Source organism: Mucilaginibacter gossypiicola (assembly GCF_900110105.1).
GTDB classification, from domain to species: Bacteria; Bacteroidota; Bacteroidia; order Sphingobacteriales; family Sphingobacteriaceae; genus Mucilaginibacter; species Mucilaginibacter gossypiicola.
The window spans coordinates 1153075-1210745 of the sequence record NZ_FOCL01000001.1 but is presented as its reverse complement, the minus strand read 5'-3'; the positions used below and the strand labels follow the sequence as shown (position 1 = coordinate 1210745).

Genomic DNA, 57671 nt, shown 5'->3' with positions numbered 1-57671 from the left:
ATTTACCAATAACAGCCAGAATTGTAATATTCCTTGCGGGTTTGAGATCAATTTTACCAAAATAGGGAATAACAATGGCGGCTCGATAACCAACAACATCTACACCTTACCGCCCGGGGTTGATTTTATCACTACGGTAGATTCGTCGGTAACGGTTTCGAATAACCTGCCACCGCTGGTTGCCAATGCACCGGCAGTGGCCGATTCAGGCTTTGAGGCTCCGGTAGTATCAACCTTACAATATCAGCCAACGGGTACCCCCTGGGTTTACTTTGGTGGGGCTGGCATCCAGCACAATGGTAGCGCCTTTGGCGCGCCTACGGCTCCCGAAGGTTCGCAAACCGCCTTTTTGCAGGGCGCATCGGCGGTAGTACAGTCGCTTTATTTTAAGCAGGGTACTTACCGGATAACTTTCAAATCGGCTTATCGCAGCTCTTCGGGCAGCGGGCAGGGAATTGTAGTGAGCGTGGACGGTAACCCCGTAGGTAGCATTATTTACCCGGCCAGTGGAACGGCTTTCGGTACATCGCAAACGGATTCTATTCCTTTGCCGGCAGGGATGCATATTATCAGGTTCACCGGTTCAGTTACTGCGGATAAAACTGCCTTTATCGATCAGGTTCATGTCAATCTTTTAAGCACTTCTGTACTGGCCGATAGCATTCCGCTGATTGCTAATCGTGGTTTCGAAAATCCGCCGGTAGGCGATTACCAATACCGGGCCGTCGGCGCCAGCTGGACTATCCGGCAAAATGCCGGAGTGGCCGTTAATGGCAGTACCTTTGGGCCGCCGACTGCGCCAAGTGGCACACAGGTAGCCTTTTTGCAAGGCATTAGCGATATTTCGCAGAATGTTTATCTAAATCCCGGCATCTATAAGGTCGTCTTTAAATCGGCTTATCGTAATGCCACAGGTAGTGGGCAGGGGATCAACGTGAGCTTGAACGGTACGCAGATCGGCAGTACCATCTATCCGGTAAGTGGTACGGCATTCGGCACGTCGCAAACCAGTACGGTTTCGGTAACATCTGGCTGGAAAGTGCTGCAATTTACATCGACGTATAATGGTGATAAAACGGCTTTCATAGATAGCGTTGGCTTCGTGAAGGTGTCAGGACCCAGTTCGTCCAGCTTAATTCCAGCCGCGTTGAAGGATGTTTTGCCCGATCCGGTTCATCTTTATCCCAACCCGTCAAATGGTGTGGTTAACGTCGATATCAAAGGCAGCGCAGGACAAAACATCACTGCCGTATTTTATAATGCGCAGGGCTTAGAGGTTTACCGCGCCAAGGCTGTTGGAGCCATGCGGCAAACTGTCGACCTGCATCCCGGTAATGGTCCGGCCAAATTATACATTGCCAGGTTTTACGTGGGTAATCGTGTTTATGCACGAAAACTGATAGTGAGCAATTAGATTCAGATAAATAGCCCACAAATAAAAAAGCCAACCAGGTAAAGGTTGGCTTTTTTATTTGTGTATAGTATTGTAAACTGGTTATAAGGAGTTTCTGAGGATTACATTAAATGGTACTTCAATGTCTTTCTCGGTATTATCCAGCACCAGTTGGGCAGCAAAGTTGCCCAGTAGTTTAAAGTCGGTGGAGATGGTGGTGATACCGTCCAGCAGGAACTTTTTGATGGGTGTTTCGTTGTAAGAGATTATTCCAATATCGCGGCCTAATTGCATATTAGTTTCCTGCAGCAGTTCCAGGGCCAAAACCAGGTCGTCTTCACTTAGGGTAATGTATGCCTCGCCTTTATTGAGGCCGCTGGCTTCGATGTTATCAATCACCGAATACCTGAGTTCATACTGCCGGCAAAACAACGTAAAACCCTTCACTATCTCTTTCGGATAATAACTCGCTCTGGGGAAGAGCAGGTTAAGCTGACTGTATTTGCTCACCTGCTCGCGCATCTTGCAGAGCACGCGGTAAATGTCCTTCTCGAAGTTTTCATATACAGCACCCTGGTATTTGGAAACTTCTGCCGGCTTTTTATCCAGTAGGATCACTTTGCTGCGGGTGATGGAGTTAATGATCTTAAAGGCTTCCTGTTCCTGCTCAATAAAGTGAGGGATGATCACAAAGTGACTGTACTCTTCGAGATTGTTGTTGATGAGTGTTTCGAACTGCTTAAAGTCGTTATTGTAGATATTGAGCGTTACGGATGCGCGGTCGCCCAGGGCGTTGACAAACGAGTCGTAGATGATCTTTTTCTGGGCACTTAGTTTATTGAACAGCAGGCATACTTTTTTCTGCTTGCGGAAACAGGTATCGGCTATGTAATAACCCTTGCCCGGGTAGGAGCTAAGTGCTTTAATCGCTTTGAGATATTTGTAGCCTTTCTCTATAGTGCCCCTTGAAACGCAAAGCTCGGCGCTGAGGTCGTTGATGGAAGGCATGACGGTGCCTTTGCTGATACGGCCGGTGTCGACCGCGGAGATGATCGATTTAGAGATCTGCAGATATTTTGGCACTGCCGAAAACTCGTCCACGCAGATATGCCTGGATAGATTGTTTACATAATTCATAGTTCAAAAATTGGGGTTTGACGACGCCAGGTTTCGCGTATTAATTGGTTGAACAATTTTAGTTAAGGGGCCCGAAACGGTTATGTACACCAGTAACAGAGTTATGCCTGTGGGTAACTGAAAGGAAATTTTATGTGCTGTTTTCGTTAAAAACCACGTTATTCCATCTAAAACACTATTTTTAAGCCAGGCCAATCAATTATGAAAAGAGCGATCATTTTTTTGTTGCTGATAGCATGTACGTACCAGATACGGGCGCAGCACAACTATGTGATAACGCATTTAGATAATACAACAGGGCTTGCCAATAACAGCGTAAACGGTGTATATGAAGACTCTGATAAGCTGCTTTGGCTGAACACCTATGACGGTCTGGACGTTTACAACGGTATCTCCTTTTATGCTTTCAATAGCAATCAGTCGCGATCGTTATCCAGTTTGGTGAACAGCGTGGTTACCCGGGTGCGTGAGGATGCCTATCATCACATATGGATAGGCACCGAAGAAGGGATAACGAAATACGACAAGCTGAAAGGATCTATGACCCATTATTTTTACAATGGGGATAAAGACAAGCTCAAAAAGAAAAGCGCTGATTATATACTCGCCGTGGGCAGCGGTAAAACCATTATTTGCGGTTTGAGGCTCGATACAGTATTGTACAATTATGATTTTGCGCACGACACAATGGTGCCGATTAAGTTCGACCAAGCTTCGGTAGGTAAGATCGCTAAGATTGAACTGGACGACCACGACCGGCTGTGGACTTTGAGTTTTGGCGGGATTTTAAGACTTTTTGAAAAAAGAGGTGAGATATATCACCAGTTACGAATTTTTAATAACAGCGTTAACATCTTTGAGCTCGTTAACCACCGTGTATTTTTCGCAGTGACCGATACCAAGCTATTTGAGATCACCAAAGATTTTGAGGTTTTGGAACGGCAGAAAATACAGCATTTCGTTTCTGAGATGCAGTATTTTCAGGGCCACTATTTTATCACCTGGCAATACAACGGTATACAAGAGTACGACGGTAATTTTAAGCCGGTTGATGATCTGCTGCGATCCTGCCCCGATTTAAAAAATGTAAAGGTTAATTCATTAACGGAAACTGCCGGCAACACGCTCTGGGTAAGCACCGATGATAAAGGTGTGTTCAAGATCAAACGCCAACCCAATACGTTTGGCCTCGATGAGATTAAACAGGGTTCGCTTTTATCCGAAAGTAATGTGCAGGCCATCCAGCAGGTTGAAAACGAATTGTGGCTGGGAACTAAGTATAATGGCATCATCAAAGAAATTGATCCGGCAACGCCGCAGAGTCGATTTGAAGTGATTAAGCCGGTCAATTCCAGCTTTGACAAAACCAATAATTCCTATTATACCATCAAGAAGGGCTTTGACGGTAATTTCTATATTGGTTCGGATGCGTACGGGATTACAATTTATGACCCTGTTTCAAAAAGCTTTACTAAATGGTTACAAATAACCGGTACTCAACTGGATGCTGATTTTTTCAGGACACATGCCATACTACCGCAAAAAGACAGCTCCATATACGTGGGCTATAACGGCGGATTGGCACGTTTGAAGGTAGAGAAACTTGCCGGTGGCAAATTTAAGCTGGTCAATTTGCAGCATATTAATATCGGTGGGCATTTTCTCAGGTCGGGAAATAACCTGATTAATGCGCTATTGGATGTGGGCGATCAGATCCTGATTGGTTATCGGTTTGCCGGCTTATGTTTGCTCGATAAACAGAGCGGGAAGACTGTTAACCTGGTGCCGCGATCAGATAAAGCCAATCTCAATAATATTCACTCTTTGTTTTGGGATACCAGGCACCGCGTTTGGGTTGGGACGAGCAACGGTTTATACTGGATCAATAAGGACGGATTGGTTAAATCTAAGCCTGATTTTCACCAGATCACTACCGAAACCGGCTTGCCAAACAATAATGTGCAGGCTATCCTTGAAGATGATGCGGGCAACATATGGGTAAGCACCAATCACGGGTTGGCAAAGATCAATGGCAGCGACTTGCAGGTTATTCAATATAATGTGGAAGATGGTTTGCAGAACGCCGAATTCAGTGATAATTCGGCATTTAAAGATAGTCGGGGGGCGTTATATTTTAGTGGGATTGCCGGTTTAAACCATTTTAATCCTGCGGAAATTGCCATTGATAAAAACCTGTCGAACCTGCTGGTCACCGATCTGAATATCGCCGGTAAAACATCGGATGGGATACAATTGATGGTAATTAAACCTCGTGGCGATGAACAGTCAAAGGATTTTCAATTGCTGCGAAATGAGAATTATTTCAACCTTAAGGTGCAGCCGGCGGATGGATATACCAATATCAAATTCCAATACCGCTGCCTCCTGAAGGGGTATGATACCGATTGGCGCGAATTGAGATCGAACCCGGATGTCAATTACAATGATCTGCCGCCGGGCGACTATAATTTTTATATCAAATGGTCAAACGGGCAGGGCGAATGGTCAGATGCGCGGAAGGTATTTCATGTTGAGATCCGTCAGTATATTTGGCTTACAACTGTTGCCAAGGTCATTTATGGGTTGATTGTACTTGGGCTCATCTACATTTATTACCGCATCACAAAAGGGCGTCAGGATATCAAAAACAAGCTGATGGTTGAGAACCTGATCCGGGTGAAGGAAAAGAAATTGTACCAGGAGAAGATGGATTTCTTCACTAATATCACCCATGAGCTGCAAACCCCGCTCACCCTGATCCTGGGATCGATAGAGCGTTTCTTTTATAAAAATGACGCCAAAACTTCGAACTATAAGGGCGGCAATTTCCTGCAGATCGCCAACCAGGAGGCGTTCCGTTTGCAATATCGTGTTCATCAGCTGTTGCAATTCCGTAAAGCAGAGTCGGGGCATTTGACCGTGCATTCATCTGCTTTCAATATCTCCGGATTATTGGAGAAGATCGTGCAACTGTTTGAGCCCATCAGCGAGAAGAAAACATTGCACCTGGACGTAACGATAACTCCTGATATCCTGATCAATAGCGATAAGGATAAGATCGAAATGATCGTTTTCAATTTGCTCTCGAACGCTTTTAAATATACCAGGCCAAATGGCAGTATTGAATTCTGTGTTGCTGCGGATGCATCAACCCAAACCTTAAAGATAATGGTGGCCAATTCTGATTATGATGGCCCGGCCGATCAGCTGCACCTGCTTTTTGAACAGTTTTATACGCTAAACCAGTCTGATGATACTAAAATCAGCTCGGGTATTGGGTTGGCATTTTGTAAGCAGCTGGTGGAGTTACTCGGCGGCGGCATCAGTGTAAAAGTCGAAAATCAGTGGATCTATTTTGAAGCGGTGCTTCCATTAAATCTGGAAGCAGGTGCATCGACCGCCTATACCGAACCTAAGTCACTTGTGCAGCCATCTTCCCTGGTTGAGGCTGCGATTGGGGCGCAGCAGGTGATGGAAAATCGTGTAACGATCAATAACGACCTGGCTTTGATTGAAGATCTGTCCAATAGCGAGAAAAAGACCGTCCTTATTATCGAGGATGAGCCCTCCATCAGGCATCTGCTCCGCGAAATCTTGCAGGAAACTTATATTGTTTATGAAGCCGAAAACGGCCAGGCGGCGTTGGATATCCTAAAAAAGATCATCCCGAACCTGATATTGAGTGATGTTTTGATGGATAAGATGGACGGCCTGAAGCTTTGCTCGATCATCAAAAATACATTGGAAACCTGCCATATCCCGTTTGTGCTGCTGTCGGCTTTGTCATCGGCCGATCAGCGGGTGGATGGCTACGAAGCCGGGGCGGACGCTTACATCGCCAAGCCTTTTACTGCAACCGAACTGTTAAACAAGATCAAACAGTTGATTGAATATCACGAGCGCATTCAGATGTTCTTTAAAAAAGACGATCAGCGCTTGCTTGAAAATGATGCGGTGCTCAAAGCCGATGACAAAACTTTCCTGAACCGGGTTGTCGATCTGATCAACGAAAATATCTCCAATCCGGATTTCGACGCAAGTTACCTCGAAACAGCCCTGGCTATGACCAAAATGACCTTTTATCGCAAGATCAAAGCCTTTACCAATATGACGCCCTTTGAGCTGATCAAGCACCTGAGGTTGAAATATGCGGCCTTGCTGCTACGCTCCACTTCGTTGACGGTATCAGAGGTTTATTACCAGACCGGCTTTAATAATCAGTCCCATTTTTACCGCGAGTTTAAAAAGGTTTACATGTGTTCGCCAAAGGAATACCGCGAACAAAATCAGTTGGTTTTAACCGGTAAATAGGATGGGGTTTGAAGATGGTATGGGATGGCGAAGGTTGCCGACCTTGTCTACACCAATTATCATTGCAGCACTAATCCGCAAATAATCCTATGCAGAACCGTATTTTCGATATTAAATGGCTTACCGTAATGTTGTTGTTAAATGTTAACAATGTTTCGGCGCAGCAAAAGCCGGGCGATAAGAATACAGCCAGTGAAGCATGGGTAAAATATATCGATCTGAATACCTACAGCAAACCATTTTGGAAAACTGATACCATTGTTGATGAAACCGTACAGGTCATTAGGCAAGGTGATACTGCCTCTGCACCGCTGCTTTTTAAGGCAAAAAAAATATTATCAGTAAAGGCGACAAATTATAGTAAGACGTTTCAGCAAGGGAAAGACTGGGATTATAAGAATGGCAGGCTGATCTTCGGCATAAATTCAACTGTTCCATTTTTTACTAAGGATAGCTTGGTTTTTAATAAACCCAAACCTGGCAACTCGTTTAGCGGGAAGGCGCAGGGCACTTATATTTTATTTGCTGAGGGATCCTATTTCGCTTCAAAGCAAATATCTGTTACCTACATTAAAGATAGAGGTGAAAAATGGAAAGGGCCGGTGCCGCAATACTCCGCCAGTAAATTGCCCAATACCGGTATGCTGTTAAACGCCCGCAAAAAAATTAAGATCGTTTTTTACGGTAATAGTATTGAGACCGGTTCCAATGCAAGTGGTTACGAAGGTGCTCCGCCTTATATGCCGAGCTGGCCGGATCAGGTGATATACAACCTACGCCGTCATTACGGCAATAATGTCGGCTACGCCAATACCTCTGTCCCGGGAAAGCTTGCTGAATGGGGTTTGGATTCGGTACAGACGAGGGTAGTTGCCGAAAACCCCGATTTGGTGATCATCGGTTTTGGAATGAACGATGGCACTGCGAAAATATCGCCTGATGTTTACCGGAACCAAATTAAAGGGATTATCGATGCCGTCCGGGTTAAAAAACCTCGTGCTGAGTTTATTTTAATTGCGCCGATACTGGCGAACCCGCTTTCGGTTTTCAGTGGGCTGCAATCGTCCTACAAAGCAGAGCTCGATAAACTTGCTGTAAATGGCATTGTAATAGCCGATATGACCGGTGTGCACAGCACTTTATTGCGGTACAAAAGCTATCAGGACATGACCGGCAACAATATCAATCACCCTAACGACTATCTGGTGAGGTGGTATGCCCAATTTATCTGCGGATTGCTGATTAAGTAATCAATCGCTTGTTAGTCAGGTAGATCGCTTTTGGATTTTTTCTTTTCCTTTTCTATTCACCGCCGGTGTGAAACAGGTATCCTGTAATCAGTCGCGAAATCATTATTTGTTTTCATTAAATGGGCTTTTTATGTTAGTTTTTGGCGTTTAAACACCGATTTATTCAGCATGGAAATTTGTAAAACATGGGATAGCGTGGGACGGATTACCAGCCGTTATGTGATATGTTCGTTACTGATTAGCCGCATGCGGTACGCAGTTAATCTGCAAACCCAATTATTAACCTTTAATATGCCCCAGGCATGAAAAATTTATGAGAAAATTTTACAAATTCAATCCGGGATTTCCGTTATCCACGCTGATAGCGCAGGTTTCGCATCCCTTTGCCCTTTTTAAAAGTCCGCTTAAGTGGGGTAGGATGGCCACACTGTTGGTGCTGATTATATGCGGAACACATGCTTCGGCACAGCAAACCATTAAAGTATCGGGTACCGTTGCTGATGGCGTGAGCGGCAAACCGCTTCCCGGTGTTTCTGTGCGTGTGAAAAACTCAACAGAGGGTATTTCAACTGGTACCGACGGTAAATACGCGATAACAGTTAAAAGGGGGGCGGTGCTGGTTTTTAGCTTTATAGGTTATGCACCTGTTGAAAGGACAGCCAACCAGGCAATCATCAATGTCGCCCTACAGGATAATCCAAATTCGTTGAGCGAAGTTGTTGTATTGGGTTACGGGTCGGCCAGTAAAACAAACGTAGCGTCGTCTACCTCTACTGTTTCCGTAAAGGATTTCAAGGATGCGGTGATCACCGATGTGAACCAGGCTTTGCAGGGGCGAGCAACCGGTGTGCAGGTAACAGAGCTGTCCGGGCAACCTGGAACCGACGCCGTTGTGCGGATCCGCGGTAACAATTCATTAAGCGGCGACAATACGCCCTTGTACGTGGTTGATGGTTTCCCGATGCCACCTTACGCAGAAGCCGGAGGCATGGGCACTCAGCAGCTCGGTGGCCTGTACGGATTAAACCCCAACGATGTTGAAAGTATGACCATCTTAAAAGATGCAGCTGCGACTGCCATCTACGGTTCAAGGGGCGCTAATGGTGTTATCCTGATCAAAACAAAATCGGGGAGTGGTAAGGATCAGAAGATCGAATACGTGAATAAAACCACTTTTGGTGTAGCAAAGAATCCTTATCCAATGATGAACTAAAAGCAATTTGCCGACGTAGTTAACCAGGGTTTCCAATTGCAAAGCCTCCCTGCGCCGTTCACCCAGGAAGCTATCGATCAGCTTAATTCTTCTACCGACTGGTATAAAGCCATCACCCGTACTGCCTTTAGGGAAGATAATACCCTGAACATTTCCGGCGGCAACGAAAAGACCTCCTACTATTTATCAGGCGATTATCTGACTGATAAGGGTACCGTTCTCGCTTCGCAAAACAACCGTGCTTCGTTACGCGCTAACCTAAGCAGCGACGTGAATAACTGGTACACCGTTAAAGCACAATTATCACTCACCCGCCAAAAAACATCGAGGGCCATTACGCTTTCAAATGGTTTCCCAGGCTCCGATGGTGTTATCCTTGACGCGTTGAGGGCTTCGCCGATTGTTGCGGTTGATTACAGTGGCTTCAATGGCGAGGGTATCCCTGGCTTTACCGATGGCAATATTTTCTCAAACCCGGTTACTGAACTTCAGCAGAAGACTGATAACCTGTATAGCGACTTCACGATTGCCAATATTGAGAATGATTTCAAAATTGCGAAAGGCCTTAAGCTGATTGTTAACCTGGGTACCAACCAAAACCTGTCGCACAGGGAAGTGTTCTTTCCGGCAACAACTGCATCGGGTTATAACACCAATGGGTCCGGCATCAATAACATTTCCAATACCTACAACTACAATGCCAATGCCTATCTGGATTACCGCAGGGAATTCAAAGGCGGTCATAACGTAAACATTACTGGTGGTGTTGAATATAACCATAATACTGTGGAGATGCTGAACACATCAACCTCGGGCTACGACATTCCTTCCTTTGGTATTTACAATATCGGCAGTGCCCAAATTCAAAGCACTGGCTCGTTTAAAGAAGCAAAGGTTATTCAATCGGCGTTTTTAAGGGCCAATTATACTTATAAAGACCGCTATGTGCTGAATGCTTCAGTGCGAGATGACGGTGCTTCGTCTTTTGCCGAAAATAAAAAATACGGTGTTTTCCCGGCGATTGGTTTAGCCTGGAACCTGAGCAATGAGACTTTTATGAAAAAGTTTAACTGGATCTCGAACACCAAGCTTAGGGCTTCTTACGGCGAAACAGGCAGCCAGGCTATTCAGCCTTACTCGTCGCTGGCGCAATACGGCAATGCCTTTTATCAAACAGGTACTACCAATACTATTAATACGGCGCTTTATCCGGCCACGTTGGGCAACGCAAACCTGTCATGGGAGCGTACAAAGCAGCTCAATGTCGGTTTGGATTTCAGTCTGATCAAAAGTATACTCAGTGTAAGCTTCGATTATTATAACAAAGAAACCGACGGCCTTCTGCAACCAAGATCACTGCCTAACCAAACAGGTTTCGGATCGGTTGAGGATAATTACGGTTCAATGCGTAACCGCGGTGTAGAGGCAACCGTGAATGCAAATATCGTCTCAAGTGGAGCTTTCCGTTATAGCACTAAAGTAACCATCTCGCATAATAAAAACGTGCTGCTTAATCTGGGCGATCTGACAGCGCCGCAATACGTGTCGTTAGGCGGTAACCTGCAGGGCGGTGTGTCTGGTATCTTGAAGCCGGGGCAGGAAATCGGGTTGTTTTATGGCTATACAGTTGCCGGACTGGTTCAAACCGGCGATATTGTGAATGGCGTGCCTAAATATCCTTACCCAGGTGCGGCAAGTGGTCAGATTGCCGGTCAGTGGAAATTTGCCGACGTGAATGGCGACGGTCAGATCAATAGCGACGATATGCGGGTGCTGGGTAAATCGAACCCCGATTTTACTTACGGCTGGAATAACGATATCAGCTTCAAAAACTTCAGTCTGAATTTGTTCTTCACCGGCTCACAGGGCAACTCCATCGTTAACCTTACCCGTTTTTACCTGAGTGATGGTACGGCTGATTATTCGGGCATCTTCTTTAATCAAACTGCTGACTGGTACGCCCATCGCTGGACACCGACAAATCCAACTAACAACCCTCGCTACCCGGGCATCCAGAAAAGCTTACCGATTGCCGATCTGAACTCGTCTTACCTGGAGAACGGCAGTTATTTCAGGCTAAAATCGGCTACTGTTTCGTGGTACCTGCCAAAAAACAATATCCTGAAAAACGCCCGCTTGTTTGTAACCGGTACCAACCTTTTCACCATCACCAAATATACCGGTGCCGATCCGGAAATTGGTTCATACGGACAGTCGCTGTTACAACAGGGCATAGACTATGGAGCATACGCAGGCTATCGTACCTACACCATAGGTTTTTCTACTAATTTCTAACCCCAAAAAGCAATCGATATGAAATTTAAATATATAATAGTGGTAATTGCAGGCTTAGCCATTTGCAGTTCCTCATGTAAAAAGAACCTGGTGGAGACACCGTATTCTTCGCTGTCCAGCTCGGAAGTATTCAACAGCGAAACAGGCCTTAAGGAAGCTACTCTCGGCATCTATCAAAATTATACAAACGCTTATTTTACCACCTGGTACCGTTTCTGTTTGAACGAGAGCGGGCATCAGTATAGTACGGCAGCTTTTTATGGCGACGCCTTTTGTACAGATCAGAATGGCTTTGTTGGTACGCCTCAGTCAATGGTGGCCGGTGAGGCTGATCAGATCTGGGCACAGGATTACGCGGGCGTTGCACGTGCAAATACCGTTATCGGAAATGCCACCAAAGCTGTGAGCGACACTTCCATTGTCAATAAGTATATCGCTGAGGCCCGGTTTTTAAGAGCGTTTGCTTATTTCGATTTGGTGAGATTGTTTGGTGGCGTGCCAATTATCGATCAGCAAATAACCTCGTTGTCGCAAACCAATCTTATCTATGGCAAAAGGGCATCTGTACAGGATACCTACAATTTTATCGTAGCCGATTTGCTTTATGCTGCAAGCGAACTGCCTGATACCCGTAGCGCTACCGACGCTGGTAGGGTTACCGCCGGAACCGCCAAAGCGTTGTTGGGCAAAGTATATTTAACAATGGCAGGCAAGCCGCTTGGCCAAACTGCATACTATCAAAAAGCTGTGGATGTATTGAAGCAAGTGGTAGGCGGCGCCGGCGAAGCAAAATATAATTTCGGTTTGCTAAACAACATTGCCGATGTTTATTCCATCACCAATAAAAAGAACGCCGAGGTGGTACTGGCTTTTAGCTTTTTTTACAGCTCAAGCAATACCAGCGCAAACCTTAATCCGTTTTTCTCCCTGCCTAATGGCTACACCAGCGGCGATGAGCAAACCTTTTTTGGCTTAACCTATGCGTTTTATCAATTGTATGAGGGCAAAGACAAAAGAAGGGATTTAACGATGATCAGCCGCTATAAAACGGTGCATACAGGTAATAACGCCAACGAGGGCGACAGCATTATTTATAACCCAACCAGGTTGCGCTATATCGATACGAATAATCACGCCATTTTTGCCAGCCAGGCCATCAATTCGGGTATTGCCTTTGGTAAATACGATCGTACCGCGCGTCCGGCGGGTTCACCGCCCTGGGGTTACTCGACAGATCTGATCATGATGCGTTTTTCGGACGTTGTCCTTTGCCTGGCCGAGGCCGAAATTGAAACAGGTAACCTTTCTGATGCGTTACTGCTGATCAACCGTGTTCGCGCCAGGGCAGGGGCCTCCCCGTATACCGATGCCGATAATATGGAAGCAAGGGTGCGACTGGAACGTAAGCTGGAACTGATGGGCGATTATACCACGGTATTCGATATCCGCCGCTGGGGAACTTTGCAGAATGAGATCGCCGGCATGTCGGCAAGCCAGGTGTTTAGTGGCGTAAAAGGTACTTATAATACCAAATACGAACTATATCCTATTCCGCAAGCGGAAATTAACACTAATCCAAATCTTACCCAAAATCCTGGTTATTAATACTGATATTTAACCTGAATTTGAGCAAGCCCGGGTATGAAAGCCCGGGCTTGTTATTGTCTAAACCAATCAGATACCGCCCGATTAATATTTATGGATGCAATAAAGCGATTATTGATAACTGTTGTTTTAGGTGTTTTAGTTCTCACAGGGAATGCCCAGGAAAAATACCCGGAATTGCACTGGATATCCTCTGCGGATAAAAATGCAAATCAACCCAACACCTGGATTGCTTTCCGTAAAGATATTGTGCTGACGGAGGCACCCCGAGAAGCTCCGGTTATCATTAGTGCCGATACTAAGTATTGGTTATGGATAAATGGAAAGCTGGCCATATTTGAGGGTGGGTTGAAGCGTGGGCCAAACCCACGTGATTCTTATTATGATAAGGTTGATATTGCCGCCTATCTTAAACGTGGGAAGAACCAAATAGCCTTATTGCTTTGGCATTTCGGTAAAGATGGCTTTTCTCATAAAGATAGTGGGCGTTCCGGGCTTCTTTTCTATATGAGCGCCGGGAAATATGAGTTGTTCAGTGATCATACGTGGCGCTGCTGCGTCCATCCGGCCTATGGTACGGCCTCAAAACCGGATCCAAATTTCCGGCTTTCCGAGTCGAACATACGGTTTGATGCCCGCAAAGATCTTACCGGCTGGCAGGTAGCCCCGTTATATTCAATGCCCGGATTTATTCCTGCTGCTGAAATCGGCGTTTGGGGAGATGCGCCATGGAATAAACTGATGGAGCGGCCGATACCCCAGTGGAAAGACTTCGGCATCAAAGAGGCAAAGTTTGAGCGGCGTTACGGTAAAACTATGGACACCATTGTTGCACGTTTGCCGTATAATATGCAGATGACCCCTGTTATTAAAATAGCCGACGCGTTAGGCGGTAAACTATTGTCAATCAATACCGATCATTCCGGGGCTGGTGGCACCGATAATATAAGGGCAGAATACATCACCAAAAAAGGGCTTCAGGAATACGAGTCGTTCGGATGGATGAACGGTGAAGCCATAATGGTTAATGTTCCGCATAGTGTCAAGGTTTTATCTGTCAAATACCGTGAAACAGGCTACAATGCAACGCCGGAAGGAAAATTCGAGTGCAGCGACAGTTTTTATAACCTTTATTGGAAAAAAGCACAACGCACGCTTTACATTAACATGCGCGATAATTTTTTTGATTGTCCCGACCGGGAACGTGCTCAGTGGTGGGGGGATGCGGTGTTGTTAATGGGAGAGAGTTTTTATACGTACTCAACTTCCACACATGCTTTAATGACAAAGGCCATCCATCAATTAGCCGGCTGGGAACGGCAAGACAGTGTGCTGTTTTCGCCAATACCCGGTAACTATGATACTGAATTAGCAGACCAAATGCTGGCCAGTATCGGTGACTATGGTTTCTGGAATTATTACCTGAATACAGGGGACCGTAAAACTATTGAAGATGTGTATCCCGCTGTAAAGAAATATCTTGCTTTATGGAAAACCGACTCAGAAGGGTTGACTATGACACGCCAGGGCGGCTGGCTTTGGGGAGATTGGGGCGATAATAAGGACATCCGGCTAATCCAGGCGGGATGGCATTACATGGCCCTTGACGGTGCCGCGAAAATGGCCGATCTGCTCGGTTTTCGCGAGGATGCCAATGTTTATCGCACCATTATGGCGAAACTTAAGTTAGCTTACAATAAATGCTGGGACGGTGACGCTTACCGATCGCCGCTATATAAAGAGGAAACAGATGATCGGGTACAGGCACTGGCCGTTATATCAGGAATTGCCGACTCATCCAAATACAAGAAGATAGCCAGGCTATTTAAAACGCAGTTTCATGCCAGTCCCTACATGGAAAAATATGTAATGGAAGCGTTGTTTACGATGGGTGAAGGTGAATATGCACTGGAACGAACAAAAAGGCGATTTGCATCTATGGTGAATAATCCAAACTATTCAACGCTGTTTGAGGGTTGGGGGATTGGAGAGGAAGGTTTTGGTGGAGGGACGACCAATCACGCGTGGAGCGGCGGAGCGCAGATTGTGATTGCACAGAAGCTTTGTGGTATTTCACCATTGGAAGCAGGCTTTAAAACCTTTTTGATAGAGCCATCTCCGGCATCATTCGAATCGGCGTCGATATCGGTACCTACCATCCGGGGATTGATTAAGTCATCATTTAAAAACAATACTGACGGTTTTGTAATGAACATCAATGTTCCAAACGGTACAACAGCAATTGTTCGATTACCGGCATCTTCCTCTGTCGAAGTTAAAATTGATGATCACCTTCCTACAGCGGCACAATTGGCTATAGAACCGCAATGGCAAAGGGAGGGATATAGCGCAATTAAACTTAGCGCAGGCACCTATACTATCATTCGGAACAAAAAAATGTAGGTCATAAGCTAACAATTTAATAAGCATGAATAACTAAATGGCAGAAGCATTTGTGTTTATATGATCAGGAAATGAAGAAGGGCAATATAGCAGCGCCGGCAGAGACTTGCTGGCGCTGATGAAAACAAAATGCTGGGTTGATTATTATCGCCAGCCGAGTGCAGGTGCAACATGCTCTAAAATAGCCGACAGCACATGTACGTTATAATCCACCCCAAGTGTGTTAGGTATGGTTAAAAGCAATGTATCGGCTTCCTGGATGGCCTCGTCATGGGCCAGTTCCTTGATAAGCTGATCTGGCTCAGCAGCATAACTTTTTCCAAAGATCGCCCTTTTATCAGCTTCTATATAGCCGAAACTATCAGTCGCTTTTGCTTGCTGTCCAAAATAATACCGGTCCTGTTCGGTTACCAGTGCAAAAATGGAACGGCTGACCGAAACTCTTGGTTCGTGGCTGTGTCCTGCTTTTTTCCAGGCCTCTTTATATAGCCTGATCTGTTCGGCCTGCTGGATGTGAAATGGTTTACCGCTTTCGTCATATTTCAGGGTAGAGCTTTGCAGGTGCATACCTTTTTCCGCTGCCCAGATAGCAGTTGCGTTGGAGGCTGCTCCCCACCAGATCCGCTCGCGCAGCGAGGGGGAATGAGGCTCGAGGCGCAATAAGCCAGGGGGATTCGGAAACATAGGGTATGGGTTAGGTTGTGCAAATCCGACTCCTTGTATTTTATCCAAAAACTCCAAAGCCTTTCTGCGTCCCATATCGGCATCGGTTTCTCCCTCAGCAGGTTCATAACCGAAATAACGCCAACCATCGATCACCTGCTCCGGCGAACCCCTGCTGATGCCCAATTGCAGCCGCCCTCCCGAGATCAGATCGGCGGCGCCTGCATCTTCCACCATATATAGCGGGTTTTCATACCGCATGTCGATAACTCCCGTTCCGATCTCTATTTTGCTTGTTTTGGCGCCGATAGCCGAAAGCAAAGGAAATGGTGAGGCCAATTGGCGCGCAAAATGATGTACCCGGAAATAAGCACCATCAATTCCGATTTCTTCGGCAGCAACAGCCAGGTCAATCGACTGCAGCAAGGTGTCGCCTGCTGTACGGGTTTCATAAGAGGGATGATTAGACCAATGGCCAAATGATAAAAATCCTATTTTCTTCATAGGGTGTCCAAGTTTTTCAATGCAAATGTAAGCATCATGACTGGTTTAATATGCTCCTGTATCAGTGTCGCAAGGAATTCGCTGGTGCCTGAAGTGGTAAAACTTTCAAATATTCTGTTATATTTGTATACATGTCAAAGGGCTTGAAGTTGTTTATCGGAATATTAACCGTGTTTATCCTTTCAGGATTAACAAGCAGGTTGTATGCCGCACAAACTTCAACCACTCACTCATTTACGCTGAAAACCGCAGCTCTAAAGGATGCAAGGCAATTAGCGGCAGAGCTTTGCGGTGAGGTATTACATACAGGGTTTAATTTTCAGCAACAACTGAATTATTCGCAGGATTTACATGCGGAAGCTGCGATAATACAGCAGGATAATCTCCAATACCCGGCATTTGCCAATGCGCCCCAAATTTCATCTATATATAAGATTCTATATCACAGGTTTCTCCTGTATCCTTTTCACGCCTTCTGGTAGTCATTGATATGTTCTGTGTATTAACGTTTATACTTCTGTGATAAACTATAATGCCATTCAACCTCAATTTATTGACCAATTTATTATCGCATTAAGCCGGCGTTATGAAAAGAAATTTGAAAAGGAAATTTCATGCACAAGTAGCGGCCATGCTGGAAAGAGAACTTCGGGAGGAAGCTGAAGTTTATTTTCAGGATATGATCATTAAAGTCAAGATGCCGTTAGCGGCAATCGAGTCCAGGCTGGGCGCGATCCTGCTGCGGATACAGCGACTGGTAGAAAAATATTTTCCCGAAAGACAGGAAGATATCGCTTTGCTGATCAGAGATAGCGGCAGCCGCTACGAAAATGTTTTCAAGATCTGGAAGCCCGTGGCTTAAAGATCTTAAAAACCTATTTTTTTACCATAAAAGAAAATCGATGAATAAACAACATTTAACGGCAGGAACGCTGCTGCGTTATGTCGGAAAACCATTTGAAGGACTTGATCCACAATCGCCCCAGGCCGAATTTCTTGGCTATGACAGTAACGGTTGGACCGGAATTTGGATTAACTATAAAGAGGAAGTCCGCTTTGTGTCTTTGTCAGATGTTGAAATTGATCACGCAATAATTTAACACAATGATACAAGATCATTTGCTTGTTGTGCTTGCTTTGCTGTTCACCACATCCATGCTGGCCTTGCTTAGTAATAAACTAAAGGTGTCGTACCCGATACTGTTGGTTCTGGCGGGATTAGTGATCAGCTTTATTCCCGGCGTTCCCGTTGTAAAGATGGATCCCAATATCATATTTGCGGTATTCCTGCCACCATTATTATATTCGGCCGCATGGAACACTTCCTGGGCCGAGTTTTGGCGGTTGCGCCGCCCGATAAGTCTCCTGGCTTTCGGGTTGGTTATCTTTACGGCTACGGCTATTGCTTTTTTTGCACATTGGCTTATTCCTGATTGTTCTCTGGCGCTTGGTTTTTTGCTGGGGGGGATAATTTCACCGCCAGATGCGGTAGCGGCAGCTTCCGTATTTAAGGATCTGAAGGTGCCAGGCCGGATTGTTGCCATACTGGAAGGAGAGAGCCTGGTTAATGATGCATCAAGTCTTATCGTTTTTCGCTTTGCGCTGGTAGCGATCTTTACCGGGCAATTTACTTTCTGGCAGGCAACGGGCAGTTTCTTTTCTGTAGTTATCATGGGCGTATTGATTGGTCTGGCTATAGCGCATGTGGTTTATGCTATCCACCGATTTTTGCCAACTACACCAAGTATTGATACGGCGCTAACGCTCATTGCTCCCTACCTGATGTACCTTTTAGCAGAGCATTTTCATTTTTCGGGCGTGCTGGCGGTTGTTAGCGGAGGGCTTTTTCTATCCTTCCGCTCATCTGATATTTTTTCTTACGACTCCCGCCTGCAAACGCTTACGGTATGGAATGCGGCTATCTTTTTATTGAATGGTGTGGTATTCATCATGATTGGTCTGCAATTACCAGGTATAATCCATGGAATTGAGCATTACTCTTTGTCCGACTGTATTGTTTTCGCGGTAGCGATCAGCGTGCTGTCGATAATTGTCAGGCTGATCTGGGTTTTTCCTTCAGCTTATTTGCCGCGACTGTTTAGCCGCCGGATTGTAGAAAAGGAAGGGCCGCTTAGCTGGAAACCTGTGTTTGTAATTGGATGGAGCGGCATGCGGGGAGTAGTTTCGCTCGCATCGGCGCTTGCCATTCCGCTGACGCTTGCAGATGGAACTGCTTTCCCGCATCGTAACCTGATCCTGTTTATCACTTTCGCGGTTATATTATTTACGCTTGTACTACAGGGTTTAAGCCTGCCGTTACTATTGCGGGTGCTTAAACTGGAAGTTATAGAAAATGATAGCAGCCAGGAACAACAGATCAGGCACCGTTTAGCCACGGCGGTCATCGCTTATCTTGATGATAATTGCAGCCAGGAGATCGATGCTAAGCCACTGTTTCGGCGGGTAAAAGAAAAATACGAGCGTATGGCCGAAATAGCCGAAAAGCAATTGAACGGTGATGAACAAACACCGGCTTTTATTCGCGATTACCGGCAAATGTTGTTAGAGATTATTGAGATCAGGCGCGGCGAGTTGAAAAAGATGCACCGAAATAAGGAGTTTGCCGATCACTTGATCAGGGCAAGGGAGCGCGAACTTGATCTTGAAGAGGCGAGGACACGTAAAAATTAAGGTTTCAGATGTTTTACAGATTATTTAAATTGCTTACGGTAACCGGTTTGCTATTCTTCGCTTTTACAGCGAAGGCTGGCGGTCGTGCGGAGAAAACTCAAGTACCCAGGCACATCGTAAAACAACACCTTTACCTCCATATTGAAAGTCTTGCAGAGGAAATCTCTTTGACTTCTGGTTTAGTTAGCGAGGCGCCCCTAACGCATTTTATTTCACATCCGGCCTGCGTTGCAGACCAACTTGCTAATCTGTTTAGTGTTCCTGATGGTGCGCGTGCCAGTAATATAGTCTTGCGCAATAGCCAAATACCTCGCAGGATCTTACTGATGCTGTTTCCCTTCCATGTTTTTTGGTGATGTTACTAAAGCTTTCTGCCTGAATTAACGAAGCATCCGGCTTCTTTTAAACTTATTTAGAAAATTTTAGTATGACTCATATTTTAGAAAACTCCCTGATAGCAGGAGGAGTGATCGCACTTTTCAGTGTGCCATTTTATATTATTACCAAACGCTCAAAACGAGCGCAACAAGCGTTGTTAAAAGATAGGTTATTGCACAAAGCAGCCGACCTTAGCCTTGAACTTACAAGGTATGAACCGGTTCACAATAAGATAATAGGTTGGGCCAGCCCAAGTAAGATATTATTGCTGGCCGATCTTGCTCAATCCGAAGTAGTGGTATATAACCTTACAAAAGCAGTGAGAACTTATGTATTGAAGACCATGAACGGTACTTCGGTGCGTTCAATTTCCTTACAAATAGCCGACGCACAAAACAGGGTGCTCGATACTCTTCCATTTTATCAGCAATTTCAGGATAATGAAATGAAATTGAAACAATTTGAAAAACAGGCGAAAGACTGGGAAACATTGCTTAATGGCCATTTGAGCCGGTAATAAAAGAGGCTGTCTCGAAATATTGCATTCGAGACGGCCTTTTCTATCAATTTAAGAATGATTTGCATAGGTAGATGGTTTGATCAACCAGCGAGAAGTTACAATTCGGCAATTAGTTCAGATATCCGGTTAGAAATCCCAACCTCGTTGTCATACCAGGCAACAACCTTGATCAGTTTTCCGATGGCTTTGGTCATTGTGCCGTCTACAATAGAAGAGTGCGGATTCCCTAATATATCAGAAGATACAAACGGTTCTTCAGTATATTGCATAATACCTTTAAGCGAACTTTCTGCATAGCGCTTTAATACTGCATTGATCTCTGCGGCGGTAACCTCCTTTTGCAGGTTGATAGAGAGATCAACAATTGAACCGTCAATTACCGGAACCCTGTATGAATAGCCATCCAGTTTCCCTTTAAGGTTCGGCAATACATCCCCAATTGCTTTAGCTGCACCAGTGGTTGTTGGAATAATATTATAGGCTGCGGCACGGGCACGGCGCAGGTCTCTATGAGGCGCATCCTGTAGGTTTTGATCGGCGGTGAAAGCATGTACAGTAACCATGTAGCCCGATTCGATGCCATACTCTTTGTCCAGGATATGCAATACAGGCGCAATGCTACCGGTTGTACAAGAGGCGGTTGAGTAAATCCGATCGCCCCCGATCAAATCGTTATTTACACCATGCACAATGGTTTTAACACCACCGGTTGCTGGAGCAGTAATCAAAACCTTTTTAGCGCCGGCCTTAAGATGGGATTCGGCAGATTTTTTGTCTGTAAATCTTCCGGTTGACTCGATGACTGCATCTATCTCTAATTCACTCCAGGGTAGTTTCTCCGGATCTTTTTCACTCAACAGTTTAATGCGCTTTGTACCAACAATAATATAATCACCATCCGCGCTTACCTCGCCTGGAAAGCGGCTGTGAGCAGTGTCATATTTTAATAAGTGTACGAGTGTACCAATATCTGTGAGGTCGTTGATGGCAACTACCTCTATATTTGTTTTGTCCTGTAAAGCACGCAGGGTCATTCTACCGATCCTGCCAAATCCATTAATGGCGATTTTCATATTATTAAAATTTATGTTGTTAAAAAAGTATAGGCATGAGTTATCTGTTACGCTGATTTCCTGGGAACTGCGTTTTCAATAAGTTGCTTTGAATAGTTATATAATGCCGGCCAATGTAGCTTATGGTGCGATCAGGCTTTCAATGCCAAAATCACGTAGCGATGTTCTGAAAGCCCGGCGATAATCAGATGGGGTTGTATTTAAATGCCTCAAAAAAATTCGGCGCATGGATACCAAACCACCCAAACCGCATGACTCTGCAATTCTTTCAAGAGGCATATCAGAATCTTCTAAACATTTCCGCGCAGCTTCAACCCGCAATTTTTCAACGAATTTAGCGGGTGGCATCCCTGTTTCGCGGTGGAACACGCGGGTAAAGTTACGGGTGCTCATATTCATTTGCTCAGCAATCTGGTTAACATCCATTTTTTCGTTCAGATGCCCGGCGATCCAATTCTGGGTTCTTTGGCCAATGTGCTCTCGTTCGTAAACAGGTAACAGACTGCCAAATTGCGACTGAAAACCCGGCCGGCTTAAATAGAAAACCAGTTTGCGAGCCACACTAACAGCGATATCCTTGTTGTAATCCTGTTCTACCAGGGCCAGTGCCAGGTCAATGCCAGATGAGACGCCGGCCGAAGTGTAAACATGGCCATCTCTGGTAAAAAACGGATTGGCATTAACTTCAATGTTCGGGTAGGTTTTACTTAGCCGCTCGCTCGATTGCCAATGTGTAGTTGCTTTTCGTCCGTTTAAGATCCCGGCTTTTGCTAAAACAAACGCACCGCCACAAATTGAGGCTATACGGCGTGTGTTATGTTCGTTTCGTGTAGCTAACCAAACATAAAATTCGGTTAAACCAGGCTGACTGGCTTCCCTGGAATCATTACCGGCTATGATCAGGGTATCAATGGGGTTTTGAATATCGGCTACACATAGTTCGCAATTTATGCTCATTCTGGCAGCGGTATCCAATTTTTTATCTGAAGTAGGAGCTACTACTTTAACGTCATAACCATCTAAAATATCGCAACTTTCGAGGTACCTGTCGGCATTGATAAATACGTCAGCAGGGCCAGAAAAATTAAGCAGCATGTTAGCCGTCATGGCTACAATGATGATTGACTTTTTATCCGGATGTCCATTGGCTTCTTCCATACCCAAATTTAGAGAAATTGTAAATTGTCTGAAAGGACATAAATTATACAATTTAGGCCATGGTGTAAAAGCATACTTTCCTGCCCCGCAGTTATATAGGCTTTCAGCAATCGAGTTTCGCCAGCTTACGAGGCTTAAAGAAATGATTCAGAGGTCCATACCCCTCGCCGGTTTTTACATTCTGACCTTCTTTGATGGCTATATTAACGTATACCCCGGCCGAAGCAATGGCTTCGGTTATAGAATGCCCTCGGGCTATATAAGCTGCGATAGCCGAAGCCAGCGTACAACCTGTTCCATGTGTATTTAATGATTTGATAAAAGGGTATGCAAAAGTTTCTCTTTTACCTTGCTGATCAGCATATACGTTATAGAGTTCAGAACCATCTAAGTGCCCGCCTTTTACAAGAACGCCCTGGCAACCTAAGTTTAATAATGTTTCTGCCGCCTCTATCATATAGGTAATATTATCAATCTGTATACCAATTAGTCGAGTTGTTTCATTTAGATTGGGCGTAAGCAGAGTAACAACTGGAAAAAGTAGCTCCTTCATTGCAAGCAATGCCTCATTACTTGCCAGTTGTTTCCCGCTGCTTGAGCTTATAACAGGGTCGAGGATGATCGGTACCGGTTCGTAACTTTTTAAAGTATCAGCTACTACCCGCACAGTTTCGGCATTGGGCAGCATACCGATCTTGACTGCCGAAGGCCGGATATCGTCCATCACTGCACTGATCTGATTTTGTACCGTTGCCGGTGGAACAACATGAATATCAGTTACCCCCAAAGTATTTTGTGCGGTGATAGCAGTAATAGCGGATGTGCCATAGCAGCCCAGCGCAGCAAATGTCTTCAGATCGGCCTGAATACCCGCACCGCCGCCGCTATCGGAGCCGGCAATGGTTAATACCGAACAATATTGATAATACTGCATAATCGCGTTTTAAAAATTAAAAGCGTTAATACCCCCTTTTAAACTGAAGGCCGCTCTGCCCGAAGAAGACCGGGTTTGCTGAGCAGCAATCTTACTGCGTTGCCCGGTCTGGCAAATAAATACCAGCTTTTTACCGGATGGAAAGCTATTAATGTGTTCTTCCAGCTCATAAAGCGGGATGTTTATTCCGCCGATATTTTCATCGTCAAATTCATAATCTTCACGCACATCAACCAGGTAAATTTCGTCGGGTGTTTCCTCCATCCATTGCTTAACAGTGTTGGCATCGATCTCGTTTATAACTTTATTGTTTTCAGTTGATTGAGATGCGTTGACCGGGAGTGATGGTGCTGCGGCAGATATTTTGAAAATACTGATGCTGTTATCAAGCGCATTTAAGGTTAACAGTTTACCCGATAATAACTCACCTATGCCGCATATTAATTTAATAGCTTCGTTGGCCATATAGGTGCCTATTATGCCGGGTAGCACACCAATAACGCCAATTTCGGCGCAGTTGGGCACTTCGTTCTCGGGCGGTGCTTCCGGAAATATGTCACGATAGTTGGGGCCGCCCAGATGATTAAATACAGATACCTGTCCCTCAAATTTTAATATTGAGCCAAATATCAGTGGTTTGCCGAGGGTTGCGCAGGTATCATTTACCAGGTAGCGGGTGGCGAAATTATCAGAACCATCTATCACCACATCAAAATTGCTTATCAATTGCTGCGCATTGGCAACGGCAATCCTTTGGGTATAAGTTATCAGCTCCACAAAGGGGTTAAGCTGATTTAGTTTTTGTTTAGCTATCAAAGCCTTCGGCTGGCCAACATCGGCGGCAGAATATAATATTTGCCGGTGCAGGTTGCTGATATCAACCACATCATCATCCACAATACCAATAGTGCCTACACCAGCTGCTACCAGGTACTGCAAAACCGGGCAGCCTAAACCGCCGGCACCTACCATTAGCACACGGGCAGCTTTTAGTTTTTCCTGCCCGGGCTTGCCCAGTTCGGGCAGGATCATTTGCCGGTTATACCGTTTCAGTTCTTCGCGCTCCAACATATGCTTAGGTTAAACAGCTATCCCAATCCTTCCAAACGGCTTCATAGCCCTGTTGGGCAATTATCTTCGCAATTTCGGCGGGACTGCGTTCGTCTGAGATTTCGAATTGCTCCAATGATTCAGGCTCTACAGCATACCCGCCCGGATTGGTTTTCGACCCCGCGCTTATAGATGTAATACCCAGCTTAATGATATTATTGCGAAAGTTGGCAGATTCGCGGGTGGATATCGAGAGCTCAACCTCTTCGTTAAACAAACGGTAGGCGCATATCAGTTGTACCAACTCGCGGTCATTCATTTCAACCTTTGGCTCAAGCCCGCCGCTAAAGGGCCTCAACCGAGGGAACGAAAGGCTGTATTTGGTTTGCCAGTATTTTTTTTCGAGGTAGTTAAGGTGCATCGCAGTAAAAAAACAATCGGTACGCCAGTCTTCCAAACCTATTAACACGCCCAGTCCCATTTTATGAATTCCGGCCTGCCCCAACCTGTCGGGTGTTTCAACCCGGTATTTAAAATTTGATTTTTTGCCCTTGGGGTGATGCTTTTTGTAATCTTCTTTATGATAGGTCTCCTGGTAAACCAGCACAGTATTAAGGCCGTAAGGCGTAAGCTGCTGGTAATCTTCAAGGTCCATTGGTTGTACCTCCATAGAGATATGTGCAAAATGCGGCCTTATCAATTCGAGCACTTTTTTAAAATAGTCAACATGCACGTTAACGTTGTCCTCGCCCGTTACCAATAACACATGCTCGTAGCCCATCTCCTTGATAACAGCCACCTCCTGCATAATTTCCATAGGCGAAAGCGTTTTGCGTTTCACCTTGTTATCATAGCTGAAACCGCAATAGGTGCAAATGTTGCTGCATTCGTTAGATAGATACAGAGGTACATACATTTGTAGCACCTTGCCGAATCGTTTTAAGGTTAAACGCTGACTAATCTGCGCCATTTGCTCAAGGTAGGGCGCTGCTGCAGGTGATACCAGGGCTTTAAAATCCTCCAATGTTCTTTTATCGGCGGCAAGGGCGCGCTCCACATCTGCACTGGTTTTAGCATAGATGCTGGCCTTGGTATCGTCCCAGTTATAGGTTTCAAAAATGTCGTTAAAACTACTCATCTAAAAATGAAGTTAGTGGACTACTTGCCATTGCATGTGATACCGGCTGCGCTAATTTTGCTTCAAAAGCCATGCGGCCGGCTTCAACGGCCAGTTTAAACGCCTCGGCCATTTGCACAGGATTACCTGATACCGCTATCGCGGTATTTACCAGTACCGCGTCGGCGCCTATCTCAAGCGCTTTGGCAGCATCCGACGGAGCGCCTATGCCCGCATCAACAATAACGGGTACACTGCTTTGGCTGATGATGATCTCTAAAAAATCGATGGTTTTAAGTCCTTTATTACTGCCAATGGGCGAACCTAAAGGCATCACAGCCGCGGTACCCGCATCCTCAAGCCTTTTACACAAGACAGGGTCGGCATGGATGTAGGGTAAAACCACAAAACCAAGTTTCGCCAGTTCTTCGGTAGCTTTCAGGGTTTCTATCGGGTCGGGCATCAGGTATTTGGGATCAGGATGTATTTCCAGTTTAATCCAGTTGGTTTCGAGTGCTTCCCGGGCAAGTTGGGCTGCAAACACAGCCTCTTTGGCATTACGTACGCCTGAAGTATTGGGCAGCAGATTGATGTGCGGGTATTTTAAGCGCAGCAGCAAATCGTCGTTGTCGTTGTGCTTTACATCAACACGCTTCAGGGCAACGGTTACCAGTTCGGAGCCCGAGGCCAGTAAAGCCTCCTCCATCATGGCAGGCGAATTAAATTTGCCGGTACCCGTAAATAAGCGCGACTGAAAAGTTTTATCGGCGATGGTTAACATAGGCGTTATTTTTAAGCTTCGTTTAGCGAAGGTTGATTTAAATGATGGTATAATTCCGAAACTATTTGTCTGGCATCGGCAGCATGGGTGATGGCGCCGGATAGCGCAACACCATGTACGCCGGTTGACATGATCAGCGGTATATCGGCCGGCACAATGCCACCGATCGCAATTACCGGGATAGCCATATTGGCAAGACGCATCTGAGCAACGATATCCCAATAACCCCGCAAGCCCAAAATAGGGCTAAGCTTTTGTTTGGTAGTTGTAAAACGATAGGGGCCAAGGCCGATATAATCGGCCCCCTCGATTACGCGCTGTTGTATATGTGCAAACGTATTAGCTGTGCCGCCGATAATCATACCCGGACCGACAATCTGGCGAGCTTGTGGTATGGACATATCCTGCAAACCAAGGTGCAGGCCGTGCGCGCCAGCTTTTAAAGCAATTTCAGGGTGGTCGTTTACTATTAATTTGGCGCCATACTCATTGCAAAGCTTAACCGCTTCGATAGCGTATTGCAGAATGACATCTTCGGGCTGATCTTTAACCCTCAACTGTATCCATTTACAACCCGCATCCAAAGCCGCTTTGATAGCGCTAAGGTGTGTGCCGTTTTGTGGCTGCTGAGAGATATAATGTAATTTATCGATCATGAATTTAATTGTTCGGTTACTTTTTTAATGTTGATAAAATTTGAAACGGCTTGTTCCGGATCTTGCCAGATAGAACCCAATACTGCGGCTCCGTCGAAATTCATTTCTTTTACCTGCTCGAGATTGGACTCATCTATTCCGCCGAGGGCGAACACTTTTGGCAGGGGCATACTTTTGTCCAAACAGAAATCTGCGGGCAAGATGCTTCGATAGCCGGGCTTGGATATGCTACTAAATACCGGGCTTAAAAATGTATAATCAAAATGCTGTAACATGGGCATGGCGCTAACATCATGTATTGAAGTACTTAACCGATAACCTTCGTTGACCATAGCGAGCAACTCAGATTGGTCGGTTTTGATGCGGTCATTTTCAGTGAAGTGCAGATAGTTCATTCCAAATACTTTGACCAGTCGATGATGCTGATGACAAACGATGGCATGATGATACGACCGATCAATTTGTGCAAGCAGATCGATACACCGGCCGATATTCCAACCCGGCTTGCGCAGATGAAAGCGTCGTAAACCGGCCCCAAACAGGCGGTTGATGATTGGTGCCTCATTTGCCACCACATCAGGGGCCGATATCACGATCAGTTCCATTACAGATATATTTCGCTGCCTTTTTCGGCAAACTCTTTTGATTTTTGTTCCATACCCCTGGTCAGCGCGTCGACTTCTTCAATGCCGTTCTCTTTGGCAAAATCACGCACATCCTGTGTTATTTTCATCGAGCAGAAGTTCGGCCCGCACATCGAGCAAAAGTGCGCGATTTTGGCGCCCTCGGCAGGTAAAGTTTCATCATGAAACTCTTTTGCCGTATCCGGATCTAACGATAGGTTAAACTGATCTTCCCACCTGAACTCGAACCTGGCTTTGCTCAAAGCATTATCGCGGTATTGCGCACCGGGATGACCTTTGGCTAAGTCGGCGGCATGGGCAGCAATTTTGTAGGTGATGACGCCGTCCTTAACATCTTTTTTGTTGGGCAGGCCCAGGTGCTCTTTCGGGGTTACATAACACAACATAGCGGTGCCGAACCAGCCGATCATGGCTGCACCAATAGCCGATGTAATGTGATCATAACCAGGGGCTATGTCTGTTGTTAATGGCCCTAAAGTGTAAAAAGGAGCTTCCGAACAATGTTTCAGTTGTTTCTCCATGTTCTCTTTAATGAGATGCATTGGCACGTGGCCAGGGCCTTCAATAATGGTCTGAACATCGTGCTTCCAGGCTATTTTGGTCAGCTCGCCCAAGGTTTCCAGCTCGCCAAACTGTGCTGCATCGTTGGCATCGGCAATACAGCCGGGACGCAAACCATCGCCCAGTGAAAAAGCAACATCGTAAGCTTTCATGATCTCGCATATCTCTTCAAAGTGCGTATACAGGAAATTTTCTTTATGATGCGCCAGGCACCATTTAGCCATGATAGAGCCTCCGCGCGATACAATACCGGTAATACGCTTGGCAGTTAAGGGTACATAGCGCAGCAAAACGCCTGCATGAATGGTGAAATAGTCAACACCCTGCTCGGCCTGCTCTATCAGCGTATCCCGGAACAACTCCCAGGTCAGGTCTTCGGCTTTGCCGTTCACTTTTTCAAGTGCCTGGTAAATAGGCACTGTGCCTATCGGCACAGGTGTATTGCGGATGATCCATTCGCGGGTTTCGTGGATGTTTTTGCCGGTTGAGAGGTCCATAATGGTATCGGCACCCCAACGGCATGCCCAAACAGCTTTTTCCACTTCTTCCTCTATACTTGAGGTAACTGCCGAATTGCCAATGTTGGCATTGATCTTAACCAAAAAATTACGCCCGATGATCATGGGCTCGCTTTCAGGGTGGTTAATGTTTGATGGAACAACTGCGCGACCAGCGGCAACTTCTTGCCTTACAAATTCGGGAGTAATGTAGCCTTTGGGCGTATTGGCGCCAAAGCTGTGGCCCTGGTGTTGCTGGCTCATTACATCATATTGCCCGTTCAATTGTTCTTTCAACAGATCGATACGTTGGTTTTCGCGTATGGCGATATATTCCATTTCTGGCGTGATGATACCCTTTTTAGCGTAGTGCAATTGCGATACATTCATGCCCGCTTTGGCGCGCAGCGGTTTGCTGTGGTAAGCAAAACGTAAGTGGTCCAAACCAGCATCGTGTAAACGTTCGCGGCCATATGCTGATGATATACCGTCCAATTGGTCAACATCGCCACGCAAGGTGATCCATTCTTCGCGCAGACGGGGCAATCCCTTTTTAACGTCGATTTGCTGGTTAGGGTCGGTATAAGGGCCGCTGGTATCATAAACTGTTACCGGGGCATTGGGCTCGGTTTCACCAAAGCGGCCATGTAGTTTGGTGTCGCTCAGACTTATTTCACGCATGGCTACGTTGATATCATGCAACTGCCCCTTAACGTATATTTTTCGCGATGCCGGAAACGGCGTTTGGGTGATTGCTTGTGCTGTAGGTGTTTTTTCTGTTTTCATAAAGGCTATTTGTTGTTTATCCTCCCTGGGTGGCTTTGATGATGATGATTTTATCGCCCGCGTTGAGTGTGCAGTTTTCCCATTGGGTTTTGGGAACAATAGCTTCGTTGATAGCAATAGCAAGCCCCTGGTGCGGGTGCTGCAAAACATCAACGAGCAAAGCCTGCACATTGCAGTTATCAGGCACAATAAAACGTTGTTGATTAACGGTTACTTCCATTACGTTGCATTAAAAATTTCAACAATAGGAATGTACCCGTACAAGGAAAGAAAAACAACACGAATAGCGTTGTCGTCACTTTTCCCTTCGCCAGCATTACCCGGATCAGGTTCAAAGGGTATTATCTCAGTCCGTCAGGACACCCCTAAAGTTGCCATAAAGGTAAAGTAATTAAATATTAAGATGCAAATCATTTATCAACTCATATTAACATAAATGACTGGGACGAGCAATAAAACGCCAAATCATAAAAAGATGCCTGTTAAGTAAGGAGTATGTTTTATAGGGTGTTATATTTTGGTAATCAGATAGATATACGGCGTTTTATTGCGGCGGATACTTACAGGTAATTAAATTGATGTTTTGAAAGATCCTGTTTCAAATCTTCAATTCCGGCAGGCTAAGATTATATGTCTATATTCCTCAGTATTGACGCTTACGCAGTTTTTTGGGTATTACCACTACTGCCAAGTAATGAGATAATCTTTAAAACTGCAGGTATACCTGCACCAAGTGCCGTAATATAAGTTAGTATTTGTGAATACGCTTCCTGCTGCGATACAATCAAGAAAATCAATATACCTACTATAGACAGACTTAAAGGGACTTTTAAACTGCTCCAGTTACCCGTATCCTTTACCTGGGCCTTAATGCGTTCCACTTCGCTGTTGCCAATAGCCGTAAGTATGTAATTGCGGAAACCTTTATTAAATAATTTTAGTGTTCCCTGGTCTCGGGTGATGAGGCCCTTGTATATCAACAAGCTCAGGTTATAATCGTCATAGGGGTTCACCAATCCATCTTCTGCTAAATCATAAAGCAACACTTTCTCTTCTTTAGTAAGCGACTGCCATATGTAAGTATAAAAATAATGCGAGCTAATCTGCATTTTAAAAATCAAGGTATCACTGGCTATACCAATACCTTCGTCATTTAACAATGGCAAAGTGCTCATTGCTTTTTCCTTCATATCATTTAAGTAATGGGTATAACGTGTTTCTTCTATTATACTATTCTTTAGGTTGTTGATATTGCGGGGTAAGTTTGGCTCAAGGCGTATTGATCTTAAACTTATACGGCGCGCATAATGCAACCGCCATAATGTTTCTGTAGCCCTGCAAGGTATCCGCATAACAGGGTTTTCCTTTTTCTTTCGCATTCGGCCGCCTATCCCAAATAAAGGTTGGATGATTATTCGGAAATGCCCTAAAAGTACATGCCATCTTTCGAGCTCGCTTTCAGATACATTGCCGCTATGTTTTGTTGAATCAGTTGCATTGCCGCCGGCAGGGGCGGTATTACCCTGTTTATCTGCGTTGTTTTTTCGTTGTTCTTCGGTAAACGAATCAAGAAAAGTAAGCGGGTGAACCGTTGATATGATCATGATTTTGCTTTTTCCCTGCAGCATCAGTGATTCCAGGAAATTAAGCTTTATACTATTGGTTTGCGAGTCTTTGATATTATATTCAAAGTGGTTTATGATAACAAGCTTGTTGCTTTTTTTTAGCGCATCGGCTTTGCACTTTTTCCAGTCCTCATCGGTATCTCCCGAATCAGTTGGGATCCTGATCATATCAGCAATAAATACATTATCAGTTGGCAATACACCATCGCTGTACAATAATGGCTTTCCGTATTTGTCTTTGAATAATCTGTTTTTTATTTTATTTTTTATATTCTTTAATTTACCTGAACCCGGCGGCCCTACTATCAACAGCAGCGAGTTAAGTTTGTCATCAAGTAACAATTGCTCGTCCATCTCTCTCCACCCATCCTGAAGTGGCAATCCAAGCGCAAATAATTTTCTGATAACATTGTGGAGCATGAAAAAAAAGCCAATAATCAGTAGTATCAACACAAGTACCGGCAAAAAATAGCTCAAATGGGATATGGCGCCAATAGAAGGATGGTATCCTAAGTTTAGTGAGCTAAGCTCGAGAAAACTTGTTGTATCAAGCTTGTATATTGTGTGCGTAGATGTATCATTGGTATTTGTAAGTTTATTAAAAAAAGCATCAGAGTCAACTGATGCATAAATCATGTTGTTACTTTTTATTTCGATATCTTTTGTATGTAATTTAAAGGCGTTTAATAGCTGTGCGGTCAAAAAATCTTCTTTAACATATTTGCCCCCGGCCTTTATGCTATCAAGTTTCTTTTTCCGAGAGATAACGTCATGACAATGGATAAACGAGCTGTCGATGTATACTCCTGGCGGAAATTTTGGGTTTTTAAGCGTGTCTTTTGTTACTTTTTGAATTAAATCCTTAGCAAAATGTAAATGTTTATAACGGGTTTCTAAATTCTGTTCATAGTTGGACGAATAGATGAAAAAGAAAGCTACCGGAATACCACTTGTGATTATTAGACGGGTAGTGGCCATAAAGGCGAAACTATGTGTATAGGTCCAGAAGGATGTTTTGATCTTTTTACATCTCTCAATTTTAAGTAACAGTTTAGGTTGATGCAGCTGTATTTTATTCACTATCCAATTGCTCACGGGCCGGATATATATTACAGCAATAACGATAAAGCCAAATACAATTAATATCGACTCATATAAATACAGCTTAATTAAGTTACCAATTGAAAGGGTTTCAAATGCTGCAATATCTATTAGTAAAACAAATATCGAAAGCCATAAAATGGCATATATTTTAAAATGAAAATTGTAACTTTTATTTCTCTTGTAATCAATAGCAAACAGAATATTAGGGAAAATGCCTATAAAAGCAATCGAAAAAAGGATTATGTATAAGGATTTCATGAACGAGTTTTGATCGATACCCAACAGCATACAAATGATGATGATCAGGTTAACAATGATGATCAGGTTGTACTGGTGATGAAAACATCGTTTGGGCCCAACCCATGATGTTTCAAAAAGTTGCTTTTTAAAAAACGACCGCTTGGCGGATACAAAAAATACAATGGTGAATTGTGTGATAAGGAAAATTAACAGCAAAGTAAGCATAGCAATTGTAAAGGCATATGCCTGCATGTCGCGGTTGTCATTATATTCCTGATTTTCAAATATTACTACAAAATAAGGGAGGCCGTTTACCGGTTTTATTTTAATATTTAGCTCTTTACCATAATAGTTAGCAGTAAAGCCGGTATCTGACTTTGCTTCAAGGCAACTTATTAGTTTGGTACTATCAGCAAACTCATTTTTTAAGTTCTCGTTTAGGTTTCTGTTGGCCAAACTGTGATAAAGCACCTTACCTGTGTTATTAATAACGGCAAACTGATACCCATCGGGCATTACAACGTGATCTAAACTTCGCATGGTAAATGTCATGGCCACTACAGCGGCCGGCGGACAGAGTTTTGATTTAGAGTTTATCGCTAATACCGATCTGAAGGTTTCATTGGTAACCGAATAGATTTGATCAAGATAAAGTTCATGGCCGTTAAAGCTGTAAGTGTTTTTACTTTTAACTTTTTTAAAATAATCGCGCCAGCCTAAATAGCTTCGGGGAGTAAACGCGCTATCTGCGCTCCAGTTTAAAAGTTCTCTGCCGGTCGAGTCGATCCAGAAAGCTTCTTCTAATAAAGCTGTATGCTTAACTATGCCGTTTAATCTATCTCGTTCGGCTTTATAAGTGGAATCCTGCAAAAGTAATGTCCTGAACTTTAAGTTGGGTTTGCCAAGGTTGGCGATATCATCCGAATAACATTCTGACTGTAAATCAAGACTTTTAAGTGTTTGATAAGATGCTTCCAGTTCATCAGTTAGTGCATTAGAGACATTGTTGGCAAGAGATTTAGAAGAAGCCGAGATTTTACCATAGGTATTTGTGAAAAATATAAAATACATGAACACAAAAAACACCAGCGACATCATCAGGATTGACACCAGTACCGATCCTATGCCATCAGTGGCGGTAAGTTTGTCCTTATTGCCTGTATGGTAGAGTTTTATCCAGGGCAATGATATAATGGTGCCGGTGGCGAAGGTCAAAAGCAAAAGCGCAACAATAAGTGGTAGTCGTTTTCTTTCCTGTTCGTAACTTTTGGCCGATACCAAACCAACCACAATCAGCTGATTTTTACCATCAAGGTTAATCGGATGCGAAAAGGCCCTGTAATCTTTTCCGCCGATGTTTATTTTACGTAATCCGGGACTGCTAACCTTGTTTTTAAAAGTTAGCAATGAATCTTTTGATTCATAACTTAAACCGGAAGGGAAGGTTTCGTAGATGATATTATCATGGATTTTATTTTCTTCAGAAGCGCTGCTGCTTTCAAAAACTATATAGTTCTCAAAAAAATCCGGCACCAGCAGTGGTTTAATAAGATGATCAAAATCATACTTGATACCTATCGTTAACTTTAAGATGTTGCTTTTTTTTGAGGTATCCTGGCCATCGCTTAAATCTATTGCTTTGGTTAGAAACACGATTAGCTGCTTTTCAGTTATGCTTGTGTTGATGTTAACCAAACTATCTTTCCATTTAATTTTACTTGCCGGAATTTTTGCGCGAATCTGTGCCCCGGTAAGCCGGCTTTCTATAGGTAGTAATGTGAAATTTGTTTTAGGATAATTGCTCAAATAATCCTGCAGCTGGTCATCAACAGGAAAAGTTTTTAAAAAATTATTCAGCATCCATGTGCTGTTCACAATTTTTGAATGGATGTTATTATCGATTTTTTGGAGGCAGTAAAACCGTCGTTCCTGTACTACCTTTTCGTTTGCAGGCACGTATACATAAAAGTAACTCACTCCCAACGTGATCAGCGTAAGGAAAGTGACAATTGCAACTACCTGGTTTTTACCAATCACAGGAAATTTGAACATAATTTAGGCTTTTAAGAAAATTTTGTCGAACCAGAGCTAAACCAGATAGTGTCAGTATAGATATTAGGTATATATAGTTAAGGATGTCGGAAGTTGTATCAGTGTCTTGGTAATGAGTGTTTTATAAAATTAATCGGCACTATTGGGTAATGCAAGCGTGTTTTTACGTTTTTTTATATCGGTTTTTACGTTTATGATTGTTTATCAGGTGTTATACCAATAAATTCAGGTAGAAAGAGGTCTGATTCCGGCTGTTACACGCCGTTTACTAACTGATGGTTTTATAAACTATATATTAGTTGCAGGTTTGAGCAAATTAAACCTAATAAAATGAAAAAAATCAGCCTCATCTTATTGCTTCTGACAACCATTACCATTACGCTCAGGGCACAAAAACAGCCGGTCGATCTTTCTGTCGACCCATCAGGCAAAGCCCTTTTTTATTCAGCATCTACATTAGGCGCGGGATTTGGAATTTTTATCACGATTGATAAGCAGACAAAATGGATAGAGTACCATAACATGGTCGCTAGTCAACCCTTTAACAATTATGTGTTTTTAAAAGGAACAAAGTATGTTGAGCTGTTCGGAATTATTGCTAAAGACAGCCTCTCTTTTTATCGCTACAACATTATTGAAGACGATAATCACATTTTGGCGGCCGATGCGACGCCAGTTATCTCGGGCCGACCACCGTTGTTGTCAAATGACAGAGTAGAGGTAAGCTTAGGGAAATTTGATATATCGAACAAAAAATTAACTGTTGAAACCTATAATATCAAATCGCGCACCAGGGTTGGAATGACCACCATTTACAATAAGGAAATTTTACCTGCGAAGATTTTAATTGTGGCACGCCAGGTGACAGGCAAAAAAGGCGATGCTGTCATGTTCGAACAGCGGCCGGAAGGATTTAAGTTTAAGATTCACGAAACTTATACAGTTACAGGATTGGATTTTGTGATCAAGTCGACTGACATTTCTTTTGTTTATCATGTCTACTTGAAAAACCTGGCAACAGGGGAAACAACTTTAGTATCCAATAACTGGCGGTATGATTACTTTATAGGCGGATACGCGCAGGGGGCTTTGCCGTTTGTTACCGTTAATTCCTCCTTTTTCAAAATACCCGGCGATTACGAGTTACAAATAGTACCCAAACTTCCCGGTGGATTCCATATTAAATCTTTCCCCGATAAAACCACCACTTTCCGTTTTACGGTACTGCCATCTGGCAGTGTTTTTCAGAAAGAAACGGTGGTTAAGTTGATTATTGCAATAATAACAGCTATCGCGTTCCTTGTATTGACAGGCTATTACATTATCAGAATAAGAAATAAAAGAAAACTTGCCGAGCAGAAACGGCAAAAAGATATTGCTCAGCTACAACTCGAAGCAGTGCGCTCACAACTAAATCCCCATTTTCTGTTCAATGCACTGTCGGGCATTCAAAACCTTATGAACAAGGCTGAAATTGACCAGGCCAATCGATACCTTTCCAAATTTGCGAGGCTAACCAGGAACGTATTAAACAATAGTGCCCAGATCGACCTTGATAAGGAAGAGCAAATGCTCAACGATTACCTGCAAATGGAACAATTGCGTTTCCCCTTTATTTATGAAATAATAGCAGATCCGGTCCTGATTACAATGAACATCCAGATTCCGTCCATGCTGCTTCAGCCATTTGTTGAAAATGCAGTGAAACACGGCCTTACTAATACGGAAGCCTCCAGAATCAACATTAGCTTTGCCAGAAATGAAAGTGACGTAGTGCTTAGTATTACAGATAACGGCAAAGGTTTTGACACCAGCAAAGAAAGTAATGGTTTGGGATTGCAGCTAAGCAGGAAGCGTATAACTTTGCTTAACGAAATCTATAAAGAATCACCGGTAAACCTTGAAATACACTCAGGCTCGGAAGGTACAACGGTACGCATAACTTTAACCCACTGGTTATAAATGATACGAACAATATTAGTGGATGATGAAGTATCCAATATCGAAAACCTGCACTTGTTGCTTTCAAGGCATTGCCCGCAGGTCCAGGTCATCGGCACCGCTCTGAACAACGCTGCTGCCGTGCAATTGATAGAGCAATATCAGCCCAATCTCGTTTTTCTGGATATACAATTGAATGGAGAAACAGGATTGCAGCTGTTAAGCATGGTGAACAGCCGGTCATTCGAGGTGATATTTGTAACTGCTTATGATCAATACGGCATACAGGCGGTAAAACTCGCCGCTCTTGACTATCTGTTAAAGCCTGTTGACATTGATGAATTGGTAGCCGCTGTTGCCAAAGCAGAATTGAAATTTAAGGAACGGAAAAACAATCTGCAACTGGATTTTTTGATAGAATGCCTTAGAAAAGATCAAAAATGCGCCGCCAAAATAGCGTTGCAGCAGCAAAGCGAGACCAGGTATGTGCCGCTAACGGATATCATACGCTGCCAGGCAGATAATACTTACACTTTTTTCTATCTGGAAACAGGGGAGAGGTTGCTGGTATCCAAAGGTTTAAAAGAATATGCTGATATACTCCCCGGCGACAGTTTTTTAAGAACTCATCAAAGTCATCTGGTAAATAAACACTTTGTTAAAAGCTGGCTTAAGGAGGATGGCGGCGTATTGTTATTGACAAATGGCGATAAAATACCTGTGTCACGTCCTAACCGGGAGAAAATAAAATCAACGCTTGATAATCATTCAAGGTGATCAATTGATAAACAACTATACGGCAAAAATCAAGGGGCTTTTCTTGAGCAATTTGCCGTATTTTTTGTTACATAAAAGTAGGGAGGGTAAAGTCTAAACGCTCATGGCTCCAGGCTATTGGTGAGTGTTAAATATATATTGGCCCGACGCTGTCGCTGAAATTACAATGGTACCATCCCAAGCGGTACAGTAAAGCTTGTGGATGAGGTATTCGGTAAACTCAGAAGTGGTGCTGCCGTTGAATGAATCTTTTGTACCTACACAGCCTGCAAAAGGCGTAGGCCGGCTTATTGTAAGGCTGTCTTCCAGCAATTTGACAGACTCGACGTGAGGGTTTGCATAAGCGAAGGCTGTAAATAGCTTTGGTTTCCCTTCTAACGCCCAACCGTCATCCCAGTGCCCGCAGGATATAAAAGCATATTTAGGTTTAACGGCTGATATCCACCCGGAACTGATCCCGCTCCTGGAGCCGTGATCGCCAACCTGCATCACATCGGCCTTTAACGCGTCGGTTCCGCCATATAAATCAAGTACCTGCTTCATTCCGCTTTCTTCCAGATCGCCCGAAAACAAGAAAGAAGCATCTCCGAAAGTGACCTTGATCACCATACTATTATTATGGGGATCTTCATACTCCTCTTTTGACCAGCCCGCCGGATGCGCCACAAAAGCCCCGCTATAGATAACGATTTTAGGGTCGGTGCTTCCGTTCACCGGGTCAATGATAATGTCTGTCAATCCGGTATGATTGGGTACAGCCCTGGCGTTGTCAAATGTAATGGCTTCATAACGGCAGCCAAACTTATGAAAGTTGTTCTGCATCCAGATTTGGTTCACTTCTGTGTTTGTTACCCGCCGCCGGCCGTTATCAACATAGTTCTGGATTTTGAAATTTCGCGTTAAGTCGTCGAGCGCAATATTATGGTCGATATGCTGATGGGTGATTATGATACCGTTCAGCGTATTATTAAGATCGGTACGGCGTTGGAAAAAAGCCCTAAGGTAGTTGATCAGTGTTACTTCATGGTCGGGGGCGGCACCGGCATCTATGAGTACCGCGCCCTGTGGAAATTCCATGAGAACGGCCATACCCTGGCCCACATCGATGATATGTGCGTACATTTTATCCGCCGGTAATTGGCCAAATACGAATTGGCCATAAAAAACCAGCACACAGAGGATGATGGATTTAAAGCGGTACATGGGGGAAGGATTTAATAAAGTTGAATGTATTGAAAATATTTGACAATCAACGATTTATTTATGGATTGGTAGTGCTGTTTGAATGTGCCCGGCTTTGATGGATACTGGCGAGATATGTATATGGGGGCATACTTGATTAACATTTTCAAAGGGTAGTCCTGGTGGGGGTTCGCAGGTCAATTGCTTTGGTAGTCTCCGAATAAGCCGTTTATAAAAACAGCGTTAGCAGATGTGATGCTAATTTTACCCTCAGTATTTTTAAAGAATTATTTACCTGCTTTCTAACAGTTAACGGACTAATCTCCAATATTTCTGCAATTTCATTATGCGACAAGTTCGAATCCCTGCTTAACTCAAATATCAGTTTCATTTTTGGGGGTAAAGAACTTACTTCGGCCTTAACCAGAGCAATAAGTTCTTTATTCCTTAAATTTTCATCCGTTGTAGACTCGCAGGTTTCCTCAAAATTAATTAATGACGTAATGTAATTAGCTTTTACTTTCTCGTGCTTAAAAACATTCAAAACCTTGTTTCGGACAGCGGTACATAAATAAGCCTGTAAGCTGCCTTTAATATCAATTGATGTTCTTTGGTCCCATAGATGGATAAAAAGCTCCTGTAAAAGATCTTTAACGGTGTCCCTGTCCGGCAATCTTTTATACGCATGCTGATATAATGCTCCGTAATAGCGCGAATGAATCGCTGTAAAAGCAGATATGTCATCTTGCTTTAACAGCGTTATTAAATCGTCGTCACTATATTTACCGTACAAAGCCATTAAGGTTTACATTGATTATAAATTTGCAAGCGATATTTATTGATTGCTGACCATTGAGGTCCGGAATAAACGAATCCCTGAAACCGGGCCCCTGTCTATCTATCCTATCGTATAATTGTTGTTACAAATTAATAGGACTGGAGTGATTTTAAGCGCTAAAGTTTTACGCAAGCGTTTGCGTTAATTCAGGAGAATCAGCTTTAATAAAGAGGATCATGTCCTCAATGCGAGCACTATATCGCTTTAATTAGCTGATTAAGAACGCTGTTTTTAACTGATTGGTAAAGATTTTACCGTCGGGGGTAATTAATACAGGCTTCCAATAACAACACTTAGCTGTTATAAAACTCAAAAAACATATTTATGAGCCTTGCTGCCACAAACAAACGTTTGCGTTGAACTTACTTGCGATGAATTGTGATATCTAAATGCATTGACGATCTCAATCCGGCGACTTGAAATCGCTGAATGTAAGATCAGTTTTCAATGAGCTTCTTTACTGTAATAGCAGTTGATATCTTCCATCAATCTATCATCTGGTAAATTATTTTCACTTTTTTTATTTTTCATCTACTCCCTCCCCCCGGTGGTAGTTGTATATGGGGTAATAAGGATGATATATCCTTTAACAATTATGCAACCACAAGACATCGAAGATTTAATAGAACGGTATAACAGCGGTATGACTACCCCGGCAGAGAATGCTTTGGTTGAAAGCTGGTATTTAAAATATAAGCATAGCGATCCTTATTTGTCGCAGGAGCAATTGGAAGAAGATCAGAAAGAGAGCCTTGATAAACTGTTGAATGAAATACAGGGAGGGGCAAAAAGGATACAATTATCGCGTTGGGCAATAGCAGCTTCAATACTTTTTTTTATGGCCGTGGGGGGATACTTTTTCAGCATCAATAATAATTCGAGTCGGCAAATAGCTGCAGTTAAACCTCAGAAATATGATGTAGCTCCAGGTGGAAACAAAGCCATATTAACCTTAGGAGATGGAAGTACTATTGTACTGAATAGCGCAAAGATTGGAAAGCTTGCCCGCCAGGATAATATCATTATTAAGAAAGCTGCCGATGGACAAATTAGTTACAATGATGTAAGCGGCAGTCACACTTCAAAAAGTGAAGTATATAATACGGCCGCTACCCCACAAGGGGGGCAGTATCAATTTATTTTGGCCGATGGTACTAAAGTATGGTTAAACGCATCGTCAACAATCAAATACCCGGTAGTTTTTAATGCTAAGGAGCGTAGGGTAGAACTAACCGGCGAGGCTTATTTTGAAGTTGCACACAATGCCAAAAAGCCATTCAAGGTTATTTCAAACGGGCAAACTGTGGAGGTATTAGGAACCCATTTCAACATCAATGCTTACAATGATGAGCAGGCTGTTAAAACTACCCTGCTCGAAGGCAGCGTAAAAGTATCAGCAGGAAAAGTGAGTAATATCATTAAACCGGGCCAACAGGCAAGGTTTGACCACGGCTCGATCGATGTTATGAATGTAGATCCGGACGAGGTGGTGGCCTGGAAAAATGGCTTTTTCTTTTTTGAAGACAATAATATCCAGGAAGTAATGCGGCAGCTTTCCCGCTGGTATGGTGTTGAAATAAAATATGAAGGACAATTACCCTCACGGAGGTTTTCGGGCGAAATTTCCAGGAACGTCAATCTATCACAAATACTGGATATTCTGAGCTTTAAGCAAATACATTACAAAATAGATGGGAAAACAATTATTGTAATGAATTAACACCTGTAATTAACCAATTATTCACCTAAAAAAAACGAGAACCATATGGAAAAATAAATACACATCCGGCCTTCAAAATTTAGGCCCGTCTCCATAAGGTTAACTCAAAAAAAACGCATCCCGAGGGCAATCGGAATGCGGATAAATATTGAGTTAACCCTCCCCGCAAAACGGGAATATGTTTAGTGTCTCTAACTATCTGTTAACCCAACTCAACAAAAGTATGAAATTAAATGCTTTTTTAATGGCCATGCATTGTCCGTGGCCGCGCAAAATGTTATTAGTTATGAAATTGACTACCTTGATCATGTTAGTTGCCCTTCTTGAATGTAGCGCAAAAGTGTATAGTCAAAAAATTAACCTGGATGAAACAAATTCATCACTAAAAAAAGTACTTAACCAGATAAATAAACAAACAGGATTCGTGTTTTTTTATGATTCAAAAGATGTACAGAATAAAAGTGTGACCATTCATCTGAAAGATGCTTCAATAGACGAGGCTTTAAAGGAATGTCTTAAAAATCAGCCATTAACTTATAAAAAGGTTAATAACAACATTGTTCTTCAGCAAATTGAAAAGGCTGTTGATAATGTGGTTACCAGCTTAAATGTAAGCCCGGTTAAGATAAGCGGGCAGGTATTTGATACCAAAAATATACCCCTGGCCGGTGTGACTATTGCAGTAAAAGGAAGTCAAGCCATCGCTATATCTGACGCCAATGGTAAATTCAACATTGAGGTGCCGGATGGGAACGCAACACTTGTATTTTCATTCGTTGGCTATGTGAAAAAAGAATTGCAGGTTACTCCTGGTACGCCTATGCAGGTAAAGATGGAAGCCGATGTTAGCGGGCTTAGCGAAATAGTTGTGGTTGCCTATGGTACGCAGAAAAAAGAAAACCTGACAGGTGCAATAGGTGTAATTAAATCATCTGCACTTGAAAACCGCCCTACATCTTCCCCAGCCAATTTGTTGCAAGGCTTATCTCCGGGTGTTACCGTCACTACGCAAGGCAGTTATCCCGGTGCAAGCGCTAATATTAAAATCAGGGAATCTTCCACCTGGCAGGGCGGAACAGATCCGCTATACGTGATAGATGGTTTTGTAAGGGATGCAACTACATTTTCCACCATTAACCCGGCTGATATCGATAATATCAGTATCCTTAAAGATGCGGCGTCAACCGCAATTTATGGTATCAGGGGTGGTAACGGTGTTGTTTTGGTTACAACCAAACATGGCGTAGCCAATAAGACATTTATATCCTACAATGCATCATATACCATGAATAACCGTGAAATTACGCCACGGAGAATGAATGCTTTTGATGCTTATACTTTTGCCAATGAAGCATTTGCCCAAAAAGGTTTGCCGGCAACCGATCCAAGCTACTATACCCCTGATGAATTAGATTATTTCAAAACACATTCCTACGATTGGTTAAAAGACACCTGGCGCAATCCATGGAATACTTCACATAACTTAGCGGTAAGCGGTGGGTCGCAAGCAGCCAGGTATTACATCTCGGCAGGGTATTTCCAGCAGGAAGGAGCAACTTCAAATTCCTTCCGTAAATATAATTTAACAGCAAAAGTGGATGGGCAAATTTCCGAGCGGTGGAGCTATAATTTAAATATCCAAAGCGAATGGAATAACGGAAGCCGTCCGTTTTGGGCCTATGATTATGGGGATTTCAATTTGTCAAACATGTACAACAGGTTGTTAATGGTAAATCCCGGTCGGCCATCATTTATTAACGGCCTTCCTGTTGGCAACTTTGATAATACCAATACCGCCAACCTGGCAAACGGAAATGGTGGCTATACCAAGCCGTCGGGTAACAATATTACCCCTGTTTTTCAATTGAAATATGATATCCCCGGCATAACCGGATTGTCGGCAAAGGGTACTTTTGCTTACAATACCACCAATAATTACACCAAAGCGTGGCGTAATGCCCCTTATATTTATTATTTCCAAACCGGTGGTGATCATAACCATATCGTTACCGATAAATTGGATTTAACACGATCAGGTGGGTACCAGATATTAGATCAGGCCCAGATTTCGGGCGTAGGCGCACCTACCGAATTGGAAGAATCCTATTCGCAGTCATCTAATTACCAATTGGATTTGATGTTGAATTATGAACGCTCTTTTGGCCTTCATAATATCAGCGCATTTGCCGGGTATGAACAATCGGCATACCGGGGGCATTATTCAAACATTTGGGATGACAATTATAGCAACCCTAATTATCAGCAAATTAACGGTGGCTCAACCAATAGTACCGATTGGTATATCAGGGGCGACCAAAATCAGCCTACAGGTTTTGCCTCTTATTTTGGCAGGGTCGACTACAATTACGCCTCAAAATATTTGCTTGGCTTTACCATGCGGGCCGATGGTTCTTATATTTTCCCGTCAAATAAACGTTGGGGATATTTCCCGGCTGTTTCAGCAGGCTGGAATATCGCCAATGAAAATTTCTTTGCAAATTATACTAAAGTCCTTGATGTCTTGAAGCTGCGTTTCTCTTACGGTATAACCGGCACAGATAATACAGCTCCATGGCAGTGGCAACAAACCTACAACTTTAACGCAAACTCAGGTATATATATAGGGTCCGGGCTTCCGCCTTCAACAACGTTGGGATCTACTATCAACCCCAATATCACATGGGAAAAAAATCATAATTACAACCTGGGATTAGACTTCGGCATGCCAAAAAGAATCCTTACAGGAACTGTTGATTTATGGTATAAAAAAACCACCGATATTCTTGGTGCACGTGTCGCCTCAGTTCCCAGCACCGTTGGGGCAAGCTTGCCGGCAGTTAATTACGGAATAGCATCGGCACGAGGTATTGAATTGTCTCTTAGTCATGAACGACACATCAATGATTTTTTCTATCGTGTGTCTGGCAACTGGTCATATTCTGCCAACAAATACCTGAAGGTTGACCAGGCTGCATCAGTACGTGGTTATCAGAATTTGATCGGACAGCCAATTAACGGCGTTATATGGGGTTATGTATCCGACGGAATTATCAGAACGCAGCAGGACGTGGATAATATTTTAAAAGCCAACGGCCCTAATTTTACCATTTTTGGCAGCAAGCCACAGCCCGGAATGTTGATGTACAAGGACATTAGGGGGCCGCTGGGGACCGATTCGCCAGATGGAAAAATTGATGGGAACGATCAGCAAATCATTTCGAAAAACGGGATACCGCGTGTTAATTATGGCTTCAACTTCACATTTGGCTGGAAAGGACTTAACCTCACCGCTGTATTTGCCGGTTTGGGACGCTATGATATTATGCCTACCGATGTGTATTACAGACGGCCTTTGCCTGGTAACGATAACTTAACCACCTGGAAAAATGCATGGACTCCGCAAACGGCCTCTACTGCCACTATGCCAAGTCCTATTATGAATGATTGGCAAGGCACAAGCAATAGCGAGGTGTCATCTACATTCTGGTTAAAAAACGGTGCTTTCCTGCGGTTAAAGTCCTTAATTGTTGATTACAGTTTGCCGGCAAGCTTGTTGGCAAAAATAAAAGTTAAAGCTGTGAAAGTTTATTTCAGCGGCGAAAACCTGTATCAATGGAACCATGTAACCGATTGGGACCCTGAACTGGGCGGCGATTTCAGAATGTACCCGGTATTAAGAGGGTTTACCTGTGGGCTTAATGTAACACTTTAAACATTAAATTATTAGATCATGAAACTTAAATTCAATATACTATTCGTTTTATTGGGGATGATTGCTTTAACAATATCCTGTAAAAAAGTATTTGATGTTGATCATCCGGGAGGCCCTATCACGCCAGAGCAGGAATGGGGCAGTCCTGATTTTGTAAAAGGATATGTAACCGATTTTTATAACATTTTGCCTTCCTGGAACAGAAATGAAGAACTGGCCGGTGAGGCTTATTCGGGCGGTAGTGGCGGAAACGGCCTTAACTCTTTTCTTAAAGGCACCTATACAAGCCAAAGCGGTTATCCCGACAGGGTTTGGGATTGGGGAAGGGTAAGGTCAATTAATAACTTTTTTGCCAATATCGACAAAAGTAAATCTGCCTTATCTGATGCCGACTATAAAAGCCTGAAAGGTCAGGCATATTTCTTCCGCGCGTATTTATACTACAGGATGGTAAAAGTATTGGGCGGAGTGCCCATTATTACCGCGGTTCAGGATCCCACAGCCGATATAAATACTTTGCTGGTAAAAAGAAATTCATCACTTGAGTGCTTTGACTTTATTGGCAAACAATTAGATAGCGCAATTAATTTATTGCCGGCTACCTGGGGCTCAAATGATATTGGCCGGGTTACCAAAGGTGCGGCTATGGCAGTAAAAGGGGAGGCCCTGTTATTAAAAGCAAGCCCCTTGTTTTGCAAAACACCCAACGCCACTTATTGGAGCGATGCCTATAATGCTTTGCTGGCTGCTAAAACCGAGTTAGATGCTGATGGCTATGGCTTATATACCGATAATACCGCAAAAACAAACGAAAACATGTGGTATGATAAGGCCGGGGCTGCCAAAGAGATGGTTTTAAGTTTACGCTATCATTATCCTGAAAAAACAAATACTTTTCAACAAGGGCAAAGGCCGTTAACCGAAACCTCAGGTGCGGCAGGATCTTGCGACCCTACCTGGGAAATGGTGCAGGCCTATCCTATGAAAAATGGTCTCTCAATTTCCGACCCGGCTTCGGGATATGACCCGACGGAGTTTTGGAAGGACAGGGACCCGCGTTTTTATCAAACAATAGTTTATAACGGTGCCAGGTACGATTTTGCGGACATAACACCGCGTGTTCAATGGATTTTTAATGCAATAGCAGGCGATGATGCTTACAAAGCCACACCCAATTATAATATCACTGGTTTTTATTGCCGTAAGGGGATTGATACCACATTGGGTTCAAGCGTTTGGAACCGCCAGGCTTTTGATTGGCCTATCATCAGGTATGCAGAGGTTTTACTTAACCTTGCCGAGGCTGCTAATGAAGTACAGCATTCGGCTGAAGCGAGAACCTACATTATTCAGATTCGCCAAAGGGCTCATATAACAGCAGGAGCGGGAAATTATGGATTAGCAGCATCGGTTGGTGCAGATTATCAGGCCACGTTGAACGCTGTTATGACCGAACGGGCAATAGAGTTTGCTTTTGAAGGAAAACGGTTCTGGGATTTGAGGCGCAGGCGCATGTTTAGTGTACTGAATAACATGGGGACGCTGCACGCCTACGGTCCATACTTTAACAGCGCAGCTGCATCCTCTCAATATGGTATTGATATTACGCAAAGCAATAGTGGGATTGCTGCACAGCTTTCTAACCTGATAGTAAATTCACCTGCTTCGTTTGATCGTAACGCTTTTCTTAAGGCTATTACCAATTATAAATATGAGCCGATAGATCCTGGCGCCACCAGTCAAATCAATATACCTGATGCCTATTATTTCGGCCCTATTGATCCGCAGTATATTTTACAAAATAAAAATCTGCAGCAAAATACAGGCTGGGATGGCGGAACTTTTAATCCGGTGATACAATAGGTGCCGAATGTGTTTTATTTTTTAAGTGTACTTCTGGTAATGAGACTACCCGAGGTTTAGTTGAAGAGGCGTCCCTGTATAGTGGTACAGGGCGCCCTCTTTTATCATTGATCAGAAGGCGGTGCTTAGAAATTGGAAATGCTTTTTAGTTGATTATATATGAGTTTTTATAATATGATAAATAAGTTGAACACACGTTTTTTATTTCTTTTGGTGTTCGGTATGCTGCTGATAATTCACCGGCAATCGAACGCGCAAACCATAACTTTAAACACAAAGTTTGTTACGCTTAGTATAAATAAACGTGGGTTTATTACCAGTATTAAGGATAAGTCATCCCATAAAGAATATTGCCCCGCGGGTAAAGTTTCGGCATTACTTAGTTTGTACAAGGGTGAAAACTATATACTCCCGGTCTCCGCTGTATTTAATACCCTCAATAAGCGGATTACGCTACGTTATCCTAATGGTTCGGTTGCAACGGTACAAACTGATGAAAAAGGCGAATATGTACGATTGAAACTGGTGTCGCTTAAGCCGAGAAACGGGGTTGACAATATTGTTTGGGGCCCTTATAAATTAACTATCTCTAAAACCATAGGAGATATCCTGGGCGTAGTAAGAGATGATGATTTCGCATTTGGGATATTGGGTTTAAATGACAATACCACCAGCGGTCCGCCAACAGGGGGCGACATGTCTTTTATGCACTATTTTATTCATTCTCCGGATCCCGTAAAATATCCCTTGCCTCCAAACCTTAAGGAAGGTCAAACTTTCACAATTGGCGGAGATGGCGTCAATGACGTGGCGTTTTATTCACACCCGGAAGAGTATTACCGGATGAATTACGGAAACGGGGCAAAGCTTGAACCTGTTTTTGGTTCTACTGTTTGTATGCATTCAAGAGACCGGAGAAAGGAACAAATGATACGTTTCCCGGTGTTACCCGATAATCTGGATGGAAAAGCTAATTCGGCCAGGTATCAGCTGGTGCCACCGGTTAATGCTGATTACATCGGATCGTCGGTTGCTTTGCTTGCCTGCCCCGACTCTGTTGGGCTTCGCTCTATCGAACAAATAGTTTTAAAGGAAGGTCTGCCGCATCCCGAAATTGATGGTCAATGGATCAAAGACCCTAAAGCATATCGCCCTGATATTGCGTGGTACGGCGCTCACGACAGCCTGATCACCTACGCTCATCAATTAGCCATCAAAGGCGTACAGGATGAAGGATGGGGCGAATATTATCCCAACCCACAAAATCGCTGGACTAACAGAAAAATAAGTTTCAATAACGCAGCTCCTATGGACATTCCGGAGTATGGTGCATTGATGAAAGAAAATGGGATCAGGTATGGATTACATACGCTGTGCGAGTTTTTGCAGCCGGATAACAACAGCGATGTGGCTCCCGTACCGAGTGATAGTCTGGCTATTATGCAACGCACTTCTATAACCAAAGATTTTACCGATCAGGACACCATTATAACTGTGGCCGACAGGGCCTATTTCAATGAATATGGCGGATGGGAAGGCAACCATACCAATGTGCTGAAAATAGGGAAGGAATTGATAGAATACAATGGCATTACTGAGAGCAAGCCTTACACCTTTTTACATGTAAAAAGAGGACTTTACGGAACGAAAAGAGGAGCCTATAAAAAAGGTACCACAATAGTAAAGCTGCAGCCTAATTGCTATCGTGGTTTTGTTCCTGATATGAATTTGCAAAAGGTATATGCAGCTTATTATGGCAAATGGCTCACAGAAGGAGGGATGGATTATATTGATTTTGATGGCCTTGAGAGCTGTATATACCAGGGGCAGGGACAATACTCCTTTAAACAGTTTTTCAGGAATTTATTTGATACCTATTCGAAAAATGGAGGTAAATATCTACGCGTGATGGGAAGTGCTGTATATGAAGGGAACTGGCATTACATGAGCGTTTGCAACGTTGGCGGCGGCAATAATATGTTTAATCCGGTATTGAACAAATGGGGGATTGAGGGAAAAGACATGCGATATGTTTTTGAGAGCAGTTATTTACCCGCAACATTCGGAATAGTTGATCTGCACAGTGATTGGAGTTTATACGATGCAGAAAACCTGGAAGCCAAATCAATTGGATGGAATGCCACCTACATGCTTGGTTTGAGCCAGCATGCGGTTGAAAATTGCTCGGAAAAGAATAATATTTTCAAGGCATACCGCGCCTGGGAAAATGCAAGGTCATTGAATCTTTTCACGAAAGCATTAAAGGAGCAGTTGAAAGATTTAAACTATAAATTTCACCTGGTGCAAAACGGCGAAAAGTCTTTCGTTTTATACCCTGTACGTGAAACCCGCTTTCCTGATCAGCAATATGCTGCCGAAAAAAATACCTGCCGGTTAAATAATGAATTTGATGCGCAACCGCTGGATTGTGCGATACGGGTATCATCTATCGAAAAAGACGGGTATGCTGATGGCATCAGGATCACTTTTCATGATGGTGCAGAACTTTCCATCGACAAAAAAATTACCAATGGTGGATTTATTATCCTGAAGGATAATACTTGCTACTTAGCGGATAAGAATAGAAAGAAGATCGCCGAAATTGCCATTCAGGGCAATTTTATCCTTCCGCATGGGCTATCATCCATCCAGGTTAATGCTCTGCATAATAGCAATCAAAAAGTAAATATGGAACTGCTTGTTTCATCTGTAGGACCAGGTATAGCACTTTGATGATTTAACATGAATTTTAACAAAAAAAGCTGTCTTTCTGCATTCATAATTTGTACATGTTTATTGGGTATTGCCCATGCGCAGGGAACTAAAAAGCTTATAATTCAGGATTTTTTAAAAGCGGTGCATGGAAATATGCGTGTAAGCGCCATCCAGTACGAGGGTACCAAAGCATTGAATAAATTTGAGTTCGGGAACAACAGCCTGACAACCGACAGTGCACAATGGTTGCTTAACTTAACCGCAAAACAGGGTGCAAGCCCTGCAATGCTGGATATCACCGCAGATATTACATTAAAGGAAGGCCATGCTGCTGCCACCGCTTTGGAGGTATCTTTTGACTTCAGTAGCTGGAGCAGTAAGAATTATGTTATGGTACCTGCAAGTATGTATAATGGGAGCAGGTATCCAGCTATTGGCAACGGGTACAACGCTCCCTACACCAGGGATATGTACTATAACCCAAAGTACCGCTAACAATTTCAAACAACCCCAGGTTATCGGTAGCACCCAATAAAGCATCGTTGGTGCAGTTACAAACCGGCAATGCAGCAACTCCGGCAATGTGCTTTTTCTCACCCTCACTAAAGAAGGGCTTTATCCTGTTGACCACCCAGCAGACCAGGTTGGGCAACAGCGGTCTTACCATTGCAGAAAATGTAAAACAAGATAGTTGCAGCTTCTGTATTTCGGCGCCTGCAGTGCGCAGATTAGCTGCTGGGTTTGGCGATTTTCATGAAAGTGGCGACAAAGCATATGACTGGAAGCCGGGCGACCGTGTAAAAATAACGATGAGGGTATATGTATTTGATGCCGGCAATATCCCCGATTTACTCAGGAAATTCATGCAGGTCCGTAAGGATGTAACAGGCACAAATCATCCCCGTAATATATTACCTATGAGTGAATTACTCGCTGTAGGTTCGGCCATATGCAGCGGTAATTTTATACATGTTCCTGCCGGCAGTTACTACAAGCCTGAAAATAATGACGATTTTCAGTTGGGTTGGGTGAGCGGTATGATGAATACTTATCCTATGCTGGCGCTTAATAATCAAAAAGAACGTGAGCGGGTAGCAGAGGAGATCGATTTCGTAGTGAATAAACTTCAGGGGAAAAGTGGTTTCTTTTATGGTGGAATAGAAGCAAACGGCCGCCTCCTTTTTGAAAAAATGCACCCTGATTTTCCGGAGGGCCAGGCTATGGTACGCAAAAACAGCGATGCTTTACTGTGGCTGATGAAGCATTTGTTGCTGCTCAAAGCGCAGGGTTTTGGAAATGTAATTAAACCTGAATGGGAATCGGCAGCGAAAAAACTGGCCGACGCTTTTAGTAATACCTGGAAAAAATACGGCGAATTTGGGCAGTACATCGTACCAGAAACAGGGCGGATCGCTGTGTTCAACTCAACGGCCGGGGCAATAGCGCCCGGCGGACTGGCTATCGCCGCAAATTACTTTAACCATCCGGAGTGGCTTACTGTAGCCAGGGAAGCTGCAAATTATTATTACCGGCGCGATGTGGTAAACCAGGGTCTCACCGGCGGCGATTGCGGTGATATTAGTATGGATGCTAATTCGGAATCAGCATTTGGCTTTTTAGAATCATTGATGGCCTTATACAACGTTACCGGCGATAAAAGCTGGTTGCAGAAGGCTGAGGTAGAAGCTGCGCTTTGTTCAACCTGGGTATTGTCCTATGATCCTGTTTTTCCTTCTGGTAGCCAGATCGCAAAGTTGAACTGCCATATGGCAGGGGCAGTTTGGGCCAGCATTCAAAATAAACATTCGGCTCCGGGTATTTGTGAAGCGTCGGGCGATTACCTGTTCAAATTATATCGTGCAACGGGTAACAAATTATATGCAGATTTAATAAAGGATATTCAACATGCACATGCAGAAGCAGTAAACATGCCCGGTCATTATACTACAAACAATCTCATCGGATCGAGCATGGAACGAATTCAACCCAGTGACGCCGAAGGTAAAGGCAGCGTAGGCAATTTCATAAATACCCGGAACTCCTGGACGGAAACGAACGGTATGTTAATGGCCATTGAACTGCCCGGAATTTATCTACAGACAGATAAGGGAAAGCTCCTGGTTTTTGACCATGTGGAAGCTTCCGTTTTGAAGAGGGATAAGAAATCGACCACGCTGCTGGTTAGCAACACTACCGGGTATGATGCCAATGTTGCCGTTTTTGCAGAAAGCGCTACTCTGGCTCAGAAGCCGCTGTCGTATACAGCCTTTTTAAACTGGCCTAAGGCGATGGTAAAGGCAGGACAAAAAGTACAGGTGCAAATCACAAAGGGCAACAAAATTTTGGCTATTAAAACACTTAACTAAGAATATGATAAATAACCGCTATTATCAGCATTCGTTCTGATTGAACACGTTACGCGAATATTATTACTTTTAAAAAATTGAACAAATTGAAAAGAAATAAATGAAAAGAAAGCTGTTTTTTTCGACGATTGCTTTTTGGGGCATCATCAACATCGCCAGTTCACAAGAAACGAATAATAAATTACCTGCCTGGAAGGAAAATGGCAGACCGTCCCTTTCTCAGGACTGGCTGGTAAACCCTGTTCAGCAAAAAGCTGATGTTTACGCTGATGGCAAAAACATTATTCTGAGTAATGGTTTGGTAAAAAGGACCTTCCGGATTCAGCAAAATGTGGCTTGCATTGATTACAGCAATATGAGTAACGACCAGCAATTGCTAAGGGCTGTAAAGCCTGAAGCGAAGTTAACTGTTGATGGCAAGGAATATAATATCGGAGGCCTTTACGGGCAAAAGGAGAATGCCTATCTGCTGCCCGAATGGGTAAGCGGATTCAAAGGCAATGAAAATGATTTTCAGTTTCAATCCTTTTCGGTAACAGATATTCCTCCTTACATCCGCTGGAAACCGCGAGGGTGGGCGCTGAATACTGTTCCCGGCTCCGGTAAAATGCTGTCTTTTATTTATAAATCAAATGTTGACGGCTTAAAAGATCTGCTTGTTACTGTACATTATGAATTGTATAATAACATTCCTCTTATTGTGAAATGGCTTTCGGTTCAGAATAAAGGAAATAAAACTATAAAGTTAAACAGGATAATAAATGAAGTACTTGCAACAGTAGAGGAAGAAAGTGCCGTAGTTGGTTCGCCGACGCAAATGGAAAAACAGCACGGCCTTTATCTGGAGACTAACTATGCCTTTAATAACTCTATGCGATATGATATCAGTGACCAAACTACCCATTGGAAAGCCGATAGTAATTATACATCGCAGGTAAATTATGATTATCAGACGCCGTGTTTATTAGAGGTATACCCGGAAAAGGCCACAGGTATCGAATTAGGGAAGGGGCAGGTTTTTAACTCTGTTCGCACTTATGAGTTACTGATGGATAGTTATGACCGCGAAAGGCGGGGATTGGCTATCAGGAAAATGTACAGCACTATAGCTCCATGGACAACTGAAAATCCCATCTTTATGCACCTTGTAAGCCGTAATGATGAAGATGTAAAAAAGGCTATAGATCAATGTGCGGCGACAGGATACGAAGCCCTGATCCTGAGCTTTGGAAGCCATTGCAATATGGAGGATAGTTCGACCACCAATATACAACGCTGGAAAGTACTATCTGATTACGCGCACAGCAAGCATATCCTGATTGGGGGGTATTCTTTATTTAGTTCAAGGCGGATCAGTGATGAAGATGATGTGATTGATCCGGTAACAAAAAAGCCTGATGCGGCTGCTTTCTTCGGTCATGCCCCCTGTCTGGGTAGTAAATGGGGACTGGCCTACCTGGATAAATTGAAATACTTTATCAGCAAAACCGGGTTTGATATTTTCGAAAATGATGGCCCTTATCCCGGCGATGTTTGTGCTTCAACTACGCATCCTGGCCATAAAAACCTGGATGATAGCCAATGGCAGCAAATGGAGTTGCAAAAAGGTTTATATCATTGGTGCAATGAGCATGGTGTTTATGTAAACGCTCCCGACTGGTATTTTCTGGATGGCACCAATAAAATAGCGTTAGGCTATAGGGAAGTCAATTTTTCTTTGCCGCGCGAACAGCAAATGATCCTGAACCGCCAGAATATTTTTGATGGTACATGGGAAAAGACCCCTGCCATGGGTTGGGGATTTGTACCCCTTACCCGGTATCAGGGCGGTGGCGCCGAAGCCGTGCTGGAACCGCTTGCTGATCATTTGAAAGATTATGAACAATTGATGGTGCAATACTACGGGGCAGGAGTTCAGGCCTGTTACCGCGGGCCAAGATTGTACGATACCGAAACTACCCGGAAGATGGTGGTAAATGTCATTGATTGGTATAAAAAATATCGCAGTATTCTGAATTCTGAGATTATCCATCTTCGCCGGGCCGATGGCAGAGACTGGGATGGTTTGCTGCATGTGAATCCGAAATTGATTACAAAAGGAATGCTCATGCTTTACAATCCGCTTAAAGTTGGCATCACAAGAACCATTAAAGTACCGCTGTACTACACAGGTTTAACAAGCTCAGCACTACTCAGGGAGAAGGGAGGGGCGGCCCAAAAGTATGCTGTTGACAGGAAATACGAGATCACGTTAACTTTCAATATAGCGCCCGAGAGTTATACTTGGTTTACTATTGAATAAAACAGGCCAGGCAATATTGCATCATACTTTGATTTTAAAAATGAAGAATTTTCTCTTAACAGGGATATCACATCGAAATTAATTTGAATGACCTCAACAAAAAAATTAATCACATACATCACCTTCTTTGTTTTAATACAATCGGGCCTGTACGCCCAGGTGAATAACATTGCGCCGAACATTATACCGGCGGTTCATCAATGGCAGGCAGGTAGCGGCAGTTTTATTATCAATGCTGCCACGGTAATTAAATTTAAGCCATCTGTATCAACACAAAAAACGGTTGCAATATTCCTCGAAGACCTGGCTGCGTTGCAAGGGAAGGAGCAACAATCCGGGTTACGGGCAAAAAGAGAGAAGAATGATATCGTCATAAAAATCAAACCACAGCGTCACCTAACTCAACTCCAAAGGGAATCTTATCACCTGGAAATAAAACCGGATAAGGTTATTATAAAGGCAATGGATGATGTTGGTGTTTTTTATGCTACCAGGACTTTGCTGCAGTTAATTGAACAGAGTGCCGATAAGCAAAGTATTCCTTGTTATACTATTTCAGATACCCCTGCTTACCCTTTTAGGGGATTTATGCTGGACGTTGGACGCAAATTTTTCCCGATATCGCAGCTGAAAGATTATATATGCCGCATGAGCTGGTATAAAATGAATCAATTACAATTGCATTTAAACGATCAGGCTTTTCACGGCCAGCACTACGCGGCTTTCAGGGTTCAAAGTAAAACATATTCTCAGCTAACAGCAACAGATGGGTTTTACACGCAACAGGAAATCAGGGATTTGATACAATACGCCGCAGATCGTGGCATAAATATTATCCCGGAAATTGATGCGCCAGCCCATGCCATGAGTATTTTGGATATTGCTCCCGAGTTAAAAAATGATAAGTTGCAGGATGGGCAATTGGATGTATTAAATCCAAAAACCACCGCCATGATGGAAAAGATCTACGATGAATTTGTGCCGTTATTTCCATCGCCCTATTTCCATATCGGAACTGACGAATATAGATTTAAAAAGGCCACTACAACGGAAGACCGTAAGGCTTTTGCGGCAGGTTTTTGCAACTATATCAATCATTTCAACAAATACATAGGTGCTAAAGGAAAAAAAGTGATGATATGGTCCGGATACAACGAAATGCCAGGATTTACTCCTATTGATAGCAATATAATTATTGATATGTGGTTGGGCAATAATGCAAAGGAGGAGATTAAAGCAGGGCACCAGGTGGTACAATCAACTGACGGATGGCTGTATATTGTTCCGGGGACAAATTACTATGGCGTAGACAACAAGTTTTTATATGAAAAATGGGCACCTAATGATTTCGGGCCAAACCAGCAGCTAAGCCCGGGCGAACCTGATTTGTTAGGGGCGAAGCTGCATGTATGGAATGATCTTGGGCCAATGGGTTTTACCTATCATGAAACGGCAGAAGAGGTTGCGGTGGCTTTACCTGTAATGGCCGAAAAGCTATGGGGCAATAAAATGTCACCTACTTTTGATGAATTTATAAAGAGAGTTGATGGCCTGAAAAACGTACCGCAAGTAAATGATACAAGGCCACTGGAAGCTCCCAAAAACAGTGATCCAATCATTAATGTTGACTTTAAAGAACATGGTTTACCTGATGCTATTAGTAAACAGTTAATAAAACCTTTAACCGGTTATGAATCAAAATCTGTATTAGCGCTTGATCAACATGATTTTGTTCGGCTAAACTTACAAGCCGACGAGTTAGAACAACCCTGGACATTGAGTTTCTGGGTTAAAAAAATAGATGCCCGCGATACAACTACAGTACTGTTTGAATCGCCTTATGGAACAATTTTTCTGAATCTTAAAGATAAAAAATCAGGTAAGGCCGGTTTAGGTATTGCCCGGACTGTTGGCTATAAAGAGTACGCAGGCGAAGGCGAAGATTTTTACCGCCAGGTATTTAACAACATTGTTCCTGTAAATAAATGGACGCAGATAACTTTGACTGGTGGGCATAATACCTGTACTTTGTATATCAATGGCAAAGAAACGGAGTCAGTCGAAAAGCAATTCGTTTGCCCGCTAAAAACAATAGGAAGCAGCAGCGGCCATCTTTCGGCTTCAGCGTTTTTAACTGATATAAAAGTATTTGGCCGGATATTGAAAAGAGATGAAATAGCAGCATTGTATTTAAATTCTGAGTTGTTAAAATTCGTGTTGTATTAAACGAGGTCTTTTATATTCAACAGTACTGTTGAAATTATAGTTGGTGTTGGCTTGCCGGTTTTATTACTATTTGCGTTCGAGGTTTATTATAAATTGAACAATAGGGTTGTTTCCCTGGCTCCCAGGGAGGAGTAATAGGTGTTGGACTTTTTATTTTGGTAATGGCTGCTTTTTGGCGCAACGTTGAAAAAACTCATCGAAAGGAGCAGGCGGGAGGCCGATCTTGCTTATCTTAAAACTCTAAATATTTATTTGATACGGTATGATAGCATATTGATAATCAGTGATTGTTGTTTTTGTGGTTTAGCATGTTTCTTTGTCAGGCACTCCTCAGGTGCCTAATAAACCAATTACCAATTTATTTAACCATTTATGATGAAGAAAACAATCCTCATGATCATGACGCTGTGCGTCATTCTTTTTTCGTGCAAAAAAAGTACGGAGATTAAATCTGCAAACCTTAAGACCGGCATTATTACGGGAAAACAAAACAAATCGCTATCAGCCAGCGCTACGGCAAAGGCACCACTTTATTGGAACCCTTACGAGTATAATATTGTTCATGACAGCTATATCCCCGAGAATGAATGGCAGGCCAATATTGACTGGGTAAGTACAAATCTCAAATCGTACGGCTACAATATGGTTTGCATCGATGGGTGGGGGGATGATGGCTCCTATAATGCAGACGGCTATCGTACTAAACATGCCAGCCAGTGGACTCATGATTACGCTTACTGGTCATCTTATCTTCAGCAACGCGGCATGACGCTCGGCATCTACAATAATCCCCTATGGGTTAATAAGGCAGCGGCAGACGCCGGTGTGAAAGTTAAAGGCACCAATATCCCTTTGTCCAGTTTAATAAATACATCTGAAAACGCCACCTGGTTTAATTGGGTACAGGTAAATAACCCAGGGGCCGAGCAATATATAAAAGGCTATATCCAATATTATGCGGATATGGGTGTGAAGTACCTGAGGGTTGATTTTTTATCATGGTTTGAAACCGGCCAGGATCAAAACCTGGGCAGGGTTGGCCCAACTCGACCAAAAGCAGATTATGAAAAGGCATTAAACTGGATGAAACAGGCATGTGATTCAAACAACATATTTTTAAGCCTTGTGATGCCCAATTTGAAAAACGATGCAGAACTGGAAAAGGTATACGGTAATATGATCCGTATAAATGACGATGCTGGTTTTGATGCCGGCTGGGGGCGCTTCAACAACCTGAACCGGGGTTTAAGAACTGTAGACGTATGGTCACAGTATGACAATGCTTTTGACGGATATACTTATTGGTCAAAACTTTCGGGGCGGGGTAGTCTGATCCTCGATGGTGATTTTATCCGCCTGAATAAGTTTGCTAACGATGACGAAAAGAA

At 43.4% G+C, this 57671-nt stretch carries 38 protein-coding genes and 1 riboswitch (2 of these 39 only partly in view); of the genes, 23 read left to right on the top strand and 15 right to left on the bottom strand.

Annotation, left to right across the window (positions count from 1 at the left end; genetic code table 11):
• Nucleotides 1-1414, top strand: partial view of a right-handed parallel beta-helix repeat-containing protein gene (locus tag BMX50_RS04855; protein ID WP_091208366.1) — the 3' portion only. 959 nt of this gene lie to the left of the window's left edge; only the last 1414 of its 2373 coding nucleotides appear in the window; the start codon falls outside the window, past its left edge; its stop codon occupies nt 1412-1414.
• Between the two features lie 81 nt (nt 1415-1495).
• Here BMX50_RS04855 and BMX50_RS04850 read toward each other — a convergent pair whose 3' ends face one another.
• Complete coding sequence (locus BMX50_RS04850; RefSeq protein WP_091208363.1) at nt 1496-2530, bottom strand: GntR family transcriptional regulator; 1035 nt, start codon at nt 2528-2530, stop codon at nt 1496-1498.
• 201 nt (nt 2531-2731) lie between these two features.
• Here BMX50_RS04850 and BMX50_RS04845 point away from each other — a divergent pair, with 201 nt between their 5' ends.
• The 6 genes from BMX50_RS04845 (at nt 2732) to BMX50_RS04820 (ending at nt 15607) form a co-directional block, all read left to right on the top strand.
• Entirely contained in the window at nt 2732-6841 is a 4110-nt protein-coding gene (locus BMX50_RS04845) for a hybrid sensor histidine kinase/response regulator transcription factor (protein ID WP_091208361.1), read from the top strand.
• Between the two features lie 89 nt (nt 6842-6930).
• The gene (locus BMX50_RS04840; RefSeq protein WP_091208358.1) at nt 6931-8091 is read left to right on the top strand and encodes an SGNH/GDSL hydrolase family protein; all 1161 of its coding nucleotides are present in this window, start codon (nt 6931-6933) and stop codon (nt 8089-8091) included.
• A gap of 313 nt (nt 8092-8404) precedes the next feature.
• Entirely contained in the window at nt 8405-9304 is a 900-nt protein-coding gene (locus BMX50_RS04835; RefSeq protein ID WP_091208355.1) for a TonB-dependent receptor plug domain-containing protein, read from the top strand.
• A gap of 36 nt (nt 9305-9340) precedes the next feature.
• On the top strand, nt 9341-11599 hold the full coding sequence (locus tag BMX50_RS04830; RefSeq protein ID WP_091208352.1) for a SusC/RagA family TonB-linked outer membrane protein: 2259 nt from the start codon (nt 9341-9343) through the stop codon (nt 11597-11599).
• An 18-nt stretch (nt 11600-11617) separates the two neighbouring features.
• Complete coding sequence (locus tag BMX50_RS04825; RefSeq protein WP_091208349.1) at nt 11618-13204, top strand: RagB/SusD family nutrient uptake outer membrane protein; 1587 nt, start codon at nt 11618-11620, stop codon at nt 13202-13204.
• A 93-nt stretch (nt 13205-13297) separates the two neighbouring features.
• A complete protein-coding gene (locus tag BMX50_RS04820) occupies nt 13298-15607 on the top strand; it encodes an alpha-L-rhamnosidase-related protein (protein ID WP_091208346.1) in 2310 nt (769 codons plus the stop codon).
• Between the two features lie 144 nt (nt 15608-15751).
• On the opposite strand, the gene BMX50_RS04815 is transcribed toward BMX50_RS04820, so the two are convergent.
• Nucleotides 15752-16774, bottom strand: a complete 1023-nt coding sequence (locus BMX50_RS04815; protein WP_091208343.1) for an LLM class flavin-dependent oxidoreductase — start codon at nt 16772-16774, stop codon at nt 15752-15754.
• Nucleotides 16775-16905: 131 nt separating this feature from the next.
• On the opposite strand from BMX50_RS04815, the gene BMX50_RS04810 reads away from it, so the two are divergent.
• From BMX50_RS04810 to BMX50_RS04785, 5 genes are all read left to right on the top strand, one after another.
• Nucleotides 16906-17256 carry a hypothetical protein gene (locus tag BMX50_RS04810; RefSeq protein ID WP_091208340.1) on the top strand — a complete coding sequence of 117 codons (351 nt, stop codon included), beginning with the start codon at nt 16906-16908 and terminating at the stop codon, nt 17254-17256.
• Nucleotides 17257-17360: 104 nt separating this feature from the next.
• Nucleotides 17361-17636: a hypothetical protein gene (locus tag BMX50_RS04805; RefSeq protein WP_091208337.1), complete on the top strand. Its 276-nt coding sequence runs from the start codon at nt 17361-17363 to the stop codon at nt 17634-17636.
• Nucleotides 17637-17676: 40 nt separating this feature from the next.
• Nucleotides 17677-17874: a hypothetical protein gene (locus tag BMX50_RS04800; protein WP_091208334.1), complete on the top strand. Its 198-nt coding sequence runs from the start codon at nt 17677-17679 to the stop codon at nt 17872-17874.
• Between the two features lie 4 nt (nt 17875-17878).
• Entirely contained in the window at nt 17879-19465 is a 1587-nt protein-coding gene (locus BMX50_RS04795; RefSeq protein WP_091208331.1) for a Na+/H+ antiporter, read from the top strand.
• 427 nt (nt 19466-19892) lie between these two features.
• The gene (locus BMX50_RS04785) at nt 19893-20360 is read left to right on the top strand and encodes a hypothetical protein (protein ID WP_091208326.1); all 468 of its coding nucleotides are present in this window, start codon (nt 19893-19895) and stop codon (nt 20358-20360) included.
• Between the two features lie 98 nt (nt 20361-20458).
• Here the strand turns inward: BMX50_RS04785 and gap are convergent, their stop codons facing one another.
• The 11 genes from gap to BMX50_RS04730 all read right to left on the bottom strand — a co-directional run bounded on the left by gap (nt 20459) and on the right by BMX50_RS04730 (nt 34641).
• Nucleotides 20459-21436, bottom strand: a complete 978-nt coding sequence (gene gap / locus BMX50_RS04780) for a type I glyceraldehyde-3-phosphate dehydrogenase (RefSeq protein ID WP_091208323.1) — start codon at nt 21434-21436, stop codon at nt 20459-20461.
• 120 nt (nt 21437-21556) lie between these two features.
• On the bottom strand, nt 21557-22594 hold the full coding sequence (locus BMX50_RS04775; protein ID WP_091208321.1) for a GlxA family transcriptional regulator: 1038 nt from the start codon (nt 22592-22594) through the stop codon (nt 21557-21559).
• Nucleotides 22595-22697: 103 nt separating this feature from the next.
• The gene (gene thiD / locus BMX50_RS04770) at nt 22698-23528 is read right to left on the bottom strand and encodes a bifunctional hydroxymethylpyrimidine kinase/phosphomethylpyrimidine kinase (RefSeq protein ID WP_091208318.1); all 831 of its coding nucleotides are present in this window, start codon (nt 23526-23528) and stop codon (nt 22698-22700) included.
• 9 nt (nt 23529-23537) lie between these two features.
• Complete coding sequence (gene moeB, locus BMX50_RS04765; RefSeq protein ID WP_091208315.1) at nt 23538-24599, bottom strand: HesA/MoeB/ThiF family protein; 1062 nt, start codon at nt 24597-24599, stop codon at nt 23538-23540.
• A 4-nt stretch (nt 24600-24603) separates the two neighbouring features.
• Entirely contained in the window at nt 24604-25716 is a 1113-nt protein-coding gene (gene thiH / locus BMX50_RS04760; RefSeq protein WP_091208313.1) for a 2-iminoacetate synthase ThiH, read from the bottom strand.
• On the bottom strand, nt 25709-26476 hold the full coding sequence (locus BMX50_RS04755) for a thiazole synthase (RefSeq protein ID WP_091208310.1): 768 nt from the start codon (nt 26474-26476) through the stop codon (nt 25709-25711). Before BMX50_RS04755 ends, thiH begins: the two co-directional genes overlap by 8 nt.
• A gap of 11 nt (nt 26477-26487) precedes the next feature.
• The gene (locus BMX50_RS04750) at nt 26488-27132 is read right to left on the bottom strand and encodes a thiamine phosphate synthase (protein ID WP_091208307.1); all 645 of its coding nucleotides are present in this window, start codon (nt 27130-27132) and stop codon (nt 26488-26490) included.
• Nucleotides 27129-27737 (bottom strand): thiamine phosphate synthase, encoded by a 609-nt coding sequence (locus BMX50_RS04745; protein WP_091208305.1) that lies wholly within the window; start codon nt 27735-27737, stop codon nt 27129-27131. Before BMX50_RS04745 ends, BMX50_RS04750 begins: the two co-directional genes overlap by 4 nt.
• The gene (gene thiC / locus BMX50_RS04740) at nt 27737-29620 is read right to left on the bottom strand and encodes a phosphomethylpyrimidine synthase ThiC (protein WP_091208302.1); all 1884 of its coding nucleotides are present in this window, start codon (nt 29618-29620) and stop codon (nt 27737-27739) included. Before thiC ends, BMX50_RS04745 begins: the two co-directional genes overlap by 1 nt.
• 16 nt (nt 29621-29636) lie before the next feature.
• Nucleotides 29637-29840, bottom strand: a complete 204-nt coding sequence (gene thiS, locus BMX50_RS04735) for a sulfur carrier protein ThiS (RefSeq protein ID WP_091208299.1) — start codon at nt 29838-29840, stop codon at nt 29637-29639.
• Between the two features lie 65 nt (nt 29841-29905).
• Nucleotides 29906-29997: riboswitch (TPP riboswitch) on the bottom strand.
• Nucleotides 29998-30276: 279 nt separating this feature from the next.
• Nucleotides 30277-34641, bottom strand: coding sequence for a cache domain-containing protein (locus BMX50_RS04730; protein WP_091208296.1), 4365 nt, complete (start codon nt 34639-34641; stop codon nt 30277-30279).
• A gap of 330 nt (nt 34642-34971) precedes the next feature.
• On the opposite strand from BMX50_RS04730, the gene BMX50_RS04725 reads away from it, so the two are divergent.
• Nucleotides 34972-36603: a sensor histidine kinase gene (locus BMX50_RS04725; protein ID WP_091208293.1), complete on the top strand. Its 1632-nt coding sequence runs from the start codon at nt 34972-34974 to the stop codon at nt 36601-36603.
• Nucleotides 36604-37359 carry a LytR/AlgR family response regulator transcription factor gene (locus BMX50_RS04720; RefSeq protein ID WP_244280850.1) on the top strand — a complete coding sequence of 252 codons (756 nt, stop codon included), beginning with the start codon at nt 36604-36606 and terminating at the stop codon, nt 37357-37359. It abuts the gene before it with no gap.
• Nucleotides 37360-37473: 114 nt separating this feature from the next.
• Here the strand turns inward: BMX50_RS04720 and BMX50_RS04715 are convergent, their stop codons facing one another.
• Together BMX50_RS04715 and BMX50_RS04710 are read right to left on the bottom strand one after the other, a co-directional pair.
• On the bottom strand, nt 37474-38562 hold the full coding sequence (locus BMX50_RS04715) for a ComEC/Rec2 family competence protein (protein WP_091208291.1): 1089 nt from the start codon (nt 38560-38562) through the stop codon (nt 37474-37476).
• A gap of 208 nt (nt 38563-38770) precedes the next feature.
• A complete protein-coding gene (locus BMX50_RS04710) occupies nt 38771-39340 on the bottom strand; it encodes an RNA polymerase sigma-70 factor (RefSeq protein ID WP_091208288.1) in 570 nt (189 codons plus the stop codon).
• A gap of 634 nt (nt 39341-39974) precedes the next feature.
• Between BMX50_RS04710 and BMX50_RS04705 the strand changes: the two genes are divergently transcribed.
• From BMX50_RS04705 to BMX50_RS04665, 9 genes are all read left to right on the top strand, one after another.
• A complete protein-coding gene (locus BMX50_RS04705; RefSeq protein ID WP_167667810.1) occupies nt 39975-41099 on the top strand; it encodes a FecR family protein in 1125 nt (374 codons plus the stop codon).
• A gap of 286 nt (nt 41100-41385) precedes the next feature.
• A complete protein-coding gene (locus BMX50_RS04700) occupies nt 41386-44811 on the top strand; it encodes a TonB-dependent receptor (protein ID WP_167667809.1) in 3426 nt (1141 codons plus the stop codon).
• Between the two features lie 18 nt (nt 44812-44829).
• Nucleotides 44830-46674, top strand: a complete 1845-nt coding sequence (locus BMX50_RS04695; RefSeq protein WP_091208280.1) for a RagB/SusD family nutrient uptake outer membrane protein — start codon at nt 44830-44832, stop codon at nt 46672-46674.
• Between the two features lie 174 nt (nt 46675-46848).
• Complete coding sequence (locus BMX50_RS04690; RefSeq protein ID WP_091208276.1) at nt 46849-49407, top strand: hypothetical protein; 2559 nt, start codon at nt 46849-46851, stop codon at nt 49405-49407.
• A 9-nt stretch (nt 49408-49416) separates the two neighbouring features.
• Entirely contained in the window at nt 49417-49884 is a 468-nt protein-coding gene (locus BMX50_RS04685) for a hypothetical protein (protein ID WP_091208273.1), read from the top strand.
• Nucleotides 49885-49934: 50 nt separating this feature from the next.
• Nucleotides 49935-51755 carry a hypothetical protein gene (locus BMX50_RS04680; RefSeq protein WP_143065086.1) on the top strand — a complete coding sequence of 607 codons (1821 nt, stop codon included), beginning with the start codon at nt 49935-49937 and terminating at the stop codon, nt 51753-51755.
• A 100-nt stretch (nt 51756-51855) separates the two neighbouring features.
• Nucleotides 51856-54057 (top strand): alpha-galactosidase, encoded by a 2202-nt coding sequence (locus BMX50_RS04675; RefSeq protein WP_208864642.1) that lies wholly within the window; start codon nt 51856-51858, stop codon nt 54055-54057.
• Between the two features lie 87 nt (nt 54058-54144).
• Complete coding sequence (locus BMX50_RS04670; protein WP_091208268.1) at nt 54145-56283, top strand: family 20 glycosylhydrolase; 2139 nt, start codon at nt 54145-54147, stop codon at nt 56281-56283.
• A 372-nt stretch (nt 56284-56655) separates the two neighbouring features.
• Nucleotides 56656-57671 carry the 5' portion of an RICIN domain-containing protein gene (locus BMX50_RS04665; RefSeq protein ID WP_143065085.1) on the top strand. The gene runs 826 nt beyond the window's last position, so 1016 of the gene's 1842 nt are visible here — the first part of the coding sequence; its start codon is at nt 56656-56658; its stop codon lies off the right edge, out of view.

Bases quoted from the DNA above. Each gene is read 5' to 3' on its own strand.
- thiS (WP_091208299.1), bottom strand. From the start codon at position 29,840: ATGGAAGTAACCGTTAATCAACAACGTTTTATTGTGCCTGATAACTGC.
- BMX50_RS04695 (WP_091208280.1), top strand. From the start codon at position 44,830: ATGAAACTTAAATTCAATATACTATTCGTTTTATTGGGGATGATTGCT.
- BMX50_RS04815 (WP_091208343.1), bottom strand. From the start codon at position 16,774: ATGAAGAAAATAGGATTTTTATCATTTGGCCATTGGTCTAATCATCCC.
- BMX50_RS04715 (WP_091208291.1), bottom strand. From the start codon at position 38,562: ATGTACCGCTTTAAATCCATCATCCTCTGTGTGCTGGTTTTTTATGGC.
- BMX50_RS04795 (WP_091208331.1), top strand. From the start codon at position 17,879: ATGATACAAGATCATTTGCTTGTTGTGCTTGCTTTGCTGTTCACCACA.
- BMX50_RS04690 (WP_091208276.1), top strand. From the start codon at position 46,849: ATGATAAATAAGTTGAACACACGTTTTTTATTTCTTTTGGTGTTCGGT.
- BMX50_RS04685 (WP_091208273.1), top strand. From the start codon at position 49,417: ATGAATTTTAACAAAAAAAGCTGTCTTTCTGCATTCATAATTTGTACA.
- BMX50_RS04700 (WP_167667809.1), top strand. From the start codon at position 41,386: ATGAAATTGACTACCTTGATCATGTTAGTTGCCCTTCTTGAATGTAGC.
- BMX50_RS04775 (WP_091208321.1), bottom strand. From the start codon at position 22,594: ATGGAAGAAGCCAATGGACATCCGGATAAAAAGTCAATCATCATTGTA.
- BMX50_RS04785 (WP_091208326.1), top strand. From the start codon at position 19,893: ATGACTCATATTTTAGAAAACTCCCTGATAGCAGGAGGAGTGATCGCA.
- BMX50_RS04800 (WP_091208334.1), top strand. From the start codon at position 17,677: ATGAATAAACAACATTTAACGGCAGGAACGCTGCTGCGTTATGTCGGA.
- BMX50_RS04755 (WP_091208310.1), bottom strand. From the start codon at position 26,476: ATGTTAACCATCGCCGATAAAACTTTTCAGTCGCGCTTATTTACGGGT.
- BMX50_RS04820 (WP_091208346.1), top strand. From the start codon at position 13,298: ATGGATGCAATAAAGCGATTATTGATAACTGTTGTTTTAGGTGTTTTA.
- BMX50_RS04730 (WP_091208296.1), bottom strand. From the start codon at position 34,641: ATGTTCAAATTTCCTGTGATTGGTAAAAACCAGGTAGTTGCAATTGTC.
- BMX50_RS04850 (WP_091208363.1), bottom strand. From the start codon at position 2,530: ATGAATTATGTAAACAATCTATCCAGGCATATCTGCGTGGACGAGTTT.
- BMX50_RS04825 (WP_091208349.1), top strand. From the start codon at position 11,618: ATGAAATTTAAATATATAATAGTGGTAATTGCAGGCTTAGCCATTTGC.
- thiD (WP_091208318.1), bottom strand. From the start codon at position 23,528: ATGCAGTATTATCAATATTGTTCGGTATTAACCATTGCCGGCTCCGAT.
- BMX50_RS04725 (WP_091208293.1), top strand. From the start codon at position 34,972: ATGAAAAAAATCAGCCTCATCTTATTGCTTCTGACAACCATTACCATT.
- BMX50_RS04670 (WP_091208268.1), top strand. From the start codon at position 54,145: ATGACCTCAACAAAAAAATTAATCACATACATCACCTTCTTTGTTTTA.
- BMX50_RS04705 (WP_167667810.1), top strand. From the start codon at position 39,975: ATGCAACCACAAGACATCGAAGATTTAATAGAACGGTATAACAGCGGT.
- BMX50_RS04675 (WP_208864642.1), top strand. From the start codon at position 51,856: ATGAAAAGAAAGCTGTTTTTTTCGACGATTGCTTTTTGGGGCATCATC.
- BMX50_RS04710 (WP_091208288.1), bottom strand. From the start codon at position 39,340: ATGGCTTTGTACGGTAAATATAGTGACGACGATTTAATAACGCTGTTA.
- moeB (WP_091208315.1), bottom strand. From the start codon at position 24,599: ATGTTGGAGCGCGAAGAACTGAAACGGTATAACCGGCAAATGATCCTG.
- BMX50_RS04845 (WP_091208361.1), top strand. From the start codon at position 2,732: ATGAAAAGAGCGATCATTTTTTTGTTGCTGATAGCATGTACGTACCAG.
- BMX50_RS04810 (WP_091208340.1), top strand. From the start codon at position 16,906: ATGTCAAAGGGCTTGAAGTTGTTTATCGGAATATTAACCGTGTTTATC.
- BMX50_RS04745 (WP_091208305.1), bottom strand. From the start codon at position 27,737: ATGGAACTGATCGTGATATCGGCCCCTGATGTGGTGGCAAATGAGGCA.
- gap (WP_091208323.1), bottom strand. From the start codon at position 21,436: ATGAAAATCGCCATTAATGGATTTGGCAGGATCGGTAGAATGACCCTG.
- BMX50_RS04840 (WP_091208358.1), top strand. From the start codon at position 6,931: ATGCAGAACCGTATTTTCGATATTAAATGGCTTACCGTAATGTTGTTG.
- thiC (WP_091208302.1), bottom strand. From the start codon at position 29,620: ATGAAAACAGAAAAAACACCTACAGCACAAGCAATCACCCAAACGCCG.
- BMX50_RS04750 (WP_091208307.1), bottom strand. From the start codon at position 27,132: ATGATCGATAAATTACATTATATCTCTCAGCAGCCACAAAACGGCACA.
- thiH (WP_091208313.1), bottom strand. From the start codon at position 25,716: ATGAGTAGTTTTAACGACATTTTTGAAACCTATAACTGGGACGATACC.
- BMX50_RS04805 (WP_091208337.1), top strand. From the start codon at position 17,361: ATGAAAAGAAATTTGAAAAGGAAATTTCATGCACAAGTAGCGGCCATG.
- BMX50_RS04720 (WP_244280850.1), top strand. From the start codon at position 36,604: ATGATACGAACAATATTAGTGGATGATGAAGTATCCAATATCGAAAAC.
- BMX50_RS04835 (WP_091208355.1), top strand. From the start codon at position 8,405: ATGAGAAAATTTTACAAATTCAATCCGGGATTTCCGTTATCCACGCTG.